The following is a 57,113-nucleotide window of genomic DNA, read 5'->3' on the forward strand; positions in this document are numbered from 1 at the left end:
AAGAAGAAAACAAGCTGCCGAAAAACGCAATAATCTGCCGCCAAAAGTTGAGCTTTTTCGGGGCGGCAGGGGCGGCCTCCGCGGTCAAGGGAATCTGTGCGGCCACGCTGCCATTGAAACGATAAATGACCTGGCCGACCACCTCGCCCTTTTCGAGCGGCGCATATACAAAATGCGGCAGCTCTACACTGCGGGTTAAATGAGCTTCTTTGGGAATAACCAGCGTGCTGCCGGTTTCTCCGCGCACCTGAACATGGTCCGCTTTGCCGCCAACCAGCGGTAGAGAGAAAACGCAGGAGCTGTCGTCGAGTGAAACGCTTTTTAAACGTGAAAAGCCGTAATCCAGCAGCAGCTGATGGTCGCGCCAGTCATCCGGCGCACAAAGCGTAACCGCTATTAGGCGCACACCGTTTCGCTGTGCGCAGCTGACAAGGCAGCGCCCGGATTTTTTAGTAAATCCGGTCTTTACGCCAATACAGCCGCGGTACAGGGTGAGCAATTTGTTGTGGTTTTGGTACACCCGCGTACAGGCCGGCTGCTCAAAATGAACTTTTATACTTTTCTGTGCAGTAATCGCCGCAAAAGCATCATTTTTCATTGCAGCACAGGCGAGTTTTGCCATATCCTCCGCTGTTGAGTAGTGCGCAGCATCGTCAAGACCTGAGGGCGTGACAAAATGGGTGTTATTCATTTTTAGTTCTTTGGCACGCTGGTTCATCCGTTTGGCAAACGCTGCCGGGCCGCCGTCAAGGGCAAAAGCAACCGCTGTGGCAGCATCATTGCCGGAAGTACTAAGCATGCCTGCCGCTAAAGTGCTGAGCTTCACGCGGTCCCCTGCCTGCAGGCCCATAGAAGTTCCTTCTACGCGCAGCATATCCGCTGTAATCTGTACCGTACGGTCGCTGCAGGCAGCCTCCTCTAACGTGAGCAGCGCTGTCATGATTTTTGTTGTGCTTGCCATAGGGCGCTTCTGCGCCGCATTTTTAGCCCATAAAACAGAGCCGTCAGTGGCATTGACCAATATAGCGGACTGTGCTGAAACCGAAAGGCCCTTGTCGGCTGCCGCAGTCGGGTGCAGAAAGCCTGAACAGACAAAAACTGCGCCGGCCAACAAAACTGCTGATGCTTTTTTAAGACTCATTTTTACCAGCCTGCCCAAAAATCCTTTTTGATACAAAACAACCACCTGCCCTTAAATTACTTGTATGCAGGCGGCTGTCAAATAATTATTTCTGCGGATCTGCAGAAGTATTTTTCTCTGCAGGTTTTGGGGGCTCCGTGTCTTTTTTTATTTTATCTTTTTTGTTAATCATTTCATTCACTTTGTCGACAATATCCGGAACCATGCCCACAATACGGTCTGCAGAGGAATTGTAGGGATCAATTTGAAGCATTTTAACGTTTCCATTGGAAATTGTTAGAAATGCTACCGGACTAATGGAAACGCCGGCACCGGCGCCGCCGCCAAAGAAATCTTTGTCTGGATTTGCCTTGCAGGCAAAATCCGACCCGCCAGAGGCAAAGCCGTAGCTGATTTTTGATATTGGAATGATAATGGTTCCATCGGGAGAAGTGATCGGGTCCCCTACAATCGTATTAATGTCTACCATTTGGCGAATATTTTGAAGGGTCGTATCCATCATGCCTTCAATCGGATGATTGCTGCTCATTTACTGCACCGCCTTTTTTATTATTGGTTTCATTGTCTATTTTGGCCGTTTTTATAAGTTTCATGTATCGGATGAGCGCCTGAAGGGCTATCGTCAACAAAAATAGAACCCGAATTTTTACATCTGCTGCACCCTGAATCTTTGTTTCTTTTCCGTGGAAATCCGGCACAACTGCCACCTCAAAAGAAGAGCACTTCATCGCCTGTGTAATCACGGAAAATGCCGGATAAACTGCCGAACAAACATAGCCGTAATGAATTGCTGTAGTGGCAGCATCGCCCTCCGCGACAGACACATGCAGGGAAAGTCTTTTGGCGCGAATATGCTGAAATAATTTTTTGAGAGCACCGCCGGCCATATCCGCAAGGGCTTTGAGCAGATGCAGCAGCCCTGATAGGCCCTCTTCCCGATAAACACGCTGAAAGACATTTTCTTTTTTTTCTTTTTCCTTTTTTTCAGCAGTCTTTTCAGGAGGCTTCTTTCTGGCTTTTTTCTTTTCTTTTCGCGGAAAGGCTGTATAAGAAAAACAAAGATAAGAAATTTTAAGGCCTAATTTGTTATAATACGAAAAGCGCAAACGCACCGAAGCCATAGACAGAAAAAAGAAAAGAATATTGAGCGACAGAAAAATTTTCAGAAAAGTCATGCTTCTGCCTCCGCTGGAACGCCCGCTTTCTTTTCTGCAGGCTCATCATGCCGAAGCGGCGGCATTTCTTCTATAGAAGGAATGCCCATACAGCGCAGAAAATTCAGCGTTGTGCCGTAAAGCAAAGGCCGCCCGGGAAGTTCCAGTCGGCCGCGCTCTTCGACAAGCCCCTTTTGACAGAGGCTGCCGACCGTGCTCGAGGAATCGACACCGCGGATCTGCTCAATAAAAGCTTTTGTGACTGGCTGATTGTATGCAATAATAGCGAGCACCTCCAGCGCTGCTTGAGAAAGCGGCGCGTTGTGGCGGATTTCCAGCAAAGCGCGCACTTGGCGGGCATAGGCAGGCGTACTGCACATTTGGTAGCTGTCCTCTATTCTTACAATCTGCACTCCGCGGTTGGCAGCATTAAAAGAAACTCTGGTTTCCTCTGCAAGCTTCTGCGCCTCTGCTGGGTCTATTTCAAGGACTTCTGCAATTTTTTCCAGCTGCAGAGGCTCTCCGCTTGCAAAAAGCATTGCTTGTAAAGCACCAATCCTGTTTTCACCATTCATTTGTGCTCACCAGCCTTTACAAGTTTTACCGTTGGATTGTCGCCATCGCCTTCAACACGCACCCGTTTACCGCGGACCAGTTCCAAGACTGCCAAAAAAGTTGCGACGATTTCAGAGCGGTCGCGTTTTTTTGCAAATAGCTGCTTAAAAGGCACTCTTTTTTCATGCCATAAATGGCGCAGCACACTGATAATCTGAGAGGCGACCGACACGACGCGATGCGTGACCAGCTTTGAAAATGACTGCTGTGTCGGCGGTGGGGTACGCTTGCCAGCTGCATCACAATAGGCTTTTTGCAGCGCCACCGGGTTAATCGGCCGGCGGTAGAGCATGTCCGGTTCTACCTGGGCAGGTGCACGTGCAAACGTGCTTCCTGTAGAAATTTCGCCGCCAAGCAATGCCGCGACCCGCTTGCATTCTTCGTATTCCAGCAGCTGTCCAGAAAGTTCTGCACGCATGGTATCGGCTTCTTCATGCTTTGGCAGCAGATAAACCGTCTTGATATAGACCAAGCGGGCAGCCATCTCTAAAAACGCACTGGAAACATCCATATTTTCTTCCTGGGCCGCATGAATATGGTCCATGTACTGCTGCAGCACTTCTGTAATCGGTATATCGCAGATATTCAGCTTGTTTTTGCGGATAAGATACAAAAGCAGATCCAGCGGCCCTTCGAAAGCATCCAGTTTATAGGTTAGCTTTTCCATAAAATGCCCAACTATTACACGCCCAGCAGATGAAACGGTAAATCTGCAAGGGTCATAACGCCTACAGTAAACACGCGCTGTAAAAATTGCAGTGGGACATCAAGAAATCCAAACAGCAGCAGCGCAAAAATACCCCAGATGATATATCTCTCATAGCGGTAATAGGCCTGCATGGCGCGGTTGCTTAAGAACATGCCTAAAATGCGGGAGCCGTCCAGTGGAGGAATCGGCAGCAGATTAAAAGCGGCCAAAGAAATATTGATTGTCGTTGCTGCACTGAAAAACAGCAGCAGAAACTGCAGGACGATATTGGAAGGATATGTGCCAAGCGTCACGCTGCCGCCGCCAAGCAGTATAACCAGGTTATACAGAATGCCGCAGACCAGCGATGCCAACAGATTAGCAAGCGGACCTGCAAGGGCTGTCAAGGCCATATCACGCTTTGGATGCTTAAAATAGCGCGGGTCAATCGGCACGGGCTTTGCCCAACCAAAGCCAAACAGAATCAGGAACAGCGCACCGATGGGGTCAACACTTGCAAGCGGATTAAAAGTAAGCCTGCCGGCATACTGTGCAGTGGAGTCCCCCAGTTTCTTTGCCGCCCAGCCATGTGCATATTCATGAAAAGGCAGAATTAGAATGATGACAGCAACGGAAGCCAAAATATCGGCAAAGGCGCTGGCAGCATCAAAACCCTGCCCATTTATCAGTGACTGTATGATATTAAATAACATTCAATATATTCCCCTTTGTTCCATTTTGCCGGCACATGAAGTCTGTATTATTATAATACGCCTGCCATTAAAAAACAAGATACAGCCCTTCGCGCACAAATTCGAAAAAACGCTTGCTTTTTCGGGGAAGTTCCTGTATAATGTATTCCGTTATCGCAATATGCAAAAATCCTTTTAAAAGGAGGTGCAGTCTCATGGCAAAGTGTGAAATTTGTGGGAAGGACCTTGCTTTCGGTATCCAGGTATCCCATTCTCATCGTCGTTCCAATCGTACATGGAAACCGAATATTCGCCGAGTAAAAGCGATTGTCAACGGTTCTCCAAAGCGTATTTACGCCTGCACCCGGTGCCTGCGTTCCGGTAAGGTAAAGCGTGCTGTGTAAGAAAGCAAGAAGCCCTCGGGCTTCTTTTTTCTTTGTACATACGAAATACAAGATGCGCCCTGTACAAGGACAATTTGTACAGGGCGCATCTTTTTGAGAGGCTCAAGTTGAGATTAAGCTTTCTTACTATCATGGTGCAGAGTGAATTTCTTTTCTTTGCCGTGGACTAAGCGGTCAATATTTGCATGGTGGCGCAAATCAATACATGCCGCCAAGAAACACAGCATCAGCGTTGTGACAACCATATAGGTCATAGATACCATACCGTTGCGGTAAAAAATCAGATAATTGAACATCCAGCCCCACAGCGGAAATGTACTGGCCGCAATGACAGAGCCAAGAGACACATACTTTGTGGTAATGGCAATGATTAAAAACAGCGAAAAATCGACTGCGATAAGCGGCGGATAAATCATTAAAAGCACTGCAGCTGTAGTAAGCACGCCTTTGCCCCCGCGAAAACCAAAGTAAACGGGAAACATGTGCCCCAGTACGCAGGCAACGCCGGCAATATAAACACCATAGCGGGCAAGCTCAGTGCCACTGCCAAACACAGCGCCAAAAATGAGCATGCCGATAAAACAGGCCAGAATGCCCTTGCCGAAGTCGCAGAAAATCGTCAACAGACCGGGCTTCATGCCAGCAGAGCGCAAAACATTCGTCATGCCGGCGTTTCCACTTCCCATGGTACGGATATCTTTCTTATCAAATATTTTTGTAAAAATAATTGAAAAAGAAATACTGCCAAGCAAATAGCTGATTACAGCAGTGGCAATGGCGGCGACGATAAAGTTTACAGGATACTGCATATCGGTTCCTCCCCAGAAAACCAGATTTTATTGTCAGGCCGGATTTCCAATTCTGAAATGGGCCAGAGTGCCTGTAAGACCTAATGATTTGCAAACAAAAAGGAATTAGTCTTTGCCGCGTTCCCGAACGATAAAGCGGACCGGTGTACCAACCAGACCGAATGTATCACGAATGCGGTTTTCAAGATAGCGCTGATAAGAGAAATGAAACAAATCAGCAGAGTTGACAAAACAGACAAAAGTAGGCGGCTGCGTACTGGCCTGTGTCATATAATAGATCTTTAGCCGATGTCCTTTGTCGGTTGGCGGCTGCACACGTGCAGTTGCCTGTGCCAAAACATCGTTCAGCACGCCGGTCGGAATCCGCATCCGGTTGGCAGCGGCTGCCTGTTTGATTGCTTCAAATAATTTATCTAAGCGCTGGCCGGTTTTTGCCGACAGAAACAAAATTGGCGCATAACTCATAAAGGAAAAGTCCTGCTGCATCTGTGTGTGCATGGACTCCATTGTACCCGTTTCTTTCGGAACAGCATCCCATTTATTGACAGCGACCACACAGCCCTTGCCCGCCTCGTAGGCAAGGCCGGCTACTTTTGAGTCCTGCTCCGTAAAGCCGGTGAGTGCATCAATCATAATGACACAGACATCTGCACGCTCCACTGCCATTTGTGCACGCAGAACACTGTAGTGCTCGATTTGGTCGGTCACTTTGCTTTTACGGCGCAGACCGGCTGTATCAATAAAAATAAATTTCCCATAGGAATTGACTACTTCGGTATCGATTGCATCCCGCGTAGTGCCGGCCATGTCTGAAACAATGCAGCGGTTTTCCCCGGAAATATAATTGATCAGAGAAGACTTGCCTACATTCGGCTTGCCGATAACCGCCACATGAATGGCTTCATCGTCCTCCCCTTCCTCGGTTTCCTTGGGAAAATACGTCAAAACACGGTCAAGCAAATCGCCGGTACCGTGCCCATGCACAGAAGAAATGGCAACCGGATCACCCAAGCCAAGGTTATAGAATTCATAGAATTCCGCCGGCGGGTCCCCCAGTGTATCACATTTATTGACACACAAAATGACTGGACGGCCGCTTTTGCGAAGCATCGCTGCCACTTCTGCATCTGCAGCAGTCACACCCGCGCGTAAGTCGGTAATCATCAGAATAACATCTGCAGAATCAATGGCAAGCTGAGCCTGGTTACGCATCTGCGAAAGAAGGATGTCGCTGGTGTTCGGCTCAATACCGCCAGTATCAATTAAAGTAAATTTGCGGTTACACCATTCACACTCACCGTAAATACGGTCACGCGTAACACCGGGCGTATCATCAACGATAGACAGCCGCCGGCCGATCAATTTATTAAACAGCGTTGACTTACCGACATTTGGGCGGCCAACAACTGCGACAACGGGCTTAGACATTTTTTTCACTCCTACCAGTACTCTTAAAAACAGTCTGCAGCCGACACGACACAGCAGCAAACGGGAAATCAAAGAACTCTTATACAGAAGATTATGGCATTTTCTGCGCAGTTCGTCAAGCAAAGAATACAAAAACATCGGTCTGCCGCAAAAGCTCTTTATGCTTGCTGCGGCAAAGCAGCGTCTCGGCCCTATTTCGGCGTTTTTCTGTATACAAAAGATATCCAAATTGCATAAAACGCCGCCGGAACTCACTTTCGTACAGATGAAAAGGCTTTATATCCCCTACTGGAAGCAGAAATCAGCCTTTCTGGTATGACGTGCATACACTGGATTTACTAACAATATACCCACTCAGACAATGTACATGCACAAAGAAAAACAGGAGCTGCCTCGGCGCCGCAAAGCTTCGCCCTAAGAGACAACCCCTGGATTTTCCGGAAAACCAGCAGGATACCCAATTTTAGATATCCTTTTTAATAACCTGTCTGCCGTTGTAATAACCGCAGTTGCCGCACACCTGGTGTGCAACTTTAAATGCACCACATTTTGGGCATTTCATCAGAGCAGGAGCGCTAATCTTCCATACACTGGAACGCCGTTTGTTCTGTCTTGCGCTGGAAATTTTACTTTTTGGTACCGCCATGTCAGCACCTCCTTAAATGACTCTGGTCAATTTATTAGTTGTTTCAGTACCTCTAGGCGGGGGTCAATCTGCTTGTGGCTGCAGCCGCACGGGCCGTCGTTTAAGTTCTTGCCGCAAACAGGGCAAAGCCCTTTGCAGTCTTCCCTGCACAAAAACTTAGTGGGAAGGGCCAAGAGGATATCTTCCTGCAAAAGCTGGTCTAAATCGAGCGAACCATCTTCCTGCAGAACGACATACCGGTCATCATCTGCGTCCTGCTCATTGGAAAGAGACGGAACGAGGACGTGAGAAAACTGATATGTCAAGCGCTTGTTGATTTGGGCCGCACAGCGGTCACACGGAACGGAAAAATCGAATGACACAGATACTTTCATCTGTGCAAACCCGCCGTGCATGTCCACTGTTCCCTCTACTACAACGGGGGAAACAAACGGATAGACCGCATCTACTGAAAGTTTTGAAAGGTCAAATGCATACTGAAGGGGAAGTGTTGTTCCATCTTCCTGTATTTTCTTTTTCAAATTCAAAAGCATAGTACACCTCAATACGCGCTACAATTTAGTATTATAAACTCTGTACCGAACGATGTCAAGAAAAAAACAAAGAAACGCGGAAATTGCAGGAAAAAGCCGCCGAAAGGCTATGCTGAGCGGCACTCCCGACGGCGCTTTCTTTTTCGTTTTTAACTTAGATTTCGGTAATGTACTGGCGGGCAGCGTCCGGAATCTCCGCTTTGTCAGCAGAAATCAGGAATGTGATGTTTGTGTTTGCCATAGCAGCCAGGGCATTCATCTTTTCTGCAAAAGGAACCAGCTTCTGCAGATCGGGTCCCATAATCTTCAGTGTAGAATCGACAAAGATGTCGGTTACATCGTAATTGCCGGCGCAGATGCCGCTGATAAAGCCAAACAGTGCCTCAGCACCCTTAATGCCATAGGCCTCGATATCTACCAAGCGGGCAGCATGGTCTACATCATAAGTAAGCTTCAGGCCCTTTTCGATAACAACGACATTGCCTTTGGAGGAAGCAACGGCTGCGTTCGCGCTTTCGATCAGCTTTTTTGTCTTGCCAGAACCCTTTTTGCCTGTAATGAATGTAATCATGTAACTATCCCCTATTCTGTGTTATTGTATAGAGCGGCTTATTTGTTGAGCCGCGCCTCAAGTGCACCTTTTTGTTCTTCATAGCCGGGCTTGCCCAGCAACGCAAACATGTTTTTCTTGTAGCTTTCCACGCCGGGCTGGTTAAATGGATTGACCCCCAGCAGATAACCGGAAATGGCGCATGCTTTTTCAAAGAAATAAATCAGCTGGCCCAAGGAATCCTCTGAAAAATCAGGAACACGAATGACTGTATTGGGCACGCCGCCATCGGTATGGGCAAGCACGGTGCCCTCAAAAGCCTTTTCATTGACATAAGCCATTGTTTTTCCCTGCAGGAAATTGAGTCCGTCGATGTTCTGCGGGTCTTTGCCAATAGTAATTTCTTTTTTCGGCTTATCAAACAAAACCGTTGTTTCAAACAAGATGCGGCGGCCCTGCTGAATGTACTGCCCCATGGAGTGCAGGTCTGTAGAAAAGACAACAGACGCTGGGAACAGTCCCTTGTTATTTTTGCCTTCGCTTTCGCCGTACAGCTGCTTCCACCATTCATTCATCATGGTAAAGCATGGCTCATAGCTGACAAGAATTTCAATGGCCTTGCCCTTGCGGTACAGAATATTACGTGCTGCCGCATACTGGTAGCACGGATTTGCGGCAAGGTCATCGTTGTCATAAAGTTTCTGTGCTTTGGCAGCGCCGGCCATCAGGGCATCAATATTCGCCCCGGCAACCGCAATCGGTAGCAGACCGACAGCAGTTAAAACGCTGTAGCGGCCGCCGACATCATCCGGCACGACAAAGGTTTCATAGCCCTCTTCATCTGCCAGATGCTTCAGAGTGCCCTTTTCTTTATCAGTTGTGCAGAAAATGCGCTCGCGGGCACCGTCTTTGCCATACTTTTTAATCAGCAGCTCCCGCAGAACACGGAACGCAATTGAAGGCTCTGTTGTAGTGCCGGATTTGCTGATCATGTTGATAGAAACATCTTTGCCCTCGCACATCTCTACCACTTCGGCAAGAGCAGTGGAGCTAATGCCGTTGCCGACGAAATAGATGTCTGGGGTATCTTTTTTCAGCGTATTATAATTGTTTGATTTCAAAAACTCAATTGCAGCGCGGGCACCAAGATAAGAGCCGCCAATACCGATAACGATAAAAATATTGCTGTTTTTCTGAACCCGCTTTGCAGCTGCTTTGATTCGGGCAAATTCTTCTTTATCATAGTCTGTAGGCAGGGTCACCCACCCTATAAAATCATTGCCTGCACCAGTCCCTGTGTGCAGCAGCTGATGGGCAAGCTTCACCTGCGGAGCAAGGTCGTCGAATTCCTCTGGCGCAACAAAGTCGCTTAGGTACTTAGTTTCCAGCCGAATAGACATATCGAATTCCCTCCTGAACTTTTAAGTGTTCTTCTGTTTGTTCATATTTTACAATATACTATAAGAATTTGCAAGTGAAACCGCCAGAATTTCTATTTAGTTTCTTATCCCTGTTAAAAATGACGGTAAAAGATAAAGCGATAAAGCATTTTCAAGTAAAGTTTTTATACATACCACAAATTCATTAGCAGCAGCCGCAGCACCCGGGAAAAGGAAATCTGCCGAACTGTTTCAGCAGCTGTAATCGGACGTGTACAGACCGGCCTGCCGCCAAGCGAATACGTGACTTCTCCCAATTTCTGTCCTTTTGCGACCGGTGCCTGCACCGACGGGGCCAAAGTGATTTTTCCGGTGAGGCTGCCCTCCTGCCCCTTTTTGACAAGCAGTTTCCCGTCAAGGTCAGCTGTCACATTCACGTGCTCTGCCATACCGTTTTCAACTGGCACCGGTGACAGTGTCCCTTCAGGCTTTTTCAGCGGCACCATCGACCAGCCGGCAAATCCATAATTCAGCAGCGCAGCCGCTGTAGAAAAACGGTCTTTTGTGTTTCCTGCGCCCAACACGACGGCAATTAGCGAAAGGTTATTTCGCTGCGCAGTGGCGGAAATGCAGCTGCCCGCACTGCTGGTAGTCCCTGTTTTTAATCCAGTAATGCCTTTATAGGATTTCAGTAGTTTATTGGTATTGACCAGCTGTGTCTTCCCTCCACGCAGACTGTCCATCCAAATAGAAGTATAATTATAAATTCTTTTATGCTTAATCAATTCTCGGCTCATCAGCGCAACGTCATAGGCACTGGTCAGGTGACCTGCAGCGTCAAGGCCATTGCAGTTTTTAAAAGTGGTTTCTTTCATGCTCAGTTCTTTGGCACGTGCATTCATTCGGGCGACAAAAGCTTCGTCGCTACCTGCTACATGCTCTGCAAGGACGACCGCTGCATCATTGGCACTCGCGACCACTGTGGCCTTGATGAGATCGCTGACCGACATGGTTTCTCCCTCTTTCAGCCAAATGTCGGACCCGCCCATAGACGCAGCGTGTGCACTTGCAGACAACATATCTGTCAAATGAATCTTGCCGCTGTCCAGTGCTTCCATCACCAGCAGAAGCGTCATGACTTTTGTCACAGAAGCGCAGGCGCGTTTTTCATGCGGTGCTTTTTGGTAGAGGACCTCTCCGGTGGCAGCTTCCATCAAAACCGCCGCGGGTGCACGAACATCTGCTTTCTCATCCAGGGCATTTGCGCACACCGGCATCGAAGCAAAAATAAGCGCAGCAGACAAAACGGACGCCGTGATTTGTTTGACTTTCATTTCTGACACCTCCATACTTTTCATTTGATTGTATGCAGAAGCAGCAGTATTTAAGCGCAGTTTTATAGTCAAGAGTGCTCCTCTCACTCCTTATTGTCAAGCATTTTACTATACAGAGTATTTGGAGCTGAGGCTATTTTCCTTTTCACTTTTTATATGACAATCTTTTTACTTTACAGATAAAAATCCCTAAATTTCAATGTTTTTTCCTGTATTGCATTGATGTAAATCTAAATTACACTTCTAAAAAAGTATTTTCCCTTGTTCGTTTCTTTCTGTAAAGTAATATACTTTACAGAAAGAAACCTGCAGTACAAAGAAGTCACTGCAGATTTTCCCAACTTTAATTTATTGTGAAAGACTGTTTTTTCTAAAACACGCATGTCCCAAATAGACAGCGCCCTGCCCCAATGTCTCTTCTATGCGCAGCAGACGATTGTATTTTGCGACACGCTCGGTACGACTGGGCGCACCGGTCTTAATCTGCCCGGCATTCAGCGCAACAGCAAGGTCTGCAATGGTTGTATCCTCTGTTTCACCGGAACGGTGTGAAACAATCGCTGCATAACCAGAACGGTCTGCCAAACGCATCGCCTCCATTGTTTCAGAAAGGCTGCCGATTTGGTTGAGCTTAATGAGAATTGCATTACCGCATGCATTTTGAATTCCTTTTTGCAGCCGTTCAACATTTGTTACAAAAAGGTCGTCCCCTACAAGTTGCACTTTGCTGCCCAATTCGTGGGTCAGCTTTTGCCATGCAGGCCAGTCTTCCTCGCCAAGAGGATCTTCAATCGAATAGATTGGATAGCGCTCGGCAAGGTATTTCCAGTAATCAATAAGTTCATCTGCCGTAAAAGAGCGCTGCCTTTTGGGCAATAGATAGGTGCCCTCCTTTGTGGACCATTCGCTCGCCGCAGCATCAATCGCCAACACAAAATCATCCTGCATCTGGTAACCGGCTGTTTCGACAGCACGAATGATAAACTGCAGTGCCTCTTCATCACTTTTTAAGTCTGGTGCATAGCCACCCTCATCCCCCACTGCAGTGGAAAGGTGCTCTGCTTTCAGCAAAGAAGCAAGTATGTGAAACACTTCCGCACACATGCGCAAACCCTCGTGAAAGCTTTCTGCACCAACCGGCATAATCATAAATTCTTGTATGTCAACGGTGTTGCCCGCATGGGCCCCGCCATTGAGAATATTCATCATGGGAACCGGCAAAGTCACTGCATTTTGACCACCCAAAAAGCGAAACAAGGGCACGCCCTGCTGCTTTGCTGCTGCCTTTGCGCAGGAAAGGGAAACTGCCAGCAGTGCATTTGCCCCTAATCTGGATTTGCTCTCGCTGCCGTCTAAGGCAAACATTGCGCGGTCAATCGCTTCTGTGTCACACACATCCATGCCGCAAAGGTGCTCGGAAATGACCGTATTGATGTTTCTGACAGCCTGCAGGACGCCTTTCCCGCCGTAGCGGTGCTGGTCCCTGTCACGCAGTTCCAGTGCCTCATAGGCGCCTGTAGAAGCTCCACTTGGCACTGCCGCGCAGGCTGCAATGCCGTCGGCAAGAGTTACCTCTGCCTCAACTGTAGGGTTTCCGCGGGAATCTAATATTTCGCGCGCGGCCACCCTTTCGATTTTCTCTTTCATAACAACTTCCTTTCGTTTTCTAAAAATTGTCTTTTATGCTGCGAAAGATAGTCTTTCCCATTTTCTTTATTTCACTTGTAAAACTTCAGAAAAACGGTCTGCAAAAAATGATTGCCATGCAGTAAAGGAAATAAAAAAAGTCCGGCAGTCGTAAAGACTGCCGAACTAAATTAGCAATTTTTAAAAATCTTTTAATCCATATAGCCTGGGCTTACCCTGCTTGTACTTGTATAGTAATAACTGCGAGACGTGGCAGGCACTGCCGACTTCTTTTTGATGCAGATACCTGTTGCGGAAAACAGGATAAAGAAAAGCATACCGGTCTGCGTCCAGGAAATGGTGACATCTGTACAGCCATGCACCAAGGTCATTACCATGACAGAGAGGAAAAGCAGATCCGCATTGCAGGCATGTTTTCTGCGGATACGATGAACAATTTCACGCAGATAATGGACGCCAAAAATCACCAGCACAGCACTGCCGATAATTCCGAAATTGAGCAGACAGTCCAAGTACAAATTGTGGCAGTGATAGGTAGGATAGGTTCCAAAAGCTTCATGGATCATGCTGTAGGCGCGCATACCACGGCCAAGCAGCGGTGTCTGCGCAATGCCCTGCAGAGCGCCGTGCCAAATGGAAAGGCGCTGGTCTGTCGTGTAGGTAATGGCTTCAATGCGGGGAAAGAGCTGCGGCAGCACACGATTCGCTGCAAAGAACAGCACAACAACACCAATATAAAGGCCGGCAAGTTTATTGCGGCGTTTATACAGCAAAAATGCCAAGACTCCACAGGTCATTGCCGCTAAGGCCGACATGGAACTGCACAGATAGAGTCCCAGAAAATTCATGCCCAAAATGACCGTATAAAGCGGCAGAAAGCGGTGATTGCGCAGTGCCCGGTAAAGAATAATGGCAACTGTAAACTCGACCATCATGCCAAAATAATTGGCATTTTCAAAAAATGAAACCGGACGGTAAGATGGATTTGACGCAAAGGTAGCCGCTTTTTGAAAAATAGCCACCAGCACCGCAGGCACACTCATCAGGCACGCCAGATCCAGCATTTTGTCAAACAGCGGCCGTACCATAACTGTACGCAGATACATGCCGTAAACCAGCATACCCATAAGCATCAGCGTCATGACCATGCCCGAATAATTTTTGTAGCAAGCGGCCACAAAAAAGGAAAGAGTTAAAAAACCAAACAGCAGCTTAAAATAGGGAGAATTAAAGACTTTCTCTCTTTTCTGAAAATCAGCCATTACATAAAAAGCAGCTACAATAATCATAATGCCGCAAACTGAACTGGGCAGATAAAGCGAACCCACTACAAGCAGTGCCAGAAACCCATCTGCAAAAGCGGTATCTTTTTGCAAGCGCACAATAAAGTTCTCTGCCGACGCTGCCAAGGCCCTAATCTGTGTGATTTGGACCAGCTCCCTTCTCTTTTCCGCGTAAGCGTGGAAAATTCATCAAAAGCAATGTCTGTTTTTGCCAAGTGTACAGGCATATCAACTCATTTTTAGTTGTAACTTTATTATAATCATCCTTTTACAGAAAGGCAACTAGGAAAATGCTGAATCCGTCAAAAATTATAATAACTTTTTGTCTGCTTTGTACACTAATGTTCCTATCTGTGAACAAATCGAAAAGCTTTTAAAAAAAGCGTACTTTTTCTGCCCGTGTACAGACAAAATATAGTATAATAGCTTTCAGTATGGATTTTGTGTCTAATAAGGAGTGCAAGTCTATGGAGCGTTTGCCAACCGATGTTAAGGCCGGCCTCTCCCGCGAAGAAGTGCATGCGCGGGTGCAGCAAGGTCTTGTCAACGGTGAGGACGAGATAAAAACACAGAGCGTCAATCAGATTATCCGAAAAAACATCATTACGCCATTCAATATTTTAAACTTGGTTTTAGGCGCTCTTGTTTTTTCCGTTGGCTCTTACAAAAATATGCTTTTTATGGGGGTTATGGTCTGCAACACGGTTGTCGGCTGCTTCCAGGAAATCCGCGCAAAAAGGACCATTGATAAGCTGTCGCTTATTTCTGCCCCAAAAGCGCATGTGCTGCGGGATGGAAAACTTTGGGATGTGCCAGTTGCAAAAATTGTGTTGGACGATATTGTACAGCTGACAACCGGAAACCAAATCTGCTCTGACTGCGTCATTGCTGATGGCACCTGTGAAGTCAACGAGTCCCTCATTACCGGCGAAAGCGACCCCATTCTCAAGCAGCCGGGTGACCACCTGCTTTCCGGAAGCTTTATCGTCTCTGGCACCTGCCGTGCACAGGTAGAGCATGTTGGCCGGGACAACTATGCCGCAAAGATAACCGGAAGTGCTAAGTACGTAAAAAAGACAAACAGCGAGATCATGAAAAGCATCAATCTGATTATCCGCATTATCGGCTTTGCATTGATTCCGGTTGGTTTGGCTTTGTTCTATAAAGAAACAGTGCTCTCTCACTCGACCTACGCCCAAGCAATTGTCAGCACTGTTGCTGCACTGGTCGGCATGGTACCAGAAGGTCTGGTCCTGTTGACAAGCATCGTGCTGGCAAGCAGTGTTGTGCGCCTCTCTTTTCGCAACGCATTAGTGCAGGAACTATACTCAATTGAAACGCTTGCCCGCGTGGATACAATCTGTCTGGATAAAACAGGCACAATTACAGAAGGAACCATGCAAGTAGATGAAATGGAGCCTTTGACGAATCAATTTACGCCGGAGCAGCTTGCAGATGCTGTAGCGGCTGTCACACATACCCTGCACGACTCCAACCCAACCGCAGAAGCAATGAAAGAAAAATATCCAAATGACCCTGGCTGGGAAAGTCAATCCGCGGTTCCGTTTTCCTCCGCACGCAAATGGAGCGGCGTCTATTTTGCACAGCGGGGCACTTATGTAGTTGGTGCTGGAGAGTTCATTTTGGGCAACCGGTTTGACACCCTGCGCGCCAAAGCCGATGCAGCCGCAAAGAAAGGGCAGCGGGTTTTGCTGCTGGCACACAGCACACAGCCTTTCGGCGACGACGGCCGTACGCTGCCAACAGACATTGAGCCGATTGCCCTGTTGTTTTTGAGTGACCGGATACGCAAAAGTGCCCGTGAAACACTGCAGTATTTTGCCGACCAAAATGTTAACCTAAAAGTAATCTCCGGCGATAACGCCGTTACTGTTGCAAATATTGCTGAAAAAGCAGGCTTGGAACACGCCGACCGCTGGGTCGATGCCACTACTCTGCAGACAGAAGAAGATATTCGGAAAGCGGTAAAAAAATACACCATTTTCGGCCGGGTCACACCGCAGCAGAAACTGCAGATTGTAAAGGCTCTGAAAGCAGACGGGCATACGGTAGCAATGACAGGAGACGGCGTAAACGATGTGTTGGCGCTGAAAGAAAGCGACTGCAGCATTGCCATGGCCTCTGGCAGCGATGCGGCACGCACTGTTTCACAGATTGTGCTGCTTGACTCAGACTTTGCCTCAATGCCTCACATTGTTGCCGAAGGCCGGCGCTCGATTAACAACCTGCAGCGCTCCTCTTCCCTGTTCTTAATCAAAGCTTTTTTCAGCACAATTCTTGCTGTCTGCTTCATTTTCATTCAAAGCCGCTACCCCTTCCAGCCCATTCAGTTTACTCTACTGAATGCACTTGCAATCGGTTTCCCGTCTTTTGTGCTTTCACTGGAACCCAACCGCGAACGTGTGCATGGTAGTTTTATGCGAAATATTATCAAGAAAGCGATTCCCGGAACGTTGACGATGGTCTTCAGTGTTTTGCTGCTGGAAGCTGTCAATTTCTATGTACAGTTGCCGTATGACCAGCTTTCTACAACAGCTGTCGTCCTGATGGCTTTTACTATGCTGATGATTCTATTTCGTGTATGTATGCCGTTTAACGGAAAACATGTACTGCTGTTTGTTTCTATGTGTGTTTTGTTTTTGCTGGCGTATATTTTCTGCGGAAGTATATTCAGCCTGACACCGCTTAATGCATCAATGCTGTTGGTTTTACTGCCGCTGATTTTTGCCTCGGTCAGCATGTTTATGATGTTCCTGCACTTGATTGAACGGATCTTAATGCGCCGGGTCGGCTGACCAAAGAAGCGGCGGGACAGATGATACACCTGTCCCGCCGCTTCTTTTATACACGCTGTTCTGTTGTGGCTGCTAACAAACGACTCGGTTTCTGCATACTTTATATAGCAGGCTCTTCCGAAAACCCGAGGCAAGGAGCTTTTTATGAATCAGCTTTGCTGTAAAGCAGCTTTAACAGATACTTTTCGTGACTTATGGACACAACACGTAATGTGGACCCGTTCTTTTATCATCAGTACCGCAGCATCTCTGGACGATTTAAAGTATGTTACAGAGCGGCTGATGAGAAATCCCGCCGATTTTGCAAAAATCCTCTGCAACTATTATGGCAGCAAAAAAGCCCAAAAATTTCAGCAACTTTTGGCCGAGCATCTCTCGATTGCAGGAGCACTCGTTGGCGCATTAAAAGCAGGAAATACAGACTTAGCAAATACAGAACGGAAAAAATGGTATGCAAATGCCGAAGAGATTGCAGAATATTTAGCCTGCATCAATCCGTACTGGTCAAAGGAAAAATGGAAATGTCTTTTAGATGAACATTTAAAAATGACCGAAGAAGAGGCAGTGTACCGGCTGAATGGAAATTATGAAAAAGATATTGCAAAGTACGACCTAATCAGCTGCCAGGCTTTGGCGATGGGCGACTATATGGCCGAGGGAATAATCAGACAATTTTCATAATCTGGTGAATGGCCGCCTTTAGGCGGCTTTTTTGTTCTCTACTGCTTGATACTTTTTAGAAAAAGCAAAATTTCCCTCGTTGTTTAAAATTCATTGGTAAATTGTAAAATCGAATTGAACACATAAAAAGGTCCATGGTGAATGGACTCATCTGTTAGAATAAAGTTACCACACAAAACTCTGACAGAAGGGACCAAACGCCATGGAATATAGTCATTCTATCATAATCTCGGCAGAACGCAAGCGTGGACAGCACCTGAGAGCAGAAGAACGGGGAGCAATCCAACAACTAAAAAAGCTAGGATATTCAAACAGAGCCGTCGCCCGGATGATCAATTGCAGCCCATCAACCGTCGGTTATGAGCTGCAGCGCGGAACGCCTCCTTATTGCGGTCACGGTCGCAGGCCCGGATACACTGCAAAGAGAGGAGCCGCCGTATACTGTGCGAACCGCAGCCACTGCCGCCGCACCAGAAGCATACCAAGAGACTCGGCCTTCCTTCGCTGGACAGCGGAGCAGGTGCGTGTGCATAAATGGTCGTTCGATGCCTGCGTAGGCCATGCAAGGAGCAAAGGCTTGTTTCCCGCAGATGAAATCTCCTGTACCAAAACACTCTATAACCTTCTTTGGAAAGGCGAAATAGTGCTTACGCCCTTTGATCTTCCTGAGGCTCTGACAAGGAGAAAGCGTGGGAACCCCCGCATTTCCAAACGTTTGAACGGCAAAAGTCTGGATGAACGGCCGGCCGAAGTGAATCAGCGAAACACCTTTGGCCACTGGGAATCGGACACGGTGCTTGGACGAAAAAAGAAAGGTGAGCCAGTAGTGTTTACCATTGTGGAGCGATTGACCGGCTACTGTCTCGCCTTTCGGGTAGATGGGAAAACAACGAACGGAATCGCCGATGCTATGAGGCAGTTGCACGACCAGTTTGGGGAACGATTCGGCGAGATATTCCGCAGTATTACAACGGATAATGGCAGTGAATTCGCAGCTTTTTCTGCATTTGAGGCATTGGGAACTACCGTCTATTTCGCACATCCTTATTCCGCTTGGGAGCGGCCAGTAAATGAGCGTACAAATCGTGTCTTGAGGCGTTTCATACCTAAAGGGGTGTCCATTCAAAACTACTTTAATGAAGCTGTCCAAATGTTTGCAGATGAGATAAACGCACTGCCGAGAAAGCGGCTTGGTTACCTCGCACCAGAAGAACTGTTCGATGCCCAACTTGACTTGATTTGTGCTCGGCCATGACCCCACACTTTTATTCTTTCTGAGTGTTCAATTTGTTATTGCAATTTTCGTTTAAAATTCATTGTATGAACAACAAATAAACAATGAATGAGTTAAGAACAAAAAATAAAGCCGCACAGATAAGCCAAAATGACTTAACCATGCGGTTTACTTCAGAAAGTTTTACAATTGCTTTTGCCACTGTATCAGCAACGGTTCTAAACATCTTTTTGACTTTCGCACTTTCTTTAAAGAAATTTCAGAGTTGCCTTCCCGATTGCGGATACTGCTTGAGTGGCAGGGCCTTTGATTTTGTTAAATCCGTCCGCCAATGTCTGTAGATATGGCTTTGCTGTATTATCTAAAGTTTTAACGGCGCTAACGGTTTTTTCTACCATCGTACTGACTTTTTGTGCCAGTGCCTGTGCGCTTGTGCACCTGCGCTGCTCTGGTTCAGGGTGCCTTCCCCGCCGTCTGCAAAAAGCTGTAAATAAATTTTCTGCTTTTTCATAATTCTTTACCCCCGAATTTTTGAAACTTTCGCTTGTTTTTTGTCCTGACAGTTTAACATCGTGCCGCCCTGCACAATCCGCACGTTTGCGGGATAATCTTCAGCGATCATCCGAACGCCAACAAAAAAGGAATCTAGCAGGAGCCGCGCGCTCTCCGATAAATTTCTGTAGCATATAACGGCCTTTCCGGCCCTTATATCACTTGTTATGTGGTCTTTGGTTAATTCTTCGATCGATGCGATAAAAGTCTGCACCAACGCCGATACCGCCGCACAGACAATGTCCTGCCCGCGTTCTGCGTACCCTGCGTGGCCGGATATCACAAAGCCGCCATTATGGCGGCGAATTTCAAGCAATTGGCATCACTCCTTAAAAATGGGCATAGAAAAAGCACCCTACGAGTAATGTAAAGTGCTTAAACCCACTCTATTAAATTCTCGTTTACGGCGTTGTCTCGAATACCTAAGAACTGGCGTTCTTTGCCTCAATAATCTCAAACCAAGATGAAGGATAAGCATAGTGATCACCATGCTTATCCGTATAGGCAAGCCACTTTTCAGCATTGGAACATTTCGGCCTTCGAACATCATATATTATGCCCTTTTGGAAATCGCCATTTGGCTTATCAAGTATATATTTCACTTTAATCGTTCCATTCGTCGACATACATTTCATCCCTTTCGTTTAACTTTATTTTATACTCAACTCTACCAATATCATAGTGCTGATACCAGTGCAGTTCGACTTCCCGAATTTCGCTGTATTCATCATAGACTTGATATCGCGCTTTTTCTTTCTGCCATCCTTCAGCATCGCAGTTATAATCATTCACAAGCCTGCTAATATCATCGATTTGTCTTCCTGTTTTGCTGCCCTTGCCCGCCATTGTATGATCCGGTGGATATTTGAAGTATGTACCATCAACGAACTCCATCTGTCCCCCTGTAAATGGGTTCTCAGCAGTTGGGTAAGACGCCGACTTTGCGCCGATAGACTTCACAATTTTTTCCGAAGAATTCGGAGAATATATTATTTCACTATTCCCCTTGGTTGTCATCAGTTCAAGCCCGATATTGGCCTTGAGCATTTCCAGCCGGTTTACTTTCATCGTGAGGTTATAAAGCCGCATTTTCGTCCGTGTAGTACATCTCAAATCCATAACCGTATATGCTACAAATTTTCGATAGCTCGGCGTTATTGTCATTCTGGTTGTTGTACTGGTCCAGATAATCAACAAAGTCGGATACCTGGCATCGTTGCAAGTGGCTTTAATTGGGTTACCGATAAAAAATCCGTTCATCGTATCAACTATGTACTTTGGAAAGTTGACTACAATCCTGTTATCAGGCTTGTTTTCCGGCTTTGCTGCCGCATGGAGGATATCATGATCACTCACATAGGCGTCATGCATCTTTTTATATTTCCTGTCAACCTCCCGCGATGTTTATCCAAAAATTCCGATAGTATTGTGAGCGTCATTTCCGTTTCTTTCGGAAGACGAAACATTATATCCCTGTAAAATATTTCAGCTTAGCTTTGGCTTTGCCCGCCGCTCCTGTTCAATCTAATAACGCAACATTGCCATGGCATTGTCCTGGAAAGGCACTGGTTCATACAGGTATTCTCCTTTCTTTTCGGCGGCAAGTTTTTTTGCAGGTTGCCAATGTCCACGGCCGCCGAAAGAGTCAATAGCCGCTTTCTGCTGAGCAATGGTGTTTTTGGCTGTTGTAAGCTGTGCTGACTGCGCTGCGTATTTGCTTTCATCAACATAACCGCCGTCTTTCAGATCAACAAACTTTGCTGACTTGTCGTTGTTTGCAGCATGCGTAATTTCTGCCAGTGCCATATTGTCTTTGCCTGCTGCATCAAAAATCTTCTTTAGATAATCGGCATGTTCATGGTTCCCCCTATGTGTTTTCCCGCCTAATTAAGCGACGTTTTGCTTATAAGGCCGCGGTCACGTCACCCGCGTGTGCGGGCACTGGTGCTTGTAAATCACCGCCAGTCCTGGGGAAATTGCGTAAAAGCGATCCTTTTAGCGCCATGCTCAGGGCAAAATGTGTATAAAAATACCGCTGTGCTGTTTCAGCAGGCGGTATTTATTCGACCGAAATGCTATCAATCTCAGTTTCAAGTATTCCTATCAGTCCTGTGGTACGCAAATCGCGTATATCTACTTCTGCAATTTCAGGCTCATTATCTAATGCCTGTACATAATTGCAATATGTTCCCCGGAGAATTTGTCCGTCAGTGCAAACGATTTTTAGCACGGTCTTCTCATGAAGGCCATGCTGTTTTTTTATATTGTGAAGAGCATTATATAAGTTCATTTTATTCTCCTTAATGGTACAATGTGGGTTCCTGACTTACCGTAATGGATCTTAAAATCACCAGTCGGAACGGCCTCTCTAGTAATTTCGTCTACCACGAACCCTATAATGCTGTCTGTTTGTATTGATTCTTGATGCTTCCATGCACCTTTCCGGTCCCGCAAAATTTCACCGGTACCCGCAAATTTATCAACTAGCTTTTGTGCTTCATTCATGGAAATTATCAGGTAGCTTTTTCCTTCCTGATAATTGTTATGTCCAAGGATATGTTTGCCCTGCTTCCCTTCGTCAATTACTTTTGGCTGTGCATCCGACTGAATGCGGTTACGGATTGGCTGGTCTTTATAGGCCTGCTGTAATCGTACCCAACTGTCATCATCATTATACTTCAGTTGCTGGAAATCTGCAATACGGTTTGGTACATCTTTTCCCAGCACTTTGCGCATCGCTTTCATCTGCTCGGCATCTGATTTTCGGTTCCAGTATTTCTTTTGCGCTGTTCTGATGCTGTCGGCACCGTATTTTTCAGCAATGCTCCTGCGCCAGCCCTCATAGGTCATGCCCGCCGGTACCATGTAGTTCTTACCGGTTTCTGGGTCGCAGGCAGCGCGGCCGCCGCTCTCTGCCATACCGGGCACTACCGGCGTAATGGTGCATCGGTCATTGGAATGTATTGGTGGAAAATTTACACCGGTCTTCGCATCACTGACTTTGAATACCTTACCATCCAATGCACCGCAAACGGCGCAGGTGCGGCAGTCCAGCGTAGCAAGGTACTTGTATTCTTTCAGCCCCATTGCTTTGTAGGACTCCAGCGCGGCATTGTTGTGCATCCGGTTAATTTCTGTTCGGATAAGGCGGGCAGCAGCGTAAGAGCCAACATCCATCAAGTCGGCAAACTCCCGCGTCATTTGTACAACAGACACACCGGATGCTGCTTAACTGTCAATGATTCTGCCGGCCTCCTGTGCCAGCTTGTCGCGATTCTGCCACACCCGTTCGGAGTAGTTCTTGCCATCCCACTTGTTTTCTATTGCTTCCCCAACCACATTTTGTGAGAGCGGCGCAACTGGCGTCCCCGGCAATTCCGGCAGTGTGTCATAAGCGGTCTTGTAATACGATTTATCGTTGGTATCCACGAGCTGCCCTGTGCCTGCCTTTTCCTCCTGTGCGGCAAGTTTATCAAGTTCAGCTTCAACCGCCCGGCGTGCCGCTTGCAAGCGGCTGATTCGGTACCCGTAAGCAGGAGCATTCAACTTTGCCAAGGCTTCGGGGTTGCCTGTTCCTTTATACTGCTTTCCTGTACAGACAGCAGTTCACAGGCACTCTGCTCGTCAATTCCAGCGTAATCAACATAAGCGTCAAAAATCTTATTTACGCGCTTTTGCAGGTCTTTGCTTGCCTGCTCATACAGCAAGCGCAGGCTCTGCTGTGCTTTTTCGGCATTGCTGTGTGACTCCGCTTCCCACTGCTCCAGCTCTTCACGCAGTTCTTTTATCTTTTTCTCTGCAGCCTCCCCACGCATAAGCCATGCTTTCTTTTCCTAATTTTCTCTGGCTGCCATTCTCATTCCCATTTCTTATGATTTTTTTGATAATAAGTACATATACTAAAACAAAAATGGAAGGTGGTCACTATGAAAACAATTCAGTGGAAGCCGCTTCTCATCAGTCTGCTAATTCCATTGGCAACTGGCGGCTTGTCTGGGCTTCTCACGAAAGACCATGTTGCAGCTTTTCAAAGCATGAATCAGCCGCCACTTTCCCCACCCGCTTTTTTGTTTCCCATTGTCTGGACGATTCTATTTTCTTTGATGGGTATTTCCGCTTACCTCGTTTACACATCTGATTCTAATACTGGCAATCGAAAAGCCCTGACTCTTTACGGCATGCAACTGGCTGCAAACTTTATCTGGCCGCTGATTTTCTTCAATGTGCAGAATTATTTATTAGCGTTTATCTGGATTCTTCTTCTTTGGGTTTTAATTTTGGCAATGCTTATTTCTTTCTACAAAATCAATCACACCGCGGCATTTTTGCAGATTCCATACTTACTGTGGGTAACTTTCGCCGCATATTTGAACTGCGGCGTATGGATTTTAAACAGATAATGATCCTCTGGTGTTTCCAAATTTCTTCATCTTCTCAATTCCTTCTGGACTCAGTCATGTACTTTCGTACTGGCGTAGCTCTGCCGCTTGAATGGCGGATGTATATATGACATGGCTTGGGCAGGTATCTGCTCCGCATTCTTCGCACATTAGGCAATCTCCTCTTTCTAAAAGTTCATTTCTAGACATCAAGCATCCGTTTTCATATGTAAGCTTCAAATTCAAATCGTTTTGAGTCAGACAACGGACATCAGTTCGGCAAGTGCAGGTAGTTAAATTTATAACGCTCATAGATTGGCCGCACTTGTGGATGATTGACATTCACCTGATACCCCCACGGATTATGCTGCAGGCTCTTGTCCGTCTCCGTCTGTAAACGGCATCGGCTCTCCACGGGTGAGCATAGCCGCAAGTTTCAGAATAAAGGTGCTCTTACCGTCTCCTGCATCGCCCTGCAAAACAGTAACCTTGCCATAAGGAATATACGGATACCAAAGCCAGTCAATGCTTTGTACTGTGATTTCACTTGCTTTCGTGATTTCTAATTTTTCCATTTGTGTTGCGTTCCTGTCTTTTGAAATTTAGGACATTCAATCACCAACACACGAAAGCTTTGCTTACAGGTATATCTGCATTTGCAGCATAGTTCGTTGTAGGTGATACGGTTTCGGTGGTTTAGAAAGAGTGCCCATTTCTCCTTCCGCTTCTTGTTCATTCGGGGCATTGTTTGTCCTCCTTGTTTTGAAATAATTACAGCCGCCGAGAGTAACCATTACACCCTCATTTCTGCAAGTTCTCGGGGCGATAATCGTGATTTTTTCGCTCTTTAAGCCCTTTCCAAAAATGGGGTAATGTTGTTTATACTCAAAGGCGGCTTTGTACTGTTTTGTGTGTTTTTGGCGCAAAAAAGCACCTGTTTCATACAAAATGAAATCAAGTGCTTCATCGTTCATACTTGTGTGGTTGAATTTCTTGCTGAAATATGACATATTTAATTGTTTATATAGTATATTGCGATACTTCTGTGCTTTGCTATTCTCGGCACAATCGTACTTCCCATATCGGCAAACGCCGCAAGTACACAGAAAAGTTTTACCATAACCGAGGACTTAACCATAGACGGGAAAGCAGTTACCGTAAGCGCTGAAATTTCTTACGGTTATGTGGCTCATAATACTGTAACCGTTACAGATGGAACAGGCTCTGCCACTTATGCCGAGGGCGATACCGTGACCATTACCGCAAATGCAGCTCAATCCGACTATCATTTCACAGGCTGGACAGTTGTCAGCGGTGGTGTAACCCTTGCAAATGCTACGGACAGCACAACCACATTTACTATGCCAGATAAAGTGGTTGAAGTGAAAGGAAATTATGCAATCAACATCTACACCATAACCGCCGCAACAGGCAGCAGCGGTGCGGTGTCTCCTCAAGGAAACATCACAGTAAATCACGGCGACAGCAAAAAGTTTAATTTTACAGCTAACGAGGGGTATCACATTAAAGATGTAACCGTTGACGGATCAAGCATCGGCACGGCAACAAGCTACACATTTGATAATGTAACAGCCAACCATACGATTAGCGTAACCTTATTGGCTTTGTCTGCCACAAAGTTGCGGTTCAGCAGGTTTGGAAAAATTTTGTGGGCATGTCCTTTTTTTGTACCCAGGACGTTTACGGCGGCAAACGCACTGCAAATGAAGCTCTTTGTTCATATATTTGTAAACCGTGGTTTTGCTTAAAATATCTGCTCCCTTGCAAGGAAAATACGCATGTTTCTGTAACCAAGAAATCCAACAAATTCGTGATAGATATCCTTGATTTTACGGTAAATTCTACTTTTCCCTGCACGGTAAGCAGTCTTGGTTTGCTTCAAATAATTGTAGTATGCATTCGGGAATATTCCCATCCGTTTTAACAGCCAGCGCGTTCCGAAATATCTGTGAAGTTTTTTGATGAATCGATATGCCGCTAATCGATTTCCTTCTCAAAGAATGCCGCTGCTTTTTTTAGAAAGTCGTTTTCCTTTTCAGTCTCTGCAAGTTCTTTCCGGAGCTGCCGAACTTCCTGCATTAATTCATTTTTAGACTTTGCGGCATCATTTGTTTGGCATTCTTCACGGTAAGCGCAAATCCAGTTTGAAACGGCAGCATGACAGATTCCATATTTGGCAGCAAGGCTGGCAATTGTACGACCGTCCTGAATATGTAGCTTTACAACTTCTTTCTTGCTTTCCAATGAACGATGCAGAAAAAGCTATGGCGTAATCTACGCCCGGTACAGCAGCCACAATCAACGCGAAGAGTCCATTGAAGACCAGATACGCGAATGAAAAGTATACGCTGGTCGCATAGGCATCACTGTGCTGCATGAATATTCCGATAAAGCCATTAGCGGCACCACCGACCATCGGCCGCAGTTCCAGCAGATGATAAAAGACAGCGGTAAAAAGTTGTGGCAGTACGTTCTTGTGTACAAAGTTGACCGCTCTGCTCGGGACTGGTACGACAGCGCAAATTATCGCGCAAAGCTAAAGCGCAACGGCGTTAAAGTGTTGTCGGCCAAGAGGAAATTCCCGATGGGCCGGAGGGCATCATACTGGAATCAGTGCTGGAGGGAATACGCCGAATACTGCATCGCAAACCTCGCGCAAAATATCCACCGTGGCATGGTGGGCAATGCACTGAATTGCAAATTCAATGGTGCTCGGCGTCTACTGGGCTATCGTTCTACTTCAGATGGCACCATAATTGTGGATGCTTCCGAAACTGTAATAGTGCGCTACATCTTTTCACATTTTGTAGCCGGTGACTCGCAAAGTGAAATCATCCGGCAGCTGAATGCCAAAGGGCTGGAAAACCGTTCTGCAAAACTTTCACGCACTCAATTTTGCACAATGAAAAATATACTGGCATCTATAAATTTAATAGCACACGGGTTAATGGCGGGATTTCTGCCATTATTTCTGCAAAAGGATTTGCCGCTGTGCAGAAAAGATTTGACGTAGAAAAGCACCGGTGCCACAAACCAAACAAGCACATTGACTATATGCTGACTACCAAACTGTTTTGCGGTGCGTGCGGCTCAAGCATGGTTGGCCGCTGTGGTACAAGCCGCAACAGTACCGTCTACTCTTATTATTATGGCTGCTTATCACACATTGGCCGCAAAGGCTGCCACCAGCGGGCAGTACGGCAGGATTGGATTGAAAATTTAGTGTTGTCCGTAACATACAAGTATAGATTACAAGACAGCATCATTGACCGCATAGCTGTCGGTGTTGTTGATTATGAGCGACGTACTCGATACTCAATCCAGCGATATGCTGCATCCGCTGGAGTCAAAACTGCAGGCCACAGAAAAATCCATCAAAAACCTGATTGCAGCTATGGAGGCAAGCATCGTAACCGCCTCCACCAAAGAGCGGATGGAACAGCTAGAGGCGGATAAAGAGCAGCTGCACACCGCCATCACTGCTGAAAAAGTTAAGAACCCGGTTTTCACATATGACCAGCTTGTGTTTTTCCTTCAGCAGTTTCACGCCGGAAACATTAAAGATACAGACTATCAAATCAAAAAGAATTAGTTGACACCTTTGTAAATTCTGTTTTTTATTTTCCTGATAAAGTTGTAATTGCCTATAATTATTCCGGTGTGGGAAACAAAATCACCCTCACCGACCTGAAGAAATATCTTCTGGCCCCAGAGGGTGATTCCGAACTCTTATCCGGTTCGGATAAGTTTGCTTTGGTGGAGCATAGCGGGCTCGAACCGCTGACCTCCACACTGCCAGTGTGGCGCTCTCCCAGCTGAGCTAATGCCCCAAATTGCTTTTGTTTTAAGCAGCTTGTATATAATATCACAAAAACTTTTAAAATGCAACCCCTTTTTCAAAGTTTTTTGCAGTTGCAATCGATACGCTTTCCTGTTAAAATTATGTCAGATGGATTACAAGTTAAAAATGCGGTTGATTTCTATAAATAGGGAGACTGACTACTGACTATGGACCACACACTTGCAGCAGAACTTGCGTTGATTATTCTCTGCGTTATCTTGTCTGCATTCTTTTCTGCCGCTGAAACGGCTTACAATACGCTAAACCGTGTGCGCATAAAAAACATGGCCACCGGCGGTAATAAGCGCGCTGCCCAAACGCTGCGGATTGCAGATAATTATGACAATCTGCTTTCTACTATTTTGATAGGAAACAACGTTGTCAATATCTTTGCTTCTTCCTTGGCAACGATTTTTTTCACATATCTGCTGGGAAAAAATGGAGTTTCTGTTTCCACTGCTGTAATGACTGTTGTAGTGCTCATTTTTGGCGAGATTACGCCTAAATGGCTGGCAAAGCAATATGCTGACCAATACGCAATGTCTGTTGCACCGGCACTGCATGCTTTGATTATCTTATTTACCCCGCTAAACTGGATCTTCTCTTTATGGAAGCGTCTGCTGACACATCTTTTTAAACACCCGGACAACGCCAAAATGACACAGGATGACCTGATGACCATTGTGGACGAAGCACAAAGCGACGGTGGCATTGACGAGCGCAACGGTGACCTTATTCGCTCTGCTATTGAGTTTAACGACTTGGATGCAGGCGATATTTTAACCCCGCGCGTCGACGTAATTGCAATCGACAAAGACGCCTCTCTGGATGAAATTACAGATTTGTTCATTCACAATAGTTTTTCACGTATTCCCGTTTTTGAAGGCTCTATTGACAACATTATCGGCATGATCCACGAAAAAGATTTCTTCCGTGGACTGCACACTGGTATGACCTCTATTGAGGGGATTATTCAAAAGATTATCTATATAGGCACTGGTGTACATATTAGTGACCTGCTGCATGAACTACAGCAAAGCCAGACACACATGGCGGTTGTGGTAGATGAATTTGGCGGTACCGAAGGCATTATTACTATGGAAGATATCGTAGAAGAACTGGTCGGAGAAATCTGGGACGAGCATGACCATGTGATTCAATATTTTCGCAAGGTCGGTAAGCAGCGCTATGCAGTAAACTGCAGCGCCGATTTGGACGATTTCTTTACCTTTTTCCGCATTCCCTTAAATGCGGAAGACTTCGATTATATGACCGTAAGCGGCTGGGTCATGGAGCAGCTCGGAAAGATTCCTGCTGTGGGAGATACCTTTCAGTATCACAATTACACGATTTCAGTAACCAAAACCTCTGCCAGACATGCAGTGCAGATTGTACTGCAAAGCCGACAGCCTGTACAGCCAAATGATTGACCGGTGGTTTTTTGAGGAGGCACCAAAAATGTCCGAAGTCTCTTTATCACTGATTCTGCCAGTACACAATGAAGAGCGAAAGATTGCAAAGACCCTGCAGTATCTTTTTTCAAAGGCCGCGGATTTGCCGAAAACAGAATGGATTATTGTAGACACAGGCTCTACAGACAATACTGTTTTAGAGGCCGTACAGGCGCTGCACGCTGCACATCAGCAGGGATGCGTCATGCAAAACGGAAACAGCACGATTGCAGCGGGGCTTAATACCGGCCTAGCACACGTGCATGGGGTTTATGTTTCCTTTCTTTTTCCGCAAAAATTATACCAAAACTGTCCAGCAGAGTATTGTCGGGATGCACAGCGTACGCACGCAGACCTAATCTTTGGCTGCAAAACAGAAGAAAGCTCTCGTCATGCCGCAAAACGCCTGCCGGGCACAGGGCCAAAGCAAAGCGAATACACCCTGCATGTACTGAAGGGGGAACTGCAGCTTGACCTTTCCGCTGTGGTTGTACGCTTTCATTTTCTGTCGGAAAACAATATTTGCTTTTCTGAAAACTGCCGTTTCGGCTATGCAGAAGAATTCTTGCTGCGCTGCCTGCTGCTGGCCAACAGCGTTTATCAGTCTCCCCTGCTTTTGCAGCGCGATACTGGTCACGAACTGCCTGCAAAGGATGTTATCTGCGGTGCGGCTGTCCTGCAGCGTATCGATGCACTGATTCGTGTTGCAGATATTCTGCACAGCAGCAAAAGCAGCAGCCCAGAGTTGATTTCATTCTATCAGGAAGAGTATATTCCTAAAACGATTCTCTCCTGCATTGACAGGCTTTTGCAGGAAGGATACCACCATAATGTAATCAAACTGTATCTGCGCCGGGGCGGATATGATAAGATGCTGCTGATCGGCAGCCATACAGACCCAGCGCTGCGCGGTAAAATTTTTCAGTGGAAAACTCTTTCCTTGTTTTACAAACCACAAAAAGCACAAAAAGGGCTTTCACAAACAGTGGGCAAAAAGAAGCATTAAAAAATGGTCTTCGCATTAAAAACGCGGAGACCATTTATAATATTAACTTATGATTACTTGCCAAGTACCTGCTTTACGGTTTTTGCAATGCCGTCTGCACAAAGCCCAAATTCCTTAAGGAGTTCAGCGCCAGGGCCAGAATGTCCAAAGCAGTCTTGTGTACCCATGCGGATAACCGGTGCCGGATACGATTCACACAGTGCACTGCAGACAGCCTCGCCCAGGCCGCCGATGACATTGTGCTCTTCTACTGTAACGATCTTACCTGTTTCTTTTGCAGCCTTGATAATCAGTTCTTTGTCCAGCGGCTTAATGGTATGAATGTCCAATACACGAACGGAAATTTCCTCTGCCTTTAAAGCATCGGCTGCCTTCACAGCTTCCGTTACCATCAGGCCTGTTGCTACAACCGTAATGTCTTTGCCATCACGCAGGGTAATTCCTTTGCCGATTTCAAAGTGGTAGTCATCATTGTTATTGATGCTCTCTACCGGCAGACGGCCAAGGCGTATATAGCAGGGGCCATTGTAATCAACAACTGCACGAACCGCTGCCATCATCTCATAGTGGTCTGCAGGGTTCAGCACAACCATGCCCGGAATAGTGCGCATAAGGGCAATATCCTCCAGACACTGATGTGTAGCGCCGTCCTCACCTACAGAAATACCTGCATGAGAACCAACAATTTTTACATTCAAATGCGGGTAACCGACAGAGTTGCGGACCTGCTCAAAGGCACGGCCTGCACTGAACATGGCAAAGCTTGCAGCAAAAGGGATTTTGCCGCAGGTAGCCAAACCGGCCGCAATACCAATCATATTGCACTCTGCAATACCGACATCGACAAAGCGCTCTGGATAAGCTTTTTTGAAAATCGCTGTTTTGGTAGCCTGCGCAAGGTCGGCATCCAGCACAACAATGTTAGGATTATCTTTCGCTGCTGCTGTAACCGCCAGACCAAACGATTCACGTGTTGCTTTTTTTACCATCTCAGCCATCATTCTGCCTCCAGTCTGTCAAGCTCAGCATTTAGTTCTGTCATTGCCTGATGATACTGCTCTTCATTAGGAGCCTTTCCATGCCAGCCGACCTGGTTTTCCATATAAGAAACACCTTTGCCCTTTGTTGTATTCATAATAATACAGGAGGGCTTGCCCTTTACAGAGCGCGCCTTAGCAAAAGCTTTCTCCATATCATCAAAGCAATGGCCGTTAATCGTCTGAACAGCAAAACCAAAAGCTTCAAATTTTTTATCGATTGGCTGCGGGCCGCCGACTTCGGCAACCGGGCCGTCAATCTGCAGACCATTGGAGTCAACTACAATACAGAGGTTGTCCAGTTTATGGTGGCCTGCAAACATAGAGGCCTCCCAAACCTGGCCTTCCTCCAGCTCGCCGTCGCCCAAAAGGGCATATACACGGTAATCCTTTTTATCCATTTTCCCTGCCAGTGCCATACCGCACGCGGCAGAAATTCCCTGGCCCAAAGAACCGGTGCTCATATCAATGCCGGGGGTGTGCTTCATATCCGGGTGGCCCTGCAGCATAGCGCCAATGTGGCGCAGCGACTTGAGCTCTTCCTTTGAAAAATACCCGCGCTCTGCCAAAGCGGCATAAAGGCCTGGGCAGGTGTGGCCTTTGCTCAGCACAAAACGATCGCGGTCAGGATCTTTTGGATTTTTCGGGTCAATGCGAAGCTCTTTAAAGTAAAGATAGGTAAAAAGATCCGCAGCTGAAAGTGAACCGCCGGGATGACCGGACTGTGCATGATAGACGCCTTCGATAATGCCCATACGAACTTTGCAGGCAGTTATCTTCAGTGCTTTCTTTTCCGTGCTGTTCATGATATCCCTCCTGAAGTTTTTGTATGCTCATGGGTTCATTATACACTCTTCCTGTATCTCAAACAAGTAAGTTCTTAAAAAGCGTGAATGGTGCCAAAGCAGCAGAAACTTTTTTGTGCAGAAAAGAAAAAAGCCGACCGCAGACGAACTGCAGTCAGCTTCTTTTTATACCCGCTTGCGTACAAAAGCGGATTTTGGCGCGCCGCACACCGGGCATACCCAGCTTTCCGGCAGCTCCTCAAACGGCGTAATCGGGTCATTGTACACATAGCTACAAACTGTGCAGACCAAAGACTCGCCGTCATTGCCAGAGCGGTCCGGTGTAGGTTCCTGGTAAGTCGGGGCATTTTTTGGCGCATTGCCCTTTATCACGCGGTGATAGTACGAATAGGTCATCGGCGTACCGACAACCTTGTCGCTTCCCGCTAAAATTTCTGCTAAAAAGACGGTATGGGTCGGCGTCTCCATAGAATCGACAACTTTGCACAAAAACCAGCAGCAGCTGTTTTCCTTAATAACCGGAACCCCTTCACGCAGCATTTTATAGCGGATATTCGCAAGCTTTTCGCCGCTTCGCCCAGAAGTAAAGCCCAGCGCACCGATAACTGCACCAGAGGTATCTTCACTGAGCACACTGACGGTAAACAGACCGTTTCTGCGAATACATTCGCAACTATAGTTGTTGCGGTTGAGACTGACCGTCAGCAGATTTGGATGATTAGAAGCCTGGGTCACTGTATTGGCAATGCACGCAGAGGGATACCGGCCATCTGTTACACCGATTGCATACATGCCATACGTGAGGCTGAAAAGAGACTCGTTTTTCATACAGAACCTCCCAGAATCGAAATAACCAAACCGGTGCGGCAGTTTTATTTACCACCTGATCCGGTCTGATCTTTAATGCGGCTCCAATAAGCCGCATAAGACTGCTCTATTTTATTGTCGCCGGGATGATAATATACGCTGCCCTGCAGGGCATCCGGCAAATACTGCTGCGCCACCCAGTGCCCAGGAAAGCTGTGCGGATATTTGTAAAACTGCCCTTTTTTGCTGACATCGTCGCCGTCATAATGCTTATTCTGCAGACAGCGCGGCACTGGGCCACCTTTGCCGGCTTGTACATCTGCCAATGCCGCATCAATGGACGCCTCGCCAGTATTACTTTTCGGCGACTGGCAGACCAAAATGACCGCGTCCGCCAAAGGAATGCGTGCCTCTGGCAGGCCAACCATCTGTGCGGCATCTACTGCCGCCTTGACAATCGGGATAATCTGCGGATAAGCAAGGCCAACATCTTCACAAGCACAGACCATCAGCCGCCGGCAGGCAGAGGGCAAATCCCCCGCTGCAAGCAAACGCGCCAAATAGTGCAGCGCCGCATTTGCATCAGAACCGCGCATGGATTTTTGGTAAGCAGAAACAATGTCGTAATGCTCGTCTCCCTCGCGGTCATACCGCGGGGCACTGCTCTGGGTCAGCTCTTCCGCAAGGTCAGGGCTTACATGCAGGGCACCATCTGTTTCTTCCGCCGCAAGCGCACAGAGCTCAGCTGCATTCATCGCTTTGCGTACATCCCCGCCGCAAGAAAACGCAATGCGGCGCACAGCTTCTTTATCTGCTGTAATCGGCTTTCCGCGTTCTTCGGAAAGGAAGCGAAATGCGCGCTCCACCGCTGGAACGATTTCTTCCGGTGTTACAGATTTAAACTCAAATACGGTAGAGCGGCTTAAGACGGCATTGTACACATAAAAATAGGGATTTTCTGTTGTGGAAGCAATCAGGGTAATGTCCCCATTTTCGATAAACTCCAATAAAGTCTGCTGCTGCTTTTTATTAAAATACTGAATTTCATCGAGATACAGCAGAATGCCGTTGACCGCTTCCAAAGTGCCAACTTTGCTGACGATAGAGCGAATATCGGCTGTAGAGGCAGAGGTGCCATTTAATTTATACAGATGCTTTTTCGTGCGTTTTGCGATAATTGAGGCAAGCGTTGTTTTGCCCACGCCGGAAGGTCCGTAAAAAACCAGGTTGGGAATCTCTCCGCTCTCAATAATGCGGCGCAAAGGACGCCCCGGCCCCAAAAGATGACGCTGGCCGACAATCTCGTCCAAGGTCTGCGGACGGATACGGTCTGCAAGAGGAGCTGACAAGATTTCCACTTCCTTTTCGGCAAAGCTTACGAGCTAGCGCCTCACTCGTACAGCGGATACTTTTTGCACAGAGCATCCACCTTTGCAAGGGAAGCTTCTTTTGTTCCTTCAAAATCATTGATAGAGTCGGCAATGCAGGAAGCAATGATGTCCATATCTGCCGGCTGCATACCGCGGGTCGTTACGGCCGGCGTGCCAAGGCGCAGACCAGAAGTCTTGAACGGACTGCGGGTCTCACCCGGAACCGTATTCTTATTTGCTGTAATCCGAATAGAATCCAAGCGGGTTTCCAGTTCCTTGCCAGTCAGGTCCATACCGGTCAAGTCAACAAGCAGCAGATGGTTGTCGGTGCCGCCGGAAACCAGCTTGACCCCGCGGCGTAGCAGGCCGTCTGCCAAAGCTTTGGCATTTTCTACGATCTTCTGGCCATAGACTTTAAATTCAGGCTTGAGCGCCTCACCCAGGCAAACCGCCTTGCCTGCAATGATGTGCATGAGAGGGCCTCCCTGTGTGCCGGGGAAAATTGCCTTGTCGATTGCTTTCGCATATTTCTCTTTGCAGAGGATAATGCCACCACGCGGGCCACGCAGCGTTTTGTGGGTCGTTGTTGTGACAATATCCGCATACTCGACCGGGTTGGGATGCACGCCTGCCGCAACCAAACCGGCAATATGTGCCATATCAATCATCAGAATTGCGCCGCAGGCGTCTGCTGCTTCGCGGAATTTCTTAAAGTCAATGACACGCGGATAAGCGCTGGCGCCGCCGACAATCAGCTTTGGCTTAACTTCTTTCGCCTGCTCAATCAGTTTATCATAATCAATACGGCCGGTTTTGGCATCAACCCCATAAGGAACAAAATGAAAATAACTACCGGAAAGATTGACCGGAGAGCCGTGTGTCAAGTGGCCGCCCTCGGTAAGATTCATACCCATGACGGTATCGCCGGGCTTAAGCAAGGCAAAATAGACGGCAATATTGGCCTGTGCGCCGGAATGCGGCTGCACATTAGCGTGCTCGGCCCCAAAAAGCTCGCAGGCGCGCTGACGGGCAATCTCCTCTACGACATCGACATACTGGCAACCGCCGTAATAGCGCTTGCCAGGGTAACCTTCGGCATATTTGTTGGTCAGTACGCTGCCCATAGCTGCCATGACAGCCGGGGAAACGATATTTTCAGAAGCAATCAGTTCCAAGTTGCGGCGCTGGCGGGCAAGCTCATCCTGCATAGCGCTGCCAACCTCTGGATCAGCTTTTTTTACGAACCCGATCGTGTCCATTATGTCCTTATACATATCTTTTTCTCCTTGCAGTCAATTTTCTTTATTATACCGTCAGAGGTAAAAAAACTCAACACTTCTATACAAGAAAGTGCTGAAAAGGAAGCTTTTCGGTGTTCCGGGGCTCTTTTCCTTTACTATTTTAACCTTTTGCAGTAAAATAAAACCGACAAATTCTAAAAAGGCGGTATGTGCATTATGACAACAAAAGAGCGGGCACTGCTGGCAGTTGACGCACTGAAAAAAGAATATACGGGGGCTGTGTGCTCCCTACTTTATACAAAACCGCTGCAGCTGCTGATTGCCACCCGGCTGTCTGCACAGTGCACCGACGCACGTGTCAACAAAGTGACACCCGCACTTTTTGCCCGCTTTCCTACACTAGAGGCTTTTTGTGAAGCCACCCCAGAGGAGGTTGGCGAATACATCCACTCCTGCGGCCTGTACAAAACCAAAGCACGCGACATCTGCGCCATGTGCAAAATGCTGCGCGATGACTTTGGCGGTACTGTCCCCGATACCTTGGAAGCGCTGACAAAGCTGCCCGGCGTGGGCCGCAAAACCGCCAATCTGATTCTCGGCGATATCTACCACAAACCTGCTGTTGTCACCGACACCCACTGCATCCGTATCTGCGGTAAGCTGGGGCTTTCCACCGGGAAAGACCCCAAAAAAGTGGAAATGCAGCTGCGAAAAGTGCTGCCGCCGGAAGAAAGCAACGATTTCTGCCACCGGCTGGTGCTGCACGGGCGAGCCGTATGCACTGCCCGCAGCCCTAAATGCCAAATTTGCTGTATGCGCGAATTCTGCAAAACTTATACAGCTTCACAGGAGGAAACCAGCGAACTATGAAAAAGCTTCTCATTGTTGTGGATTTTCAAAATGACTTTGTCACCGGCAGTCTCGGCTTTCCGACCGCGGAGCAGCTGGAAAAACCGATTTGTCAAAAGATTGCCGCATACCTCAGCGCTGGGTGCGATGTGATTTATACAATGGATACCCATACACCAGACTACCTGCATACTGCAGAGGGAAAGGCCCTGCCTGTAGTGCACTGTGTAAAAGGGACACCCGGCTGGAAACTGTACGGCCGCGCCGCCGGGCTGCTACAGAACTGCCGTAAATTCGAAAAGCCCTGTTTTGGTTGTGCGGATTTAATTCCATTTCTACAGGACGGGCAGTACAGTTCTGTGGAACTGTGCGGGCTGGTCAGCAATATCTGTGTTTTGGCAAATGCAGTGCTCACAAAAGCTGCTTTACCTGAAGCTGATGTCTTAGTAGATTCCGCCTGCACCGGCGCAGCAGACCAGACACAAAACGAAGAAGCGCTGCGCTGTATGGAAAGTATGCAGATTCAGGTCATGAGGCATGCTGATGAACATTAAACTGCTTGCAATTGATATGGACGGCACAGCCTTAAACAGCATGAACACCCTCTCCCCCGGAAACCAAGCTGCACTGGAGCGTGCAGTGCAGGCGGGCATTTATGTTGTGCCGGCCTCTGGCCGACAATACACCGGCCTGCCGCCAGAACTTGAAAAAGTAAAAGGAATTCGGTATTATCTGTGCAGCAACGGCGCTGTTGTATATGACCGCGCACAGAAGAAAGTGCTTCATCAGGATTTAATGAGCTGTTCCCTTGCGCTGCGCATTTTGGCGCAGCTGCAGCAGTACAAGAGTGCCTCGGCCGATGTTTACATTGACGGCAAAGCCTATACCAGTACAGAAAAGTACCAAAATCCCTCACAATTCGGTGTAGACCCCTATCATGTCAAAAACTTTCTCCGCTCTCGTACGCCGAAAGACAGCCTTTCTGCATTTGTACGCGGCGGTCATCTGCGCCCGGAAAAAGTCTTTTCTCTCTTTTTGGATTTACAGGAATGCAGACAATGCTGGGATGTTTTTTCTGCGTGGCCGGAATTGGCTGTCACAAAAACGATAGAAAGCACAATTGAATTGACAAACAGAACCGCCACCAAAGGCGGCGGGCTTAAAGCCTTGGCCTCGCTGCTAAATCTTTCGCCGGCGGAAGTGATGGCAATAGGAGACGGGCACAATGACCTGCCTATGCTTGACTGGGCCGGCACCAGCGTTGCAATGGGAAACGCCAGTGACCAGGTAAAACAGCATGCTTCTTTTGTAACGGACAGCTGCGACAGCGACGGCCTTGCCAAAGCAATTACACGCTTTCTCTTTTCCTGAAATTTACACTGCAAACGAGATAATCTAAAATATAGAATTGACAGCAGGTTCTCTTAACCCGCTGCCTTTTTTGATTTGACTGCCGCAGCAAAAACGAAGGAGACACATTCCTTGGACAAACAGCTTTCTTTTGACGAAGACGCTAAAAACTATGAGCACTCCAGACCCGCCTACCCCGCCGAATTATTTCGGGATGTTTTGGCTTATTCTGCTTTATCCACCCACAGCAAAGCGCTGGAAATTGGAATTGGCACGGGCCAGGCAACCCTGCCGATTTTAAAAACCGGCTGTTTCGTCACTGCTGTTGAACTGGGGAAAAACCTCAGCGCATATACAGCGGCCAAATTCCATACCTTTCAAAATTTTCAGATTCAAACAGCTGATTTTATGGAAATACCAGCAGCAGAAAATTCATTGGATTTGGTATACGCCGCTACTGCATTTCATTGGCTACCCGAAGCGGCCTTTGATAAAGTTCTGTATATTTTAAAGCCCCGCGGTGCAGTGGCCCTGTTTTGGAACCACCCTTTTCCAAACCGGCGGGAAGACAAAACCAATCGCATAAATCTGCAGGTATACCAAAAATATCGTCCGGCTGATGCTGCACCGAAAGAATTTGGAGAAGCAGACTGTGAAAAATACAAAGTAAAGCTGAAAGACCACGGATTCATTGATATTCAGTGCAAACTCTATCACAGAGTCAGAGTCCTTTCATCAGATGCCTATATCAGCCTGCTGAACACCTACTCTGACCACCGTGCTCTTTCCCCTGCACGCAGGGCTGCCTTTGAGCAAGAAATGCGGGCCGGGCTCAATGCCGCCGGCGGAAATATCCATCTTTACGATACGATTGACCTCTATTTGGCGCGGAAAGCCAACTGAAAAATGCTGTAAAAAAGAGACCTTTGGCAAAAAGCCGAAGGCCTCTTTTTCTATGTAAATCAATCGAGTCCGTGCACCCAGTCGGATTTCTTGTAGTAGATAAAGTAGATAACCGAACTGATGCTCCATGTAATTGGATAAGCCCAAAAGATCAGGGTAATCTGGTGAGAAATGCGCATGGCAATGGAAATGTAAAGGATTCTGAAAACGCACCATATACCGAGCATAATCAGCATAGGCACCACGGCCTTGCCCGCGCCGCGGCAAATGCCCGCAATGCAGTGAGAAAAAGCAAGCAAAAAGAAAAACAGCGCTTCTGTACGCGCCTGCGCTGTACCATAGGCCACAACACTTGGGTCCTGATTGAACAAACCAATTAAGTGCGGTGCAAGGGTAAAGATAATGACTCCGATAATTTCCGCTAAAACAATTGATGTAAGAATGCCGAATTTAGCGCCGCTTTTTGCGCGGTCATGTTTCCCGGCGCCTAAGTTCTGGCTGACAAACGTTGCAAGTGCCATGGCAAAACAGGTAATCGGCAAAAAAGCAAAGCCCTCAATCTTTGCATAAGAGCCATAGCCTGCCATTGCATCCGCACCAAAAGAATTGATATTAGTCTGTACAATGACATTTGCTAAACCGATCACGGAATTCTGTACGCCAGTAGGCAGGCCGTACCGAATAACCTCGCCCAGCATATCCTTATGAAATTTAACTCTTTTCAGCGATACTTGGTAGATTGTTCCTTTCCTAGTCAAATGGAAAAGGCACAGCAGAGCACTGGCGGCCTGAGAAATGGTCGTTGCAACAGCTGCGGAACCGACCCCCAGGTGAAAACCGGCAATAAAGAGCAAATCCAAAGTGATATTTAACACAGACGAAAAGATCAGATAGTAAAGCGGGCGCTTGCTGTCCCCTACAGCGTTCATGATGCTCGTACAAATATTGTACATAACGATTGCAAGCGCACCGCAGAAATAGTACCTGAAATAGGTAACCGACTGCGGCAGAACCTGCGGGTCTGTGCCCATCCAGCGCAGGATTGTCGGAGTTGCCCAAACACCGAAAATTGTCAGCAGAATACCAGAAACCAAACCAAATGCAATATTGGTGTGAATGGCCTTTGACATTTGCTCATAGTCCCCGGCACCAAAATATTTAGATATAGCAACACCGGCGCCCATAGACATTCCTGTAAAAAAACTAATCAACAGAAAAATCAGTGTACCGGAGGAACTGACTGCCGCCAAAGCATTTTTCCCCAGATAATTTCCCACGATGACCGAGTCGGCTGTATTGTACAGCTGCTGAAATAGCTGACTCAGAAAAATAGGAACTGCAAAGCTGATAATCAACTTTTTAGGGTCGCCGGCAGTCATATTTTTTGTTCCGCGCTTACTGTTTTCCTGTGTCTGTAAATTTGAAGACATTTGTTATTTGGTCTCTCCCACTTTAAATTTCACATAGCTTCTATTTTACCAGTTAAAGTAAGGAACTACAACCCCATTTTACAGGTTTCGCCTTTGCCCGCATAAAACGATGCTGGCAACTGCCAAAAGCAATTGCCGGCATCTTGTCAGAGGGTAATTTCTGTACGGCAGCGTACAGCGAAAAAAATTACACAGTAAAGAATGCCGCTGTGCAGCCATCAATCTCGGCAGTGCTGCCATGAAGCGCCGCCGTACCGCCGTTTCTGTAAATCTGCTCTTTTACGGTAAAGGGACAGCTAAGCTGCACCGTCTGCTTTTTTGCAGAGGGATTGACCAGCACCAGAATCTTTTCCGTTTCGCCGGTGCGCAGGTACACCAGCGGATATCCTTCTTTTGTGAAAAATTCAATTTTTGCAAGGCTCTGCAGAGCTGGGTGCGAAAGGCGCACCGAAATTAAACGCCGGACCTCATGGTAAAGAGAAGTCTTGTCCTGCTGCTGTGCCGATGCAGTGGGACGGTTGTTATCCGGGTCCTGCGGAATATACAATCTTTCAGCAGGGGCAGTAGAAAATCCGGCATTCGGAGTACTGTCCCACTGCATCGGTGTGCGGGAGCCGGTGCGCTCATATCCACCCTCGACCGAACGGAGGTTTTCTACATAGCGCATACCGATTTCATCGCCATAATAAATAAAAGGTGCACCTGGAACAGAGAGCAAAAACGCAAAGGCAATCTTCATTTCTTCGGGAGTCAGCCGGCGCGCAAGGCGGTCCATATCGTGGTTGCCGGAAGGGATGCAGATCAGTCCCTCGCCGTGTGTTTTGGCATAATTTTGGTTATAGGTTTCCAGAAAGTCCGCAATTTCTCCCTTACCTTCCGCTGAAAAATACGGATGTTCACAGCGAAACAGGTCATTATAATGAGACGGGCCAAAATGCAGCAGGAAGTCCATGTGAAAGCCGCCCCGCAGGGATTTGTCCGGCTCTCCCCACTCGGAAATCATGGCCGCCTCGGGAAACTCACGATCTAAAAAATGGCGGAAATCCTGCCAAAGGGCAACTGTACCACTGCTTTGTGCATCATCGTGCTTGACAAGAGAACCAGCCATATCTACCCGGAAGCCATCGCAGCCTCCGCGCAGCCAAAAGCGCATGACATCTTTTATTGCGGCACGCGTAGCCATGGGGCCCTCTGCATTCATCGGCTGCTGCCACTCTTTTTCCGGGTGCAAAAAGCCATAGTTTAACGCTGGCTGCGTTGAAAAGAAATTGACTGCCACTGCGCCATCCCTCTGAGAGATGCCGCGCAGGCACTCCATGCCGTCTGGTGCCTCCCATACGCTGTTGGTCCAGACATAGCGGTCTGATAAAGGGTTCTTCTCGGCTTTCATGGACTCCTGAAACCACCGGTGCTGATAGGATGTATGCCCCGGAACCAAATCCAAAATCACATGCATACCGCGGGTGTGTGCCTCACGGAAAAGATGAAAAAGATCATCATTGCTGCCATAGCGGGGCGCGACACGGCAGTAATCCGCGACATCATAGCCTGCGTCACAAAAAGGCGACAAAAAGCATGGATTGAGCCAAAGCGCATTGCAGCCCAAATCTTTGATATAATCCAGCTTTTCGGTAATTCCATTTAAGTCGCCGATGCCGTCGCCATTGGTATCTTTATAAGACTGCGGATAAATTTCGTAAAAGATTGCGTTATCAAGCCATTTTGGCATATTATTTCCCCTTTTCCAGTCATTCGTTTTTTATTGTCTTAGCATAAACTTTCATACGCCAAATTGCAACCTCTATTTTTCTGCAGCTTTTGCGACAGCAAGGAATTTTTGTGCCGCCGCCGAAAGATACAGACTGCGGCGGTTTACCGCGCAGATTTTGCTGTACATCTTTGGGCACAGGACAGCTGACTGTACGCGGCAGTCTCCGCTTGCAGGCAACACCGACTGCGGCACAATGCCAACGCCGAGGCCCTCCTCTGCCATGCGCAGCACTGTGCGGGTATCGTCCACTAAGCAGAAGATGTGAGGCTCAAGCTTTTCTCTGTGAAATGCGTCCCGCAGAATATTTTCCCATCTGCGTGTAAGCAGCAGCTGCTTTTGGGACAGCGCTGCAAAGCGAATGGTTTCCTGCGGGAGCATTTCTGCCTTGGCAACCGCACAAAGCGGCTCGCTGCACAGGCGGGTGCACGCAAGGTCTGCCGCTGAAAACGGTGTGCGCACAAAGGCAAGTTCTGACTGGCCGGAACGTACCGCCTCCAGCAGCTGATATGTATTCCCCTCCTGAACCTCAAAGTGGATACCGGGATTTTCTTTGTAAAAGGCTGTCATCCAGGTAAGGAAAAGCGTACTGCACACGGAAGAAACAGCCCCGACACGCAAAATCGCGGTGCCGCCGGAAAGATAATCGGCCATTTCCCGCTGTGCAGAAGCACACTGGTCCAAAATAACGGCAGCCCTTTCGTAAAGCATGCGCCCCGCCTCGGTCAGCTGCATGCGGCGCGTACTGCGGTCAAACAAAGTACAGCCCAGCTCCTGCTCTAAAAGGTGAATCTGAACGCTTAATGGCGGCTGTGATAAATGCAGTGCTTTCGCGGCCGCTGTAAGGGTGCCATGGTCGACCACAGCCACAAAATCGACTAATTGTTTCAGTTCCATACTGCCACCTTCGTTTTATATGATTATTATATAAATAACACATAAATTAAATATTTTCAATATACATGGTTTTGTGTTATCCTAATAAGAAGAAAGAGGTGACTTCTTCATGGCAGAAAAAGAAAAAGTGAGACTTGGGGAGTTGTTCTGGACATTTGCAAAAGTAGGTGTCATGACATTTGGCGGCGGCTATGCCATGCTGCCGATCCTTCAGCGCGAAGTTGTAGAAAACAAAGGCTGGGCTACAGAAGAGGAACTGGCGGATTATTTCGCAGTTGGGCAGTGTACACCGGGAATTATTGCGGTAAATACAGCAACTTTTATTGGGTACAAAACCCACGGTATTGCGGGCGGCATTGTTGCCACGCTGGGTGTGGTTTTTCCCTCGCTGCTCATCATCATTACTTTGGCAAAGTTGATTACGACCTTTGCCGACATTCCGGTGGTGAAAAAAGCTTTTGCGGGAATCCGGGTATGTGTCTGCATTCTGATATTTAATGCTGTGCTAAAGCTTTGGAAAAGTGCTGTAACGAGCAAACTGGGGCTGGTCATTTTTCTAGTTGTCACTGCAGGTTCCTTATTTACCGATCTTTCGCCGACATTGTTTGTCATCTGTGCAATGGCACTGGGAATTGTGCTGCAGCTGTTTGCAAATCACAGCGGAAAGAAGGCGGCGAAGCAATGATTATTCTGCGCCTTTATTTCGAGTTCTTTAAAATTGGGCTTTTCGCCGTTGGCGGTGGGCTGGCAACCCTGCCCTTTCTTTCAAAGCTGGGCACTGCAACAGGCTGGTTTACGCAAAGTCAGCTGGCAGACATGGTAGCTGTATCGGAATCGACGCCCGGCCCCATGGGCGTCAACATGGCAACCTACGTTGGCTTTACCACAGCCGGCATTCCCGGCTCGCTGGCTGCGACCATCGGCCTGACCACGCCTTCGATTATCATTATTATCATTATTGCAGCATTTTTAAAGAACTTTCGCGATAATCAGTATGTAAATGGCGTGTTTCGCTGCCTGCGCCCCGCCTCTACCGGCCTGATTGCCGCCTCTGGGCTGTCGGTCGCTGCAGTCGCTATTCTGCACACAAACACGGGCCGCGCTGTCTTTGACTGGCGTGCAATCTTGCTGGCGGTAGCGCTGCTGGTGCTAACACGCGGTATTAAAAAGACAAAGGGTCTGCACCCCATTGTGTGGATTGGTTTGTCTGCGCTGGTTGGCATTCTTTTTTTCCCGGCGTAAACAAAAACAGCTTTTAGCTCCATTTAAAAACACCCGCTTTTCGGGAAAGCACTGTAAACGTGCCTGCCGAAAAGCGGGTATTGCTTTATGCCTGATACAGCTGCTGCAAAATGTCTGCGCACTTTTCAAAACCGATCTCGGTGCTGTTTAAGGTAATCGTATAATTTTTGGCCAAACCCCACTGCTGCTCAGTGTAATAGCGGTAATTGATACTGCGCTTTTTGTCGGTATCATGAATCAGCTTTTTAGCTTCTGCCTCTGTTTTATGGTAAAGATTTTGGATTCGCGCAATTTTCGCTTCCATATTGCCGCATACAAAAACATGGATGCAGTCGCTGCGGTCCCGAAGAATGTCGTTTGCGCTCCTGCCGATGATTACGCAGGGGCCTTTTTCGGCCGCCTCTAAAATGATTTTGCGCTGCACTGCATACAAATAATCTTCGATAGAAGAACCATCTGCACTTCTGCCAACAAGAGAATAGGCAAATGGGATTTTAGCTGTGGGAGCATACTCCCCTTTTTCCTCTATAAACTCTTTTGCAAGGCCGGTTTCTTCTGCAATTTTCGCAATGATTGCCTTATCGTAATACGCGATACCCAACCTTTTGGCCATTGTTTCGCCAAGGTATCTTCCGCCGCTGCCAAACTCGCGGCTAATGGTAAGAATTCGTTTATTCATACTGCTGCCTCCATTGGGCTTATTTTAGTCTTTTCGATACGCTTCATCAGGAAAACTGCAATGATTACGGTAACGCCCTCTGCAATTGGGAAAGTTGTCCAAACGAGCCATGTATTCTGTGGAAATGAAATGGCGACCCGTGAAAATGTCCACGCAAGCGGCACAACAAACAAGAACTGCCGGCAGACTGAAATAATCAGCGACTCAATACCGCCGCCTAAGGCCTGAAAAATCCCCTGGAATGCGACATTTGCCCCGGCAAAGAGAAAGCTGAGTGACACAATGCGCATGGCACTGATACACAATTCCTGTGTTGTACCAGATAGACTGAAGCATTTTGAAAACGGAACCGCGAAAATTTCCAGTGCTGCAAGCCCGACCGCCATAATTGCAAGCGTAAAAGTCATGCCGTAATGAATTCCTTCTTTTATTCGCTGTTTACTGCGCATGCCATAGTTGAAAGAAACAATCGGCGTAATTGCATCCCGCAGACCAAACGCAGCAAAAAGAATGAACTGCTGAATCTTATAATAAAGCCCATACGCCGTGACAACAGACTCATCAATCTGCACAAAAATTAGGTTGAGCGCATAGGTCATGACCGCCATAAGAGCCTGCGCGATAATTGCCGGCAGGCCAATTTCATAAATTTCGCGGATAATGCCGCCGGAAGGTTTCATGTATTTTACAGAATGTCCAATCTCACAGTTGAATCTTAAATGAAAGACAAAGGCCAAAGCAAAGGAAAGGATCTGGCCGATAACCGTCGCGTACGCCGCACCTTTTACACCAAACTCTGGGCAGCCAAACAAACCGTAAATCATAATGGGGTCTAATACAATATTGGCAACTGCACCGGCAACCTGCGCAATGGTAGAGTATAAAGAGCGGCCGGTCGCCTGCAGGAGCTTTTCAAAAATAGAAAAGAAAACAATGCCAAAAGAGATGACACAGCAGATAGTCAGATAATCCACTGCCATATTTAAAATCCTTGTGTTGTTAGTCTGTGAAGAAATATAGCCCCGAACCCCAAAGAGGCCAAAGAACAGAAACACAAGATAGATAACCACCGCCAAAAAGATGGCGTTTCCGGCTACCCTGCCGGCTTTTTCCCGCTTGCCCTGCCCTAAGCTTTTTGCAAGCAGCGCATTGGTGCCTACACCGGTGCCGATTGCAATGGCAACCATCAGCATCTGCACCGGAAACGCAAGCGTCAGCGCATTCAGCGCTGCCTCACCTGAACTTTTCATATTGGCGACAAAGGCACTGTCAATGATATTGTAAAGGGCCTGCAAAGCCATAGAAATAATCATTGGGATTCCTGTTGTCAGCATCAATTTTTTTACTGGCATAACTGCCATTTTACTTGCTGTCTTGTCCTGCTGCATCTTTTGTTCCTTCCTTTTCTCTGCTTTGCAGCAAAGTATCTCGAAACAACAAAAAAGCGTAAATCCATTCCCTGGATTTACGCTTTTTGCCACTCGGTAATTATTATTTTAGCACTGCATTTTTTTAAAGTCAAAGGTCAATCTGCCGCTTGTTTGATTTTTGCCGCTCGGCATAAGCCTTCTTTCTTTTCTCCATGTGCTTGTTTTACACAGCAAAAAGCTTTAAAATGGAATAAAGATATATAAAAATTAATTTTTATATATCTTTTTAGTTTATATTGAAAACTTTGCACTTTAATTTTAGGGAATACACTATGAAAAAAGAAAACAAACTGGGCGCAATGCCTGTCACAAAGCTCGTGTGCAATGTATCCATTCCGCTAATGGTGTCTATGCTGGTACAGTCTTTATACAATCTGGTAGATGGCATTTTTGTCTCAAGGCTGAATGAAGATGCGCTGACGGCCACTTCTCTGGCTTACCCTGTGCAGATGCTGATGATTGCTGTCACGGTTGGCACCGGCGTGGGCATAAACACCCTAATTGCACAGGCGCTCGGAAAAAAGCAGCCTAAAACGGCAAATAGAATCGCGGGCAATGGATTTTTGGCCGCCATCTGCTGGTCTCTTTTCTTTATGGCAGCCGGTCTCTGCTTTGCACGGCCGTTTCTCAGCCTGTTTACAGCCAACAAACAAATTTTGGGCTACGCTGTCAGCTATCTGCAAATCTGCATGTCTTTGAGCGGCGGCTTTTTTCTGGCAACAACCGGCGAACGTACGCTGCAGGCGACCGGAAAAACATTTTTGAGTATGCTAGCTCAGCTTTCCGGTGCTGTCTGCAACCTGATATTAGACCCGATTTTTATTTTCGGGCTCTTGGGTGTACCGAAGCTAGGTATTCGCGGCGCAGCCATCGCCACTGTAATTGGTCAATGGCTGGCAGCCGCTGCTGCTCTGCTTTTTAACCAAATCAAAAATACTGAAATACGCCCGACGCGAAAGGATTTTTTACCGGACAGAAAAATTCTCGGCAGCATTTATAGAATCGGGATTCCGACAATTCTAACGCAAACAATGGGCAGCATTATGGTTTTCAGCATGAACAAAATTTTATATCCGTTTTCTTCCACGGCAGTTGCTTTTTTCGGCGTATACTATAAGCTGCAAAACTTTTTATATATGCCGATTAACGGGCTGGCAATGGGTCTGCTGCCAATTGTCGGGTACAATTACGGCGCCCAAAAATACGCGCGTGTGCAGCAGGCATTTTACACAGTGCTGCGCCTAGCGGCCGGTGTCATGGCTGCAGGTACCACTGTGTTTATGCTTTTCCCACGTCAGCTGCTCATTCTGTTTTCGGCAGGAACAGCTATGCAGAAAATTGGCGTGCCGGCGCTGCGCATTATCGCCCCGGTATTTGTTTTGACCGGCGTGACAGTTTCCATTGGCTACTATTTTTCGGGCCTTGGAAACGCCATAGTCAACATGATTGCCACAGCACTGCGGCAGGTCGTACTTTTGGTACCACTCATTTATGCGTTTTCTCGCTGGTTTGGTCTTGGCAGCGCTTGGTACGCCATGTGGATTTCAGAAGCCGCAGCGGCAGGATTTTCCGTTTGGTTCTACCAGCACAGACCGCTGAGCGGAAAGAGAACTGGCATTTAGGCTTTACAGCCTGCATCAAGGTCCGGATCCCCCCCGCTGACATGTCATAAAAATGGAATAGAATACTAAACTGCAAAAAGAGCAGCCCCTTTTCCGCATTTATCAGAAAGAGGCTGCTCCTAATTTTGTAAAAATGATTTTGTAAAGGCCTTACTCCAACTCAAAAGCGCCGGTATACAGCTGATAATATTTGCCCTTTTTCGCAATCAACTGGTCATGGCTGCCGCGCTCGATAATGCGGCCGTGGTCCAGCACCATAATCACATCAGAATTGCGCACAGTGGACAGGCGGTGCGCAATGACAAAGACGGTGCGGCCTTTCATCAGTGCATCCATGCCGTGCTGCACAATTGACTCGGTGCGGGTATCTATGGAGGAAGTTGCTTCGTCCAAAATCATGACTGGCGGGTCAGCAACTGCAGCGCGTGCAATGGAAACAAGCTGGCGCTGACCCTGCGAAAGCCCGCTGCCGTCGCCCTGCAAAACAGTTTGGTAGCCCTCTGGCAGCATACGAATAAAGCCATCCGCATTTGCAAGTTTGGCTGCGGCAATGCACTCTTCATCTGTAGCATCCAGTTTGCCATAACGGATATTGTCCAGAACAGTTCCCGTAAACAGATTTACTTCCTGTAAAACGACGCCCAAAGAGCGGCGCAAATCCGGCTTGCAAATTTTATTGATATTGATATCATCGTATCGGATTTTGCCGTCTGCAATATCATAAAACCGATTGATAAGGTTGGTAATCGTCGTTTTTCCTGCACCCGTAGCGCCAACCAACGCTACTTTTTGCCCGGGTTCTGCATACAGCGTAATATCATGCAAAACAGTTTTGTTTTCTTCATAGCCAAAGTCGACATGGTCAAAGACAATTTTGCCCTGCATTTTTGTATAGGTAAGGGTGCCATCACCGTGCGGATGCTTCCATGCCCATACATCTGTTCTCTCCGGACATTCTGTAATTTTCCCATTGTTCTCTTTGGCATTCACCAGGGTCACATAGCCGTGGTCGGTCTCGCTCTTTTCATCCAAAAAGGCAAAGATGCGGGAGGCACCGGCAAGTGCCATGACAACCATATTAAACTGCATAGAGACCTGCCCCATGGGGTTGATAAAGCTGCGGGAAAGAGTTAAAAATGCAACAATGGTGCCAAGGGTCAGCACATTTACCCCTGCAAGCGAAAGATTAGCAATTCCCGCAATGCCCGCCGCACCGCCAACAATGGCCAAAAGCGCATACAGCAGATAGCCAAGGTTGTTGACAACCGGCATAGTGATATTTGAAAAAGTATTTGCTTTGGCGGAACTGTCAAAGAGCTGCTCGTTGCGCTGGTCAAACTCTTTTTCGGCTGCACTTTCATGACAAAACACCTTAATGACTTTCTGCCCATTGATGCTTTCTTCAATATATCCATCAACATCTGCCAATGAATTCTGTTGACGCACAAAATGAACGCTGCTCTTCTGAACGATTTTGCGAATCGTTTTCAGCAGTAGAAAAGAAAATACCACAACAAATGCTGTCAGGCCTACGCTCAAATAAAGCATAGAAATAAAAACAGAAATGATCGTCACAATCGAAGAAAAAATCTGCGGCAGGCTTTGTGAAATCATCTGGCGCAGGGTATCTGTATCATTGGTGTAGTAGCTCATCACATCGCCATGTGTATGCGTATCAAAATAACGCAGCGGCAAAGTCTGCATGTGTGCAAACATTTCATCACGAATATTCTTTAAAGTACCCTGTGCAACTTTTACCATTGCTTTATTGTAAAATAAAGTAGCAAGTACACCAACCAGATAAATGATCGCCATAATCATTAAAATATGGATAAGGCCTGAAAACTGCGGGTTCTTTTGCCCAAGCAGCGGCATGATATAATGGTCAATCAGTGTCTGTAAAAACAAAGAGGAAAGCGCGCTTACCGCCGCGCTGATAAGAATACAGATAACCACAAGGACCAGCTGCACTTTATACTTTGCCATAAACGACAGCAGGCGCTTGATGGTGCCGGGGCGAATGCTGCTGCGTGCAGCTTTTCCTGCAGGTTTTGCATCTGTTTTTCTACGCATCTTTGCTTCCCCCTTTCATCTGGGATTCATACACTTCCCGGTAAATGTTGCTGGTGCGCAAGAGCTCATCATGAGTACCCACAGCGGTAATATGGCCGTCATCCAGCACGACGATTTTATCCGCTTCCTCAACAGAGGCAATGCGCTGTGCAATTACAATCTTTGTTGTATTTGGAATTTCTTCACGGAACGCGGTGCGAATGAGTGCGTCTGTTTTAGTATCGACTGCACTGGTCGAGTCGTCCAGAATCAGGATCTTCGGCTTTTTGAGCAAAGCACGGGCAATGCACAGGCGCTGTTTCTGCCCGCCGGAAACGTTGGTGCCGCCCTGGTCAATATAAGTGTCATATCCATCCGGAAACTCACGAATAAAGCCATCTGCCTGGGCAAGTTTGCAGGCATGCACCAGCTCTTCATCGGTTGCATTCGCATCGCCCCAGCGCAGATTTTCTTTAATTGTGCCGGAAAACAAAACGTTTTTCTGCAAAACCATACCTACCTGGTCGCGAAGCGTTTTTAAATCATATTTGCGTACATCTTTTCCGCCGACCGTCACACGACCGGAAGTCACGTCATACAAGCGGGGAATCAGCTGTACCAAACTGGTTTTAGAGGATCCGGTGCCGCCGATAATGCCCACGGTCTGGCCGGACTGTATTGAGAGATTGATATCCTGCAAAACCGGCTTTCCCGCTTTACGGGAATAGGAAAATGAAACATTTTCAAAAGAGACAGAACCATCTGGAACAACATCAGCAGGAGTTTCGCAGTTAGTAAGGCTGCTTTTTTCATTCAGTACTTCGACAATGCGCTCTGCAGAAGCACGCGACATAATAATCATGACAAAGACCATGGAAAGCATCATCAGGCTCATCATAATCTGCATGGTGTAGGTAATGAGGCCAGTCAGGTCGCCGGTCGTCAAACCGATGGCGGGGTTGTTTCCGCTGCCTACAATAGCCTGTGCACTAAACCAGGAAATCAAAATCATTGCCGCATAAACGCAGGTTTGCATTAAAGGCATGTTGTAAGCGAGAATCCCCTCGGCTTTAGTAAAATCTTCATAGATTTTCTGTGATATTTTTCCGAATTTCTTTTCCTCATGGTCTTCGCGGGTAAAAGACTTGACAACGCGGATTCCATGCAGGTTTTCTTCAACGACACTGTTTAAATGATCATATTTTTTAAATACGCGGCGGAAAATTGGATGTACATAAGCCGCAATAAAAAACAGCCCGAAGCCCAGCACCGGAATAATCACAAAAAAGACAGTTGAAATGCTGTGGCTGATGCGAAAAGCCATAATTAAGGCACAGATCATAATAACTGGGCTACGGATTGCCGTACGAATAATCATCATATAGGCGTTCTGCACATTGGTGATATCCGTTGTCAGGCGTGTAACAATGCTTGCTGTAGAGAATTTATCAATATTCGAGAAGGAAAATCCCTGAATATGATAGTAAATGTCATGCCGCAGATTTTTTGCAAAGCCAGCCGACGCCACAGCAGACGTCTTACCGGCAAGTGCGCCAAAGACCAGTGAAATTGCAGCGCACAGAACAAGGATGAACCCCATCTTTAAAATATACGGCATGTTCTTTTGGTTAATTCCATAGTCAATCAGGTAAGCCATTAACGTAGGAATGACAATCTCCAAGACTGCTTCGATAATAACAAACACAGGCGTCAATAAAGAGTCTTTTTTATACTCGCGAATACTACCCATAAGTTTTTTTATCATGCACATCACCATACCTTCCTGCACTGACATTTATTCCTGGGAAATATTTTTTTTCATTCGCTCGATATAATCACAAAGCGTCTGCAGCTCTTCATCAGAAAAACCTTTTGTCAAGAGCTCGTTCATCTTCTGCTCGTCTTCGCGCATAAAATTTTTGTACGGCTCTGCTTTCTGCGTCAAAACGATTTTTTTCAGGCGCGCATCTCTGGGAACCGACTGCCGCTCAATCAGCCCTTTTCGCTCCATCAAGCTCAGCACATTGGATACCGTGGAACGCGTAATATGAAAGTGCTCTTCAATATCTTTTTGAAAGACCTCTCTGCCGTGTGCCTCACTTTCAGCTAAAAAGCCAATAATACAGCCGTTGTTTCCAGTTACTTTTTCAATTTGATTTTTATGGGATGAAAAATCAAAGTAGCGCTTGATAAGATTGTTGAGTACACGTAGTTTATACCCGATCTGATAAACAGCCATGTGATCTCCTTTCTTATTGTTCTATATAGAACTGTTTTATGTAAAACATATTTTACCGTAAAACTTACTCTTTGTCAACAGGGATAGAAAGGGTCTCTCCTAATGCGCACCCGCACAGCGCACCGGCAGCTTTGTAAAAAGCAGTATAAAAAATCGCATTAAACAGCCTCTAAACGGCTATCTAATGCGATTACTTTATGGTCGAGGTGACTGGATTCGAACCAGCGACTTCTACGTCCCGAACGTAGCGCTCTACCAAGCTGAGCCACACCTCGTAAAAGAAAGCCCCAGCCGGGGCCACAATTTGGTTGCGGAAGAAGGATTCGAACCCTCACAAACAGAGTCAGAGTCTGTCGTGCTACCTTTACACAATTCCGCAATATCCGTTGCCGCTTAAAATCATTAAGTGAAGCAACGTGTATTATTATATCAAATTGGCGGTAAATGTCAAGCCTTTTTTCATAATTTTTTGGGATTCATCCCCTCGCGCGAATTACAAAAGGGAATCCTGCAGCACAGCCTCAGCACAGCGAATGCCATCAACGGCAGCAGACACAATGCCGCCCGCATAGCCGGCACCCTCCCCACAGGGGTAAAGGCCGGATGTTCCCGCTGCTGTCAGTCTTTCTGTGCGCACAATGCGCACAGGCGAAGAAGAGCGGCTTTCAACAGCTGTCAATAGCGCATCGGGGTCATCAAAGCCGGAAAGGCGCGGGGCAAGTTTGCTGACACCCTGCTCCAATGCATCAGTCAAAAAGCGCGGCAGACACAGGTGCAGGTCCGTATAAGTGACCCCGCGGCTGTAAGTCGGGTGTATACTGCCGCAGCCAGTACTGGGCGTGCCCTCTAAAAAGTCACCTAAACGCTGCACAGGTGCAAAATACCCACCTGCGCCCGCACGAAAAGCGCGGGTTTCCAGCATACGCTGCAGCGCAATTCCTGCAAGCGGATCTGTACTTCCAAAATCTTCCGGCGCTAAACCAACCAGTAAAGCCGCGTTCGCATTTTCCCCGTCGCGCGCAAAAGCACTCATGCCATTTGTGGCAAGCCGCCCCACCTCACTTGCAGCTGGAACAACCGTTCCACCTGGGCACATACAAAAGGTGTAGACACCGCGGCCATCGGGCAAATGCGCAGCCAATTTATAGCTGGCTGCACCCAAAGCCGGGTCTCCGGCAAAGGAGCCATACAGCGCTTCGTCGATCCGTTTCTGCAGATGCTCTATGCGTACGCCGACTGCAAACGGTTTTTGCTGCATTTTCAGCCCTTTTTGCAAAAGCATCTGAAACGTATCCCGCGCACTGTGGCCAACCGCTAAAATCAAGTGGCGGCAGGGCAGATCATAAGCTGCGCCGTTTTGCCGCACAGTAACTGCCTGCAGACCTCCATTCTGCATTTTAATATTTTCCAGTACAGAATGAAAACGCACCTCACCACCTAAAGAGATGATTTTTTCCCGAATGCTGCGGACGGCACCGGGCAGGCGATCTGTGCCGATATGCGGCTTTGCCTCCCACAAAATGCAGTCGGGCGCACCGGCCTGCACAAACGTTTCGAGTGCATGGCGAATACGCGGATTTTTCGTGCCGGTCGTCAACTTGCCGTCCGAAAAAGTGCCAGCGCCGCCCTCACCAAACTGTACATTAGAGTCCGGATTCAATACACCTGTCTGCCAAAAATGCTGTACCTCTTTTTTGCGCTCCTCTACCGGGGCACCGCGCTCCAGGACAATGGGCTTCTGGCCTGCCTGTGCCAAGGTAAGAGCAGCAAACAAGCCGGCCGGCCCAAAGCCCGCGACGATTGGGCGCAGCGGCAGCGGCCTGCTCTGCGGCAGCTGATACTGATAAGCGGAAACCTGCTGAATTTTCCGGTCGCGCTGCAAAACCGTTTTTCTGATCTGCATTCCCTGCCGCAGCACCACTTCGGCAGTACAGATAAAATGGACACTGTCTTTTTTGCGCGCATCTACCGAGCGCCGATAGAGTTTGCATGACGCAATATCGGATTCTTTAATGCGCAGGCGTTTTGCAGCGCGGGCCGTCAGTTCCCCGGCGGCACTGTGCAATGGCAAAGAAATTTCAGAAACATGGTACATCATGAGCGCTGCGCCTTCTTCCAGACTGCATTGGCCGCACACAGTGCCGTACTCCATGCCCAGTGCAGATTAAAGCCGCCGCAGTCGCCATCTAAATTCAGCAGTTCCCCTGTCAGCCATGCCCCAGGCGAGCGCAGGCTTTCGCAGCTGTCATCTACCTGAGAAAGCGGAACACCGCCCGCCGTAACCTGTGCCTGGCGGAAATCGGCAGTATGGTCAACTGTGAAACAGAAATCTTTGCATTTTTCAAAAGGACAAATCTGTACGAGTGCTTTGTGCAAGACCCCCTCTAGGCGGCCGCCAGTGGCTTTACGCAATTCCGATACACTGTAATCCGGTACTAAATCCAGTGAAAGGACATCACCGCTGACCGCATCGCGTGAAAGCTCGAAAATACAGATTCCAGAAAGGCCGCGTTCGGTAAACTGTACTTCCCCAAAAGTCTGTCGAACCGTCTTTCCGCCGTGCCGCAGCGTAGCTGCCGCGGGCACACGCACGCCCTTTAGTGCACGCATGGTTTTGTTTTCTTTTACCTGCACCGGTGCCAGGGCTGGCTTTAATGGGGTAATGGTATGCCCAAGCTGTTTTGCGAGCGTATAGCCGTTCTGTGTGCCTGCATGTGCCATGCCGCCGGTACTGAGCAGAACGAACTGAGCACAGACAGAGGACCCATCCTGTGCGTGCAAAAGAAAGCCATTTGGGGTACGGCGAATTGTCTGCACCGTAAAATCACAGCGTTCTTCCACGCCGCAGCTCTGCAAATGAGAGCGAAGAATATTTAAAACCGAGGAAGCCTGCAGGCTATAGGGATATACTCTGCCCTCAGTCTGCTCACGGCACAAAAGGCCCAAATGCTGAAAGTAGGCCAATATCCGCTTAGGCGGAAATGCCTGCAGCAACTGCTCTGCCTGAGCGGAGTCGCCGTGATAGTGCTGTACAGAGACTCCCATATTCGTTAAATTGCAGCGGCCGTTGCCAGTAGCAAGCAGCTTTTTGCCAACACGGGCAGCTGCCTCCAATACTACAACATTAGCGCCGCCCAGCAGCTCTGCCGCACGCACGGCGCCCAACAGCCCAGAAGCACCGCCGCCTACCACAGCCAATGTATATTTTGGCAAAGCACTTCCCCCTTTCCTTTCACTTATTGTAAACAATCCGCTGTAAAAATGCAAATTTTGCTGTATGCAGACAGCAAAAATCTGCCCCAGCCACATTTGCAGCCGGGACAGATTTGAGAGGATCTTAAGAATTATTCACCAAAATAGCGCTTGAGCAAACCCTTGAAGCCGCAGCCATGGCGAGCCTCGTCTTTTGCCATTTCATGTACGGTATCATGAATTGCATCATAATTAAGGGCTTTCGCCTTTTTAGCAAGTGCAAGTTTACCTGCACATGCGCCAGCCTCTGCCTCAGCACGCATCTCCAGATTTTTCTTGGTGCTCTTTGTGACAACTTCGCCCAGCAGTTCTGCAAACTTAGAAGCATGCTCGGCTTCCTCAAAAGCATAGCGCTTATAAGCTTCAGCGATTTCCGGGTAACCCTCGCGATCCGCCTGGCGGCTCATTGCAAGGTACATACCGACTTCGCTGCACTCGCCATTAAAGTTGTCTTTCAGGCCCTGGTATACTTCAGGGTCGCAGCCCTGTGCAACGCCGATTTCGTGCTCACAGGCAAAGCCTGCTGTCTCAACCTGCTCTTTAAACTTGCTGGCAGGTGCACCGCACTGCGGGCATTTCTCGGGCGGCTGGTCCCCTTCGTACACATAACCACATACAGAGCAAACCCATTTTTTCATATGAAAATACCTCCAAAATAAAATAATTTGAAATTTGATTATAGAATCTGTTTATAGAAAGGATGTTATGCACCCTTTTCTGTCTTTTTTCCCGCCAGACATGCCGCACACAGTCCCCGAAACAAGACCTGATGGCTGGATACCTGTGCGCAAAGCAAACCGGAAATTCGGCGGTCAACCTCTGGGCTAAGGAACTCGCCCGTTACATCCTGCACAGCACCGCAGCGAATACAGACAAAATGCGAGTGCGGCGAAATGTCTGCATCAAAGCGCTCCTGCCCATTGACTACGCCAACGGTAATGATGGTGCCATCTTTTTTAAAGCGGCTGAGGTTGCGGTAAACTGTACCCAAGCTAAGGTCAGGATAAACAGACTTTAACTGCTGAAAGATCCACTCGGCTGTCGGGTGTGTTTTGGTGCTTTTGAGCACCTCTAAGATGGCCTCACGCTTGCGGCTGAAATTTTGCTTTTTTTCCATTGTTGCAATACTCCATAAAATGAGAATGATTATTTGTTTTCAAAATATTGTAGCACACAGAAGAAAAAGTGTAAAGAAAAGTAATAATAAGAACTGTTATTGTTTCTGCATATACATTACCACATCAATTATCATTTGTAAAGGCTTTTTTCTAAAAAAATGAAAATATTTTTACAGAATAGCAAAAAGCCATGGCAGCCATACCTTTTTGGTACAGCCACTCTGGCTCATAAATGATTTTAATATTTTATTTAGTTTTTACTGTATCCAGCTGCAAACGTGCCGCGCTGCGGAATGTATCAGCCCGAGCGGCAAGTTCGTACTGGTGCGCCGCGTTTAAAATGACATCTTCACAGCCAGCATTTCCAATCAGCTGCATGCCGACCGGCATCTGGTCGCTGTCAAAGCCGCAAGGCACACTGACTGCCGGCAGCCCAACAATATTGACCGGTACAGTGCAAATATCAGTTTGATAGGTTTCTACAGCGTCCTGTGCAGTAAAGCCCTGCGGGAAAGCGGTGCGTGGAACGGTAGGCGCCAAAAGAAGGTCACACTGCTGGAAGGCAGACTCAAAGGCATGACGGATTTTACGGCGGAGCAGCTGCGCCTTTTTATAGTAGGCATCGTAATAGCCTGCGCTAAGCACATAGGTGCCCAACAGAATGCGGTGCTTGACTTCCGGGCCAAAGCCTGCACTGCGCGTCTTAGAAATCATATCATTGACGCCGGTGTAGTGTT

Annotated in this window: 59 protein-coding genes, 3 tRNA genes and 1 pseudogene (2 of these 63 running past the window's edge); 17 read left to right on the top strand and 46 right to left on the bottom strand. The window is 47.5% G+C overall.

Annotated elements, in window-relative coordinates:
- The 6 genes from LKE53_04830 to LKE53_04855 all read right to left on the bottom strand — a co-directional run.
- Positions 1 to 1,141 carry the 5' portion of a D-alanyl-D-alanine carboxypeptidase gene (locus LKE53_04830; GenBank protein MCH3972081.1) on the bottom strand. The gene continues 5 nt to the left of window position 1, outside the view, so the window shows 1,141 of its 1,146 coding nt (coding positions 1–1,141); the start codon lies at positions 1,139 to 1,141; its stop codon lies beyond the left edge, outside the window.
- 85 nt (positions 1,142 to 1,226) lie between these two features.
- Positions 1,227 to 1,670 (bottom strand): GerW family sporulation protein, encoded by a 444-nt coding sequence (gene ytfJ, locus LKE53_04835; protein MCH3972082.1) that lies wholly within the window; start codon positions 1,668 to 1,670, stop codon positions 1,227 to 1,229.
- The gene (locus LKE53_04840) at positions 1,648 to 2,316 is read right to left on the bottom strand and encodes a DUF2953 domain-containing protein (GenBank protein ID MCH3972083.1); all 669 of its coding nucleotides are present in this window, start codon (positions 2,314 to 2,316) and stop codon (positions 1,648 to 1,650) included. Before LKE53_04840 ends, ytfJ begins: the two co-directional genes overlap by 23 nt.
- Complete coding sequence (scpB, locus tag LKE53_04845) at positions 2,313 to 2,870, bottom strand: SMC-Scp complex subunit ScpB (GenBank protein ID MCH3972084.1); 558 nt, start codon at positions 2,868 to 2,870, stop codon at positions 2,313 to 2,315. Before scpB ends, LKE53_04840 begins: the two co-directional genes overlap by 4 nt.
- Positions 2,867 to 3,577 carry a segregation/condensation protein A gene (locus LKE53_04850; GenBank protein MCH3972085.1) on the bottom strand — a complete coding sequence of 237 codons (711 nt, stop codon included), beginning with the start codon at positions 3,575 to 3,577 and terminating at the stop codon, positions 2,867 to 2,869. The genes scpB and LKE53_04850 overlap by 4 nt, the downstream gene beginning before the upstream one ends.
- A 14-nt stretch (positions 3,578 to 3,591) precedes the next feature.
- The gene (locus tag LKE53_04855; GenBank protein ID MCH3972086.1) at positions 3,592 to 4,311 is read right to left on the bottom strand and encodes a site-2 protease family protein; all 720 of its coding nucleotides are present in this window, start codon (positions 4,309 to 4,311) and stop codon (positions 3,592 to 3,594) included.
- 194 nt (positions 4,312 to 4,505) lie between these two features.
- Here LKE53_04855 and rpmB point away from each other — a divergent pair, with 194 nt between their 5' ends.
- Positions 4,506 to 4,694, top strand: a complete 189-nt coding sequence (rpmB, locus tag LKE53_04860) for a 50S ribosomal protein L28 (GenBank protein MCH3972087.1) — start codon at positions 4,506 to 4,508, stop codon at positions 4,692 to 4,694.
- Between the two features lie 113 nt (positions 4,695 to 4,807).
- Here rpmB and plsY read toward each other — a convergent pair whose 3' ends face one another.
- The 9 genes from plsY to LKE53_04905 form a co-directional block, all read right to left on the bottom strand.
- On the bottom strand, positions 4,808 to 5,503 hold the full coding sequence (gene plsY, locus LKE53_04865; protein ID MCH3972088.1) for a glycerol-3-phosphate 1-O-acyltransferase PlsY: 696 nt from the start codon (positions 5,501 to 5,503) through the stop codon (positions 4,808 to 4,810).
- A 105-nt stretch (positions 5,504 to 5,608) separates the two neighbouring features.
- Positions 5,609 to 6,931, bottom strand: coding sequence for a ribosome biogenesis GTPase Der (der, locus tag LKE53_04870; protein MCH3972089.1), 1,323 nt, complete (start codon positions 6,929 to 6,931; stop codon positions 5,609 to 5,611).
- A 463-nt stretch (positions 6,932 to 7,394) separates the two neighbouring features.
- A complete protein-coding gene (gene rpmF / locus LKE53_04875) occupies positions 7,395 to 7,577 on the bottom strand; it encodes a 50S ribosomal protein L32 (protein ID MCH3972090.1) in 183 nt (60 codons plus the stop codon).
- A gap of 26 nt (positions 7,578 to 7,603) precedes the next feature.
- Entirely contained in the window at positions 7,604 to 8,110 is a 507-nt protein-coding gene (locus LKE53_04880) for a DUF177 domain-containing protein (protein MCH3972091.1), read from the bottom strand.
- A 154-nt stretch (positions 8,111 to 8,264) separates the two neighbouring features.
- Positions 8,265 to 8,681 (bottom strand): hypothetical protein, encoded by a 417-nt coding sequence (locus LKE53_04885; GenBank protein ID MCH3972092.1) that lies wholly within the window; start codon positions 8,679 to 8,681, stop codon positions 8,265 to 8,267.
- Between the two features lie 38 nt (positions 8,682 to 8,719).
- Positions 8,720 to 10,060: a glucose-6-phosphate isomerase gene (locus LKE53_04890; protein MCH3972093.1), complete on the bottom strand. Its 1,341-nt coding sequence runs from the start codon at positions 10,058 to 10,060 to the stop codon at positions 8,720 to 8,722.
- 164 nt (positions 10,061 to 10,224) lie between these two features.
- A complete protein-coding gene (locus LKE53_04895; GenBank protein ID MCH3972094.1) occupies positions 10,225 to 11,373 on the bottom strand; it encodes a D-alanyl-D-alanine carboxypeptidase in 1,149 nt (382 codons plus the stop codon).
- Between the two features lie 348 nt (positions 11,374 to 11,721).
- Positions 11,722 to 13,020, bottom strand: a complete 1,299-nt coding sequence (gene eno / locus LKE53_04900) for a phosphopyruvate hydratase (protein MCH3972095.1) — start codon at positions 13,018 to 13,020, stop codon at positions 11,722 to 11,724.
- A 191-nt stretch (positions 13,021 to 13,211) separates the two neighbouring features.
- Complete coding sequence (locus LKE53_04905) at positions 13,212 to 14,402, bottom strand: O-antigen ligase family protein (protein ID MCH3972096.1); 1,191 nt, start codon at positions 14,400 to 14,402, stop codon at positions 13,212 to 13,214.
- 368 nt (positions 14,403 to 14,770) lie between these two features.
- Between LKE53_04905 and LKE53_04910 the strand changes: the two genes are divergently transcribed.
- The 3 genes from LKE53_04910 to LKE53_04920 all read left to right on the top strand — a co-directional run bounded on the left by LKE53_04910 (position 14,771) and on the right by LKE53_04920 (position 19,055).
- Positions 14,771 to 17,119: an HAD-IC family P-type ATPase gene (locus LKE53_04910; GenBank protein ID MCH3972097.1), complete on the top strand. Its 2,349-nt coding sequence runs from the start codon at positions 14,771 to 14,773 to the stop codon at positions 17,117 to 17,119.
- A gap of 144 nt (positions 17,120 to 17,263) precedes the next feature.
- A complete protein-coding gene (locus tag LKE53_04915; GenBank protein ID MCH3972098.1) occupies positions 17,264 to 17,800 on the top strand; it encodes an acetylglutamate kinase in 537 nt (178 codons plus the stop codon).
- A 202-nt stretch (positions 17,801 to 18,002) separates the two neighbouring features.
- Positions 18,003 to 19,055 (top strand): IS30 family transposase, encoded by a 1,053-nt coding sequence (locus LKE53_04920; GenBank protein MCH3972099.1) that lies wholly within the window; start codon positions 18,003 to 18,005, stop codon positions 19,053 to 19,055.
- Positions 19,056 to 19,551: 496 nt separating this feature from the next.
- On the opposite strand, the gene LKE53_04925 is transcribed toward LKE53_04920, so the two are convergent.
- The 7 genes from LKE53_04925 to LKE53_04955 form a co-directional block, all read right to left on the bottom strand.
- The gene (locus tag LKE53_04925) at positions 19,552 to 19,902 is read right to left on the bottom strand and encodes a ribosomal-processing cysteine protease Prp (GenBank protein ID MCH3972100.1); all 351 of its coding nucleotides are present in this window, start codon (positions 19,900 to 19,902) and stop codon (positions 19,552 to 19,554) included.
- 287 nt (positions 19,903 to 20,189) lie between these two features.
- On the bottom strand, positions 20,190 to 20,957 hold the full coding sequence (locus LKE53_04930) for a phage portal protein (protein MCH3972101.1): 768 nt from the start codon (positions 20,955 to 20,957) through the stop codon (positions 20,190 to 20,192).
- A 153-nt stretch (positions 20,958 to 21,110) separates the two neighbouring features.
- Entirely contained in the window at positions 21,111 to 21,392 is a 282-nt protein-coding gene (locus LKE53_04935) for a hypothetical protein (protein ID MCH3972102.1), read from the bottom strand.
- Between the two features lie 253 nt (positions 21,393 to 21,645).
- Positions 21,646 to 21,876 (bottom strand): hypothetical protein, encoded by a 231-nt coding sequence (locus tag LKE53_04940; GenBank protein ID MCH3972103.1) that lies wholly within the window; start codon positions 21,874 to 21,876, stop codon positions 21,646 to 21,648.
- Complete coding sequence (locus LKE53_04945; protein ID MCH3972104.1) at positions 21,873 to 22,802, bottom strand: polymorphic toxin type 50 domain-containing protein; 930 nt, start codon at positions 22,800 to 22,802, stop codon at positions 21,873 to 21,875. Before LKE53_04945 ends, LKE53_04940 begins: the two co-directional genes overlap by 4 nt.
- A 12-nt stretch (positions 22,803 to 22,814) precedes the next feature.
- Positions 22,815 to 23,141 (bottom strand): hypothetical protein, encoded by a 327-nt coding sequence (locus LKE53_04950; protein ID MCH3972105.1) that lies wholly within the window; start codon positions 23,139 to 23,141, stop codon positions 22,815 to 22,817.
- Positions 23,129 to 23,401 (bottom strand): hypothetical protein, encoded by a 273-nt coding sequence (locus tag LKE53_04955; protein MCH3972106.1) that lies wholly within the window; start codon positions 23,399 to 23,401, stop codon positions 23,129 to 23,131. The genes LKE53_04950 and LKE53_04955 overlap by 13 nt, the downstream gene beginning before the upstream one ends.
- A 111-nt stretch (positions 23,402 to 23,512) precedes the next feature.
- Between LKE53_04955 and LKE53_04960 the strand changes: the two genes are divergently transcribed.
- Complete coding sequence (locus tag LKE53_04960) at positions 23,513 to 23,986, top strand: tryptophan-rich sensory protein (protein ID MCH3972107.1); 474 nt, start codon at positions 23,513 to 23,515, stop codon at positions 23,984 to 23,986.
- A gap of 368 nt (positions 23,987 to 24,354) precedes the next feature.
- Here LKE53_04960 and LKE53_04965 read toward each other — a convergent pair.
- Both LKE53_04965 and LKE53_04970 read right to left on the bottom strand, forming a co-directional pair.
- A pseudogene (locus tag LKE53_04965) lies at positions 24,355 to 24,540 on the bottom strand (AAA family ATPase).
- A complete protein-coding gene (locus tag LKE53_04970; protein ID MCH3972108.1) occupies positions 24,528 to 24,710 on the bottom strand; it encodes a hypothetical protein in 183 nt (60 codons plus the stop codon). The pseudogene LKE53_04965 and the gene LKE53_04970 overlap by 13 nt, the downstream one beginning before the upstream one ends.
- Before the next feature lie 505 nt (positions 24,711 to 25,215).
- Between LKE53_04970 and LKE53_04975 the strand changes: the two genes are divergently transcribed.
- Positions 25,216 to 25,734 (top strand): hypothetical protein, encoded by a 519-nt coding sequence (locus LKE53_04975; GenBank protein ID MCH3972109.1) that lies wholly within the window; start codon positions 25,216 to 25,218, stop codon positions 25,732 to 25,734.
- Between the two features lie 229 nt (positions 25,735 to 25,963).
- Here LKE53_04975 and LKE53_04980 read toward each other — a convergent pair whose 3' ends face one another.
- Positions 25,964 to 26,230 carry a transposase gene (locus tag LKE53_04980; protein ID MCH3972110.1) on the bottom strand — a complete coding sequence of 89 codons (267 nt, stop codon included), beginning with the start codon at positions 26,228 to 26,230 and terminating at the stop codon, positions 25,964 to 25,966.
- 124 nt (positions 26,231 to 26,354) lie between these two features.
- On the opposite strand from LKE53_04980, the gene LKE53_04985 reads away from it, so the two are divergent.
- Together LKE53_04985 and LKE53_04990 are read left to right on the top strand one after the other, a co-directional pair.
- Entirely contained in the window at positions 26,355 to 26,999 is a 645-nt protein-coding gene (locus tag LKE53_04985) for a recombinase family protein (protein ID MCH3972111.1), read from the top strand.
- Between the two features lie 282 nt (positions 27,000 to 27,281).
- Entirely contained in the window at positions 27,282 to 27,578 is a 297-nt protein-coding gene (locus LKE53_04990; protein MCH3972112.1) for a hypothetical protein, read from the top strand.
- 162 nt (positions 27,579 to 27,740) lie between these two features.
- Here LKE53_04990 and LKE53_04995 read toward each other — a convergent pair.
- Positions 27,741 to 27,816, bottom strand: a tRNA-Ala gene (locus tag LKE53_04995).
- A gap of 178 nt (positions 27,817 to 27,994) precedes the next feature.
- On the opposite strand from LKE53_04995, the gene LKE53_05000 reads away from it, so the two are divergent.
- Together LKE53_05000 and LKE53_05005 are read left to right on the top strand one after the other, a co-directional pair.
- Positions 27,995 to 29,257 (top strand): hemolysin family protein, encoded by a 1,263-nt coding sequence (locus LKE53_05000; protein ID MCH3972113.1) that lies wholly within the window; start codon positions 27,995 to 27,997, stop codon positions 29,255 to 29,257.
- 28 nt (positions 29,258 to 29,285) lie between these two features.
- The gene (locus LKE53_05005) at positions 29,286 to 30,284 is read left to right on the top strand and encodes a glycosyltransferase family 2 protein (protein ID MCH3972114.1); all 999 of its coding nucleotides are present in this window, start codon (positions 29,286 to 29,288) and stop codon (positions 30,282 to 30,284) included.
- A 53-nt stretch (positions 30,285 to 30,337) separates the two neighbouring features.
- Here LKE53_05005 and LKE53_05010 read toward each other — a convergent pair whose 3' ends face one another.
- From LKE53_05010 to LKE53_05030, 5 genes are all read right to left on the bottom strand, one after another.
- The gene (locus LKE53_05010; protein MCH3972115.1) at positions 30,338 to 31,282 is read right to left on the bottom strand and encodes a transketolase family protein; all 945 of its coding nucleotides are present in this window, start codon (positions 31,280 to 31,282) and stop codon (positions 30,338 to 30,340) included.
- Entirely contained in the window at positions 31,282 to 32,127 is an 846-nt protein-coding gene (locus LKE53_05015; GenBank protein MCH3972116.1) for a transketolase, read from the bottom strand. Before LKE53_05015 ends, LKE53_05010 begins: the two co-directional genes overlap by 1 nt.
- A 165-nt stretch (positions 32,128 to 32,292) precedes the next feature.
- Positions 32,293 to 32,955, bottom strand: a complete 663-nt coding sequence (locus LKE53_05020) for a flavin reductase (protein MCH3972117.1) — start codon at positions 32,953 to 32,955, stop codon at positions 32,293 to 32,295.
- Between the two features lie 44 nt (positions 32,956 to 32,999).
- Positions 33,000 to 34,283, bottom strand: a complete 1,284-nt coding sequence (locus LKE53_05025) for a replication-associated recombination protein A (protein ID MCH3972118.1) — start codon at positions 34,281 to 34,283, stop codon at positions 33,000 to 33,002.
- Between the two features lie 41 nt (positions 34,284 to 34,324).
- The gene (locus LKE53_05030) at positions 34,325 to 35,578 is read right to left on the bottom strand and encodes a serine hydroxymethyltransferase (GenBank protein MCH3972119.1); all 1,254 of its coding nucleotides are present in this window, start codon (positions 35,576 to 35,578) and stop codon (positions 34,325 to 34,327) included.
- A 183-nt stretch (positions 35,579 to 35,761) separates the two neighbouring features.
- On the opposite strand from LKE53_05030, the gene nth reads away from it, so the two are divergent.
- The 4 genes from nth to LKE53_05050 all read left to right on the top strand — a co-directional run bounded on the left by nth (position 35,762) and on the right by LKE53_05050 (position 38,647).
- Entirely contained in the window at positions 35,762 to 36,415 is a 654-nt protein-coding gene (nth, locus tag LKE53_05035; protein MCH3972120.1) for an endonuclease III, read from the top strand.
- A complete protein-coding gene (locus tag LKE53_05040; GenBank protein MCH3972121.1) occupies positions 36,412 to 36,948 on the top strand; it encodes a cysteine hydrolase in 537 nt (178 codons plus the stop codon). The genes nth and LKE53_05040 overlap by 4 nt, the downstream gene beginning before the upstream one ends.
- Entirely contained in the window at positions 36,938 to 37,765 is an 828-nt protein-coding gene (locus LKE53_05045) for a Cof-type HAD-IIB family hydrolase (protein ID MCH3972122.1), read from the top strand. Before LKE53_05040 ends, LKE53_05045 begins: the two co-directional genes overlap by 11 nt.
- A gap of 111 nt (positions 37,766 to 37,876) precedes the next feature.
- Positions 37,877 to 38,647 (top strand): methyltransferase domain-containing protein, encoded by a 771-nt coding sequence (locus tag LKE53_05050; protein ID MCH3972123.1) that lies wholly within the window; start codon positions 37,877 to 37,879, stop codon positions 38,645 to 38,647.
- A gap of 59 nt (positions 38,648 to 38,706) precedes the next feature.
- Here the strand turns inward: LKE53_05050 and LKE53_05055 are convergent, their stop codons facing one another.
- From LKE53_05055 to LKE53_05065, 3 genes are all read right to left on the bottom strand, one after another.
- Positions 38,707 to 40,026: an MATE family efflux transporter gene (locus LKE53_05055; GenBank protein MCH3972124.1), complete on the bottom strand. Its 1,320-nt coding sequence runs from the start codon at positions 40,024 to 40,026 to the stop codon at positions 38,707 to 38,709.
- 238 nt (positions 40,027 to 40,264) lie between these two features.
- A complete protein-coding gene (locus tag LKE53_05060) occupies positions 40,265 to 41,806 on the bottom strand; it encodes an alpha-amylase family glycosyl hydrolase (GenBank protein ID MCH3972125.1) in 1,542 nt (513 codons plus the stop codon).
- A 72-nt stretch (positions 41,807 to 41,878) separates the two neighbouring features.
- A complete protein-coding gene (locus LKE53_05065) occupies positions 41,879 to 42,742 on the bottom strand; it encodes a LysR family transcriptional regulator (protein MCH3972126.1) in 864 nt (287 codons plus the stop codon).
- Positions 42,743 to 42,851: 109 nt separating this feature from the next.
- Between LKE53_05065 and LKE53_05070 the strand changes: the two genes are divergently transcribed.
- Positions 42,852 to 43,427 carry a chromate transporter gene (locus LKE53_05070; protein ID MCH3972127.1) on the top strand — a complete coding sequence of 192 codons (576 nt, stop codon included), beginning with the start codon at positions 42,852 to 42,854 and terminating at the stop codon, positions 43,425 to 43,427.
- Positions 43,424 to 43,984 carry a chromate transporter gene (locus tag LKE53_05075; GenBank protein MCH3972128.1) on the top strand — a complete coding sequence of 187 codons (561 nt, stop codon included), beginning with the start codon at positions 43,424 to 43,426 and terminating at the stop codon, positions 43,982 to 43,984. The genes LKE53_05070 and LKE53_05075 overlap by 4 nt, the downstream gene beginning before the upstream one ends.
- 85 nt (positions 43,985 to 44,069) lie before the next feature.
- Here the strand turns inward: LKE53_05075 and LKE53_05080 are convergent, their stop codons facing one another.
- Positions 44,070 to 44,663, bottom strand: coding sequence for a cytidylate kinase-like family protein (locus tag LKE53_05080; GenBank protein ID MCH3972129.1), 594 nt, complete (start codon positions 44,661 to 44,663; stop codon positions 44,070 to 44,072).
- Positions 44,660 to 46,051 (bottom strand): MATE family efflux transporter, encoded by a 1,392-nt coding sequence (locus LKE53_05085; GenBank protein ID MCH3972130.1) that lies wholly within the window; start codon positions 46,049 to 46,051, stop codon positions 44,660 to 44,662. Before LKE53_05085 ends, LKE53_05080 begins: the two co-directional genes overlap by 4 nt.
- Before the next feature lie 314 nt (positions 46,052 to 46,365).
- Between LKE53_05085 and LKE53_05090 the strand changes: the two genes are divergently transcribed.
- Positions 46,366 to 47,715, top strand: a complete 1,350-nt coding sequence (locus LKE53_05090; GenBank protein MCH3972131.1) for an MATE family efflux transporter — start codon at positions 46,366 to 46,368, stop codon at positions 47,713 to 47,715.
- Between the two features lie 150 nt (positions 47,716 to 47,865).
- Here LKE53_05090 and LKE53_05095 read toward each other — a convergent pair whose 3' ends face one another.
- From LKE53_05095 to gatA, 10 genes are all read right to left on the bottom strand, one after another.
- The gene (locus LKE53_05095) at positions 47,866 to 49,788 is read right to left on the bottom strand and encodes an ABC transporter ATP-binding protein/permease (protein ID MCH3972132.1); all 1,923 of its coding nucleotides are present in this window, start codon (positions 49,786 to 49,788) and stop codon (positions 47,866 to 47,868) included.
- On the bottom strand, positions 49,781 to 51,532 hold the full coding sequence (locus LKE53_05100) for an ABC transporter ATP-binding protein/permease (protein MCH3972133.1): 1,752 nt from the start codon (positions 51,530 to 51,532) through the stop codon (positions 49,781 to 49,783). Before LKE53_05100 ends, LKE53_05095 begins: the two co-directional genes overlap by 8 nt.
- Before the next feature lie 30 nt (positions 51,533 to 51,562).
- Positions 51,563 to 52,006: a MarR family transcriptional regulator gene (locus tag LKE53_05105; GenBank protein ID MCH3972134.1), complete on the bottom strand. Its 444-nt coding sequence runs from the start codon at positions 52,004 to 52,006 to the stop codon at positions 51,563 to 51,565.
- A gap of 198 nt (positions 52,007 to 52,204) precedes the next feature.
- Positions 52,205 to 52,281: transfer RNA gene (locus tag LKE53_05110), tRNA-Pro, on the bottom strand.
- Between the two features lie 30 nt (positions 52,282 to 52,311).
- Positions 52,312 to 52,385: transfer RNA gene (locus LKE53_05115), tRNA-Gln, on the bottom strand.
- Positions 52,386 to 52,499: 114 nt separating this feature from the next.
- The gene (locus tag LKE53_05120) at positions 52,500 to 54,104 is read right to left on the bottom strand and encodes a hypothetical protein (protein ID MCH3972135.1); all 1,605 of its coding nucleotides are present in this window, start codon (positions 54,102 to 54,104) and stop codon (positions 52,500 to 52,502) included.
- Positions 54,101 to 55,219, bottom strand: coding sequence for an aminoacetone oxidase family FAD-binding enzyme (locus LKE53_05125; protein ID MCH3972136.1), 1,119 nt, complete (start codon positions 55,217 to 55,219; stop codon positions 54,101 to 54,103). Before LKE53_05125 ends, LKE53_05120 begins: the two co-directional genes overlap by 4 nt.
- 131 nt (positions 55,220 to 55,350) lie before the next feature.
- Entirely contained in the window at positions 55,351 to 55,896 is a 546-nt protein-coding gene (locus LKE53_05130) for an NADH peroxidase (protein ID MCH3972137.1), read from the bottom strand.
- A gap of 65 nt (positions 55,897 to 55,961) precedes the next feature.
- Positions 55,962 to 56,375 (bottom strand): transcriptional repressor, encoded by a 414-nt coding sequence (locus LKE53_05135; GenBank protein MCH3972138.1) that lies wholly within the window; start codon positions 56,373 to 56,375, stop codon positions 55,962 to 55,964.
- A 247-nt stretch (positions 56,376 to 56,622) separates the two neighbouring features.
- On the bottom strand, positions 56,623 to 57,113 hold the 3' end of the coding sequence (gene gatA, locus LKE53_05140; protein MCH3972139.1) for an Asp-tRNA(Asn)/Glu-tRNA(Gln) amidotransferase subunit GatA. The gene runs 991 nt beyond the window's last position; the window shows 491 of its 1,482 coding nt (coding positions 992–1,482); its start codon lies beyond the right edge, outside the window; it ends in the stop codon at positions 56,623 to 56,625.

The organism is Oscillospiraceae bacterium, from assembly GCA_022483045.1.
Lineage (GTDB): Bacteria > Bacillota > Clostridia > Oscillospirales > Acutalibacteraceae > Caproicibacterium.

Bases quoted from the DNA above. Each gene is read 5' to 3' on its own strand.
- LKE53_05100 (MCH3972133.1), bottom strand. From the start codon at position 51,532: ATGATAAAAAAACTTATGGGTAGTATTCGCGAGTATAAAAAAGACTCT.
- der (MCH3972089.1), bottom strand. From the start codon at position 6,931: ATGTCTAAGCCCGTTGTCGCAGTTGTTGGCCGCCCAAATGTCGGTAAG.
- LKE53_05065 (MCH3972126.1), bottom strand. From the start codon at position 42,742: ATGGAACTGAAACAATTAGTCGATTTTGTGGCTGTGGTCGACCATGGC.
- eno (MCH3972095.1), bottom strand. From the start codon at position 13,020: ATGAAAGAGAAAATCGAAAGGGTGGCCGCGCGCGAAATATTAGATTCC.
- LKE53_05030 (MCH3972119.1), bottom strand. From the start codon at position 35,578: ATGTATAAGGACATAATGGACACGATCGGGTTCGTAAAAAAAGCTGAT.
- LKE53_04970 (MCH3972108.1), bottom strand. From the start codon at position 24,710: ATGCCCCGAATGAACAAGAAGCGGAAGGAGAAATGGGCACTCTTTCTA.
- LKE53_05020 (MCH3972117.1), bottom strand. From the start codon at position 32,955: ATGAAAAACGAGTCTCTTTTCAGCCTCACGTATGGCATGTATGCAATC.
- LKE53_05090 (MCH3972131.1), top strand. From the start codon at position 46,366: ATGAAAAAAGAAAACAAACTGGGCGCAATGCCTGTCACAAAGCTCGTG.
- LKE53_04840 (MCH3972083.1), bottom strand. From the start codon at position 2,316: ATGACTTTTCTGAAAATTTTTCTGTCGCTCAATATTCTTTTCTTTTTT.
- nth (MCH3972120.1), top strand. From the start codon at position 35,762: ATGACAACAAAAGAGCGGGCACTGCTGGCAGTTGACGCACTGAAAAAA.
- ytfJ (MCH3972082.1), bottom strand. From the start codon at position 1,670: ATGAGCAGCAATCATCCGATTGAAGGCATGATGGATACGACCCTTCAA.
- LKE53_05040 (MCH3972121.1), top strand. From the start codon at position 36,412: ATGAAAAAGCTTCTCATTGTTGTGGATTTTCAAAATGACTTTGTCACC.
- LKE53_05075 (MCH3972128.1), top strand. From the start codon at position 43,424: ATGATTATTCTGCGCCTTTATTTCGAGTTCTTTAAAATTGGGCTTTTC.
- LKE53_04885 (MCH3972092.1), bottom strand. From the start codon at position 8,681: ATGATTACATTCATTACAGGCAAAAAGGGTTCTGGCAAGACAAAAAAG.
- LKE53_05005 (MCH3972114.1), top strand. From the start codon at position 29,286: ATGTCCGAAGTCTCTTTATCACTGATTCTGCCAGTACACAATGAAGAG.
- LKE53_04855 (MCH3972086.1), bottom strand. From the start codon at position 4,311: ATGTTATTTAATATCATACAGTCACTGATAAATGGGCAGGGTTTTGAT.
- LKE53_04955 (MCH3972106.1), bottom strand. From the start codon at position 23,401: ATGCGTGGGGAGGCTGCAGAGAAAAAGATAAAAGAACTGCGTGAAGAG.
- LKE53_05055 (MCH3972124.1), bottom strand. From the start codon at position 40,026: ATGACTGCCGGCGACCCTAAAAAGTTGATTATCAGCTTTGCAGTTCCT.
- LKE53_05120 (MCH3972135.1), bottom strand. From the start codon at position 54,104: ATGATGTACCATGTTTCTGAAATTTCTTTGCCATTGCACAGTGCCGCC.
- LKE53_04920 (MCH3972099.1), top strand. From the start codon at position 18,003: ATGGAATATAGTCATTCTATCATAATCTCGGCAGAACGCAAGCGTGGA.
- plsY (MCH3972088.1), bottom strand. From the start codon at position 5,503: ATGCAGTATCCTGTAAACTTTATCGTCGCCGCCATTGCCACTGCTGTA.
- LKE53_05080 (MCH3972129.1), bottom strand. From the start codon at position 44,663: ATGAATAAACGAATTCTTACCATTAGCCGCGAGTTTGGCAGCGGCGGA.
- LKE53_04960 (MCH3972107.1), top strand. From the start codon at position 23,513: ATGAAAACAATTCAGTGGAAGCCGCTTCTCATCAGTCTGCTAATTCCA.
- LKE53_05010 (MCH3972115.1), bottom strand. From the start codon at position 31,282: ATGGCTGAGATGGTAAAAAAAGCAACACGTGAATCGTTTGGTCTGGCG.
- LKE53_05000 (MCH3972113.1), top strand. From the start codon at position 27,995: ATGGACCACACACTTGCAGCAGAACTTGCGTTGATTATTCTCTGCGTT.
- LKE53_04990 (MCH3972112.1), top strand. From the start codon at position 27,282: ATGAGCGACGTACTCGATACTCAATCCAGCGATATGCTGCATCCGCTG.
- LKE53_04940 (MCH3972103.1), bottom strand. From the start codon at position 21,876: ATGAACTTATATAATGCTCTTCACAATATAAAAAAACAGCATGGCCTT.
- scpB (MCH3972084.1), bottom strand. From the start codon at position 2,870: ATGAATGGTGAAAACAGGATTGGTGCTTTACAAGCAATGCTTTTTGCA.
- rpmB (MCH3972087.1), top strand. From the start codon at position 4,506: ATGGCAAAGTGTGAAATTTGTGGGAAGGACCTTGCTTTCGGTATCCAG.
- LKE53_04850 (MCH3972085.1), bottom strand. From the start codon at position 3,577: ATGGAAAAGCTAACCTATAAACTGGATGCTTTCGAAGGGCCGCTGGAT.
- LKE53_04910 (MCH3972097.1), top strand. From the start codon at position 14,771: ATGGAGCGTTTGCCAACCGATGTTAAGGCCGGCCTCTCCCGCGAAGAA.
- LKE53_05045 (MCH3972122.1), top strand. From the start codon at position 36,938: ATGAACATTAAACTGCTTGCAATTGATATGGACGGCACAGCCTTAAAC.
- LKE53_05135 (MCH3972138.1), bottom strand. From the start codon at position 56,375: ATGGAAAAAAAGCAAAATTTCAGCCGCAAGCGTGAGGCCATCTTAGAG.
- LKE53_04880 (MCH3972091.1), bottom strand. From the start codon at position 8,110: ATGCTTTTGAATTTGAAAAAGAAAATACAGGAAGATGGAACAACACTT.
- LKE53_05015 (MCH3972116.1), bottom strand. From the start codon at position 32,127: ATGAACAGCACGGAAAAGAAAGCACTGAAGATAACTGCCTGCAAAGTT.
- LKE53_05105 (MCH3972134.1), bottom strand. From the start codon at position 52,006: ATGGCTGTTTATCAGATCGGGTATAAACTACGTGTACTCAACAATCTT.
- LKE53_04935 (MCH3972102.1), bottom strand. From the start codon at position 21,392: ATGGCACTGGCAGAAATTACGCATGCTGCAAACAACGACAAGTCAGCA.
- LKE53_05130 (MCH3972137.1), bottom strand. From the start codon at position 55,896: ATGAAAAAATGGGTTTGCTCTGTATGTGGTTATGTGTACGAAGGGGAC.
- LKE53_05085 (MCH3972130.1), bottom strand. From the start codon at position 46,051: ATGCAGCAGGACAAGACAGCAAGTAAAATGGCAGTTATGCCAGTAAAA.
- rpmF (MCH3972090.1), bottom strand. From the start codon at position 7,577: ATGGCGGTACCAAAAAGTAAAATTTCCAGCGCAAGACAGAACAAACGG.
- LKE53_05060 (MCH3972125.1), bottom strand. From the start codon at position 41,806: ATGCCAAAATGGCTTGATAACGCAATCTTTTACGAAATTTATCCGCAG.
- LKE53_05070 (MCH3972127.1), top strand. From the start codon at position 42,852: ATGGCAGAAAAAGAAAAAGTGAGACTTGGGGAGTTGTTCTGGACATTT.
- LKE53_04890 (MCH3972093.1), bottom strand. From the start codon at position 10,060: ATGTCTATTCGGCTGGAAACTAAGTACCTAAGCGACTTTGTTGCGCCA.
- LKE53_04915 (MCH3972098.1), top strand. From the start codon at position 17,264: ATGAATCAGCTTTGCTGTAAAGCAGCTTTAACAGATACTTTTCGTGAC.
- LKE53_04930 (MCH3972101.1), bottom strand. From the start codon at position 20,957: ATGCATGACGCCTATGTGAGTGATCATGATATCCTCCATGCGGCAGCA.
- LKE53_05095 (MCH3972132.1), bottom strand. From the start codon at position 49,788: ATGCGTAGAAAAACAGATGCAAAACCTGCAGGAAAAGCTGCACGCAGC.
- LKE53_04895 (MCH3972094.1), bottom strand. From the start codon at position 11,373: ATGAAAGTCAAACAAATCACGGCGTCCGTTTTGTCTGCTGCGCTTATT.